69 protein-coding genes, 1 tRNA gene and 1 other RNA gene (2 of these 71 running past the window's edge) are annotated in these 52,875 nt (G+C 54.3%); 22 read left to right on the forward strand and 49 right to left on the reverse strand.

Annotated elements, in window-relative coordinates; all coding sequences use genetic code 11:
• The 5 genes from gatD to ACYOR7_RS02015 form a co-directional block, all read right to left on the reverse strand.
• On the reverse strand, positions 1-1,047 hold the 5' portion of the coding sequence (gatD, locus tag ACYOR7_RS01995) for a Glu-tRNA(Gln) amidotransferase subunit GatD (protein WP_294803952.1). Its footprint begins 300 nt before the window's first position; only the first 1,047 of its 1,347 coding nucleotides appear in the window; it begins with the start codon at positions 1,045-1,047; its stop codon lies beyond the left edge, outside the window.
• 96 nt (positions 1,048-1,143) lie between these two features.
• A complete protein-coding gene (locus ACYOR7_RS02000) occupies positions 1,144-1,464 on the reverse strand; it encodes a hypothetical protein (protein WP_479912984.1) in 321 nt (106 codons plus the stop codon).
• Positions 1,465-1,574: 110 nt separating this feature from the next.
• Positions 1,575-1,967 (reverse strand): hypothetical protein, encoded by a 393-nt coding sequence (locus tag ACYOR7_RS02005; RefSeq protein ID WP_294803947.1) that lies wholly within the window; start codon positions 1,965-1,967, stop codon positions 1,575-1,577.
• A 37-nt stretch (positions 1,968-2,004) separates the two neighbouring features.
• Entirely contained in the window at positions 2,005-2,547 is a 543-nt protein-coding gene (locus ACYOR7_RS02010; RefSeq protein WP_294803944.1) for a nicotinamide-nucleotide adenylyltransferase, read from the reverse strand.
• 41 nt (positions 2,548-2,588) lie between these two features.
• On the reverse strand, positions 2,589-3,596 hold the full coding sequence (locus ACYOR7_RS02015) for a TIGR03557 family F420-dependent LLM class oxidoreductase (protein WP_479912985.1): 1,008 nt from the start codon (positions 3,594-3,596) through the stop codon (positions 2,589-2,591).
• Positions 3,597-3,716: 120 nt separating this feature from the next.
• On the opposite strand from ACYOR7_RS02015, the gene rtcA reads away from it, so the two are divergent.
• Positions 3,717-4,772 (forward strand): RNA 3'-terminal phosphate cyclase, encoded by a 1,056-nt coding sequence (gene rtcA / locus ACYOR7_RS02020; protein ID WP_294803939.1) that lies wholly within the window; start codon positions 3,717-3,719, stop codon positions 4,770-4,772.
• On the opposite strand, the gene ACYOR7_RS02025 is transcribed toward rtcA, so the two are convergent.
• Positions 4,769-5,266, reverse strand: a complete 498-nt coding sequence (locus tag ACYOR7_RS02025; protein ID WP_294803936.1) for a CopD family protein — start codon at positions 5,264-5,266, stop codon at positions 4,769-4,771. The two genes, rtcA and ACYOR7_RS02025, sit on opposite strands and share 4 nt — an antisense overlap.
• Positions 5,267-5,353: 87 nt before the next feature.
• Between ACYOR7_RS02025 and ACYOR7_RS02030 the strand changes: the two genes are divergently transcribed.
• Positions 5,354-5,848 carry a hypothetical protein gene (locus tag ACYOR7_RS02030; protein WP_294803933.1) on the forward strand — a complete coding sequence of 165 codons (495 nt, stop codon included), beginning with the start codon at positions 5,354-5,356 and terminating at the stop codon, positions 5,846-5,848.
• Positions 5,849-5,868: 20 nt separating this feature from the next.
• Here ACYOR7_RS02030 and ACYOR7_RS02035 read toward each other — a convergent pair.
• From ACYOR7_RS02035 to ACYOR7_RS02070, 8 genes are all read right to left on the reverse strand, one after another.
• Positions 5,869-5,995 (reverse strand) — tRNA-Gly (locus tag ACYOR7_RS02035).
• A gap of 39 nt (positions 5,996-6,034) precedes the next feature.
• The gene (locus ACYOR7_RS02040) at positions 6,035-6,595 is read right to left on the reverse strand and encodes a hypothetical protein (protein ID WP_294803930.1); all 561 of its coding nucleotides are present in this window, start codon (positions 6,593-6,595) and stop codon (positions 6,035-6,037) included.
• Positions 6,596-6,642: 47 nt separating this feature from the next.
• Complete coding sequence (locus ACYOR7_RS02045; protein ID WP_294803928.1) at positions 6,643-6,972, reverse strand: hypothetical protein; 330 nt, start codon at positions 6,970-6,972, stop codon at positions 6,643-6,645.
• A gap of 37 nt (positions 6,973-7,009) precedes the next feature.
• Complete coding sequence (locus ACYOR7_RS02050; RefSeq protein WP_479912986.1) at positions 7,010-8,389, reverse strand: UbiD family decarboxylase; 1,380 nt, start codon at positions 8,387-8,389, stop codon at positions 7,010-7,012.
• On the reverse strand, positions 8,379-8,750 hold the full coding sequence (locus tag ACYOR7_RS02055) for a hypothetical protein (protein ID WP_294803923.1): 372 nt from the start codon (positions 8,748-8,750) through the stop codon (positions 8,379-8,381). Before ACYOR7_RS02055 ends, ACYOR7_RS02050 begins: the two co-directional genes overlap by 11 nt.
• Before the next feature lie 21 nt (positions 8,751-8,771).
• Positions 8,772-9,014: a hypothetical protein gene (locus tag ACYOR7_RS02060; protein ID WP_075054524.1), complete on the reverse strand. Its 243-nt coding sequence runs from the start codon at positions 9,012-9,014 to the stop codon at positions 8,772-8,774.
• 379 nt (positions 9,015-9,393) lie between these two features.
• A complete protein-coding gene (gene dph2, locus ACYOR7_RS02065; protein ID WP_294803918.1) occupies positions 9,394-10,395 on the reverse strand; it encodes a diphthamide biosynthesis enzyme Dph2 in 1,002 nt (333 codons plus the stop codon).
• Positions 10,396-10,398: 3 nt separating this feature from the next.
• Positions 10,399-10,707 carry a 4Fe-4S dicluster domain-containing protein gene (locus ACYOR7_RS02070; protein ID WP_294803915.1) on the reverse strand — a complete coding sequence of 103 codons (309 nt, stop codon included), beginning with the start codon at positions 10,705-10,707 and terminating at the stop codon, positions 10,399-10,401.
• A gap of 198 nt (positions 10,708-10,905) precedes the next feature.
• Here ACYOR7_RS02070 and ACYOR7_RS02075 point away from each other — a divergent pair, with 198 nt between their 5' ends.
• Positions 10,906-12,216, forward strand: a complete 1,311-nt coding sequence (locus ACYOR7_RS02075) for a DEAD/DEAH box helicase (protein ID WP_479912987.1) — start codon at positions 10,906-10,908, stop codon at positions 12,214-12,216.
• Between the two features lie 24 nt (positions 12,217-12,240).
• On the opposite strand, the gene ACYOR7_RS02080 is transcribed toward ACYOR7_RS02075, so the two are convergent.
• Together ACYOR7_RS02080 and ACYOR7_RS02085 are read right to left on the reverse strand one after the other, a co-directional pair.
• On the reverse strand, positions 12,241-12,636 hold the full coding sequence (locus ACYOR7_RS02080) for a hypothetical protein (protein ID WP_479912988.1): 396 nt from the start codon (positions 12,634-12,636) through the stop codon (positions 12,241-12,243).
• Positions 12,637-12,874: 238 nt separating this feature from the next.
• Positions 12,875-13,045, reverse strand: a complete 171-nt coding sequence (locus ACYOR7_RS02085; protein ID WP_294803907.1) for a hypothetical protein — start codon at positions 13,043-13,045, stop codon at positions 12,875-12,877.
• Between the two features lie 209 nt (positions 13,046-13,254).
• Here ACYOR7_RS02085 and ACYOR7_RS02090 point away from each other — a divergent pair, with 209 nt between their 5' ends.
• Positions 13,255-13,788 (forward strand): PepSY domain-containing protein, encoded by a 534-nt coding sequence (locus ACYOR7_RS02090; RefSeq protein WP_294803904.1) that lies wholly within the window; start codon positions 13,255-13,257, stop codon positions 13,786-13,788.
• Between the two features lie 77 nt (positions 13,789-13,865).
• Here the strand turns inward: ACYOR7_RS02090 and ffs are convergent.
• The 6 genes from ffs to ACYOR7_RS02120 all read right to left on the reverse strand — a co-directional run bounded on the left by ffs (position 13,866) and on the right by ACYOR7_RS02120 (position 17,392).
• An RNA gene (gene ffs, locus ACYOR7_RS02095) (signal recognition particle sRNA) lies at positions 13,866-14,178 on the reverse strand.
• A 32-nt stretch (positions 14,179-14,210) separates the two neighbouring features.
• A complete protein-coding gene (locus ACYOR7_RS02100; protein WP_294803901.1) occupies positions 14,211-15,164 on the reverse strand; it encodes a TIGR00269 family protein in 954 nt (317 codons plus the stop codon).
• Between the two features lie 48 nt (positions 15,165-15,212).
• The gene (locus ACYOR7_RS02105) at positions 15,213-15,431 is read right to left on the reverse strand and encodes a TFIIB-type zinc ribbon-containing protein (protein ID WP_294803898.1); all 219 of its coding nucleotides are present in this window, start codon (positions 15,429-15,431) and stop codon (positions 15,213-15,215) included.
• 140 nt (positions 15,432-15,571) lie between these two features.
• Positions 15,572-16,000 carry an aconitase X swivel domain-containing protein gene (locus ACYOR7_RS02110; RefSeq protein WP_479912989.1) on the reverse strand — a complete coding sequence of 143 codons (429 nt, stop codon included), beginning with the start codon at positions 15,998-16,000 and terminating at the stop codon, positions 15,572-15,574.
• Between the two features lie 2 nt (positions 16,001-16,002).
• On the reverse strand, positions 16,003-17,163 hold the full coding sequence (locus ACYOR7_RS02115; protein ID WP_294803893.1) for an aconitase X: 1,161 nt from the start codon (positions 17,161-17,163) through the stop codon (positions 16,003-16,005).
• 100 nt (positions 17,164-17,263) lie between these two features.
• Positions 17,264-17,392 (reverse strand): hypothetical protein, encoded by a 129-nt coding sequence (locus tag ACYOR7_RS02120; RefSeq protein WP_479912990.1) that lies wholly within the window; start codon positions 17,390-17,392, stop codon positions 17,264-17,266.
• A gap of 194 nt (positions 17,393-17,586) precedes the next feature.
• On the opposite strand from ACYOR7_RS02120, the gene nth reads away from it, so the two are divergent.
• Positions 17,587-18,279, forward strand: a complete 693-nt coding sequence (gene nth, locus ACYOR7_RS02125; RefSeq protein ID WP_479914441.1) for an endonuclease III — start codon at positions 17,587-17,589, stop codon at positions 18,277-18,279.
• Here the strand turns inward: nth and ACYOR7_RS02130 are convergent.
• A complete protein-coding gene (locus ACYOR7_RS02130; protein WP_479912991.1) occupies positions 18,221-18,868 on the reverse strand; it encodes a hypothetical protein in 648 nt (215 codons plus the stop codon). The genes nth and ACYOR7_RS02130 overlap by 59 nt on opposite strands.
• Positions 18,869-19,065: 197 nt before the next feature.
• On the opposite strand from ACYOR7_RS02130, the gene ACYOR7_RS02135 reads away from it, so the two are divergent.
• The gene (locus ACYOR7_RS02135) at positions 19,066-20,373 is read left to right on the forward strand and encodes a hypothetical protein (protein WP_479912992.1); all 1,308 of its coding nucleotides are present in this window, start codon (positions 19,066-19,068) and stop codon (positions 20,371-20,373) included.
• Between the two features lie 210 nt (positions 20,374-20,583).
• Positions 20,584-20,886, forward strand: coding sequence for an Sso10a family chromatin protein (gene sso10a, locus ACYOR7_RS02140; protein WP_294803879.1), 303 nt, complete (start codon positions 20,584-20,586; stop codon positions 20,884-20,886).
• Between the two features lie 100 nt (positions 20,887-20,986).
• Here sso10a and ACYOR7_RS02145 read toward each other — a convergent pair whose 3' ends face one another.
• Together ACYOR7_RS02145 and ACYOR7_RS02150 are read right to left on the reverse strand one after the other, a co-directional pair.
• Entirely contained in the window at positions 20,987-21,250 is a 264-nt protein-coding gene (locus ACYOR7_RS02145) for a DUF8036 family membrane protein (RefSeq protein WP_479912993.1), read from the reverse strand.
• A gap of 30 nt (positions 21,251-21,280) precedes the next feature.
• Positions 21,281-21,697 carry a winged helix-turn-helix domain-containing protein gene (locus tag ACYOR7_RS02150; RefSeq protein ID WP_479912994.1) on the reverse strand — a complete coding sequence of 139 codons (417 nt, stop codon included), beginning with the start codon at positions 21,695-21,697 and terminating at the stop codon, positions 21,281-21,283.
• Positions 21,698-21,809: 112 nt separating this feature from the next.
• Between ACYOR7_RS02150 and ACYOR7_RS02155 the strand changes: the two genes are divergently transcribed.
• Both ACYOR7_RS02155 and ACYOR7_RS02160 read left to right on the forward strand, forming a co-directional pair.
• Positions 21,810-22,847: a hypothetical protein gene (locus ACYOR7_RS02155; protein ID WP_479912995.1), complete on the forward strand. Its 1,038-nt coding sequence runs from the start codon at positions 21,810-21,812 to the stop codon at positions 22,845-22,847.
• Positions 22,848-22,935: 88 nt separating this feature from the next.
• Positions 22,936-23,307 (forward strand): hypothetical protein, encoded by a 372-nt coding sequence (locus tag ACYOR7_RS02160; RefSeq protein ID WP_479912996.1) that lies wholly within the window; start codon positions 22,936-22,938, stop codon positions 23,305-23,307.
• Here the strand turns inward: ACYOR7_RS02160 and sat are convergent.
• Positions 23,304-24,434: a sulfate adenylyltransferase gene (sat, locus tag ACYOR7_RS02165; protein WP_294803868.1), complete on the reverse strand. Its 1,131-nt coding sequence runs from the start codon at positions 24,432-24,434 to the stop codon at positions 23,304-23,306. The two genes, ACYOR7_RS02160 and sat, sit on opposite strands and share 4 nt — an antisense overlap.
• Before the next feature lie 10 nt (positions 24,435-24,444).
• Positions 24,445-25,182 carry a phosphoadenylyl-sulfate reductase gene (locus ACYOR7_RS02170; protein ID WP_294803864.1) on the reverse strand — a complete coding sequence of 246 codons (738 nt, stop codon included), beginning with the start codon at positions 25,180-25,182 and terminating at the stop codon, positions 24,445-24,447.
• Between the two features lie 154 nt (positions 25,183-25,336).
• On the opposite strand from ACYOR7_RS02170, the gene ACYOR7_RS02175 reads away from it, so the two are divergent.
• Entirely contained in the window at positions 25,337-26,734 is a 1,398-nt protein-coding gene (locus tag ACYOR7_RS02175; RefSeq protein WP_294803861.1) for a SelD-related putative sulfur metabolism protein, read from the forward strand.
• A gap of 25 nt (positions 26,735-26,759) precedes the next feature.
• Positions 26,760-27,191 carry an HIT family protein gene (locus ACYOR7_RS02180; RefSeq protein ID WP_294803858.1) on the forward strand — a complete coding sequence of 144 codons (432 nt, stop codon included), beginning with the start codon at positions 26,760-26,762 and terminating at the stop codon, positions 27,189-27,191.
• Here the strand turns inward: ACYOR7_RS02180 and ACYOR7_RS02185 are convergent.
• Both ACYOR7_RS02185 and ACYOR7_RS02190 read right to left on the reverse strand, forming a co-directional pair.
• Positions 27,141-27,446 (reverse strand): Mpo1-like protein, encoded by a 306-nt coding sequence (locus ACYOR7_RS02185; protein ID WP_294803857.1) that lies wholly within the window; start codon positions 27,444-27,446, stop codon positions 27,141-27,143. The genes ACYOR7_RS02180 and ACYOR7_RS02185 overlap by 51 nt on opposite strands.
• A 13-nt stretch (positions 27,447-27,459) precedes the next feature.
• Positions 27,460-28,170 carry an HAD family hydrolase gene (locus ACYOR7_RS02190; protein WP_294803855.1) on the reverse strand — a complete coding sequence of 237 codons (711 nt, stop codon included), beginning with the start codon at positions 28,168-28,170 and terminating at the stop codon, positions 27,460-27,462.
• Between the two features lie 96 nt (positions 28,171-28,266).
• Between ACYOR7_RS02190 and ACYOR7_RS02195 the strand changes: the two genes are divergently transcribed.
• Together ACYOR7_RS02195 and ACYOR7_RS02200 are read left to right on the forward strand one after the other, a co-directional pair.
• On the forward strand, positions 28,267-29,721 hold the full coding sequence (locus ACYOR7_RS02195) for an NAD(P)/FAD-dependent oxidoreductase (protein WP_294803852.1): 1,455 nt from the start codon (positions 28,267-28,269) through the stop codon (positions 29,719-29,721).
• Between the two features lie 8 nt (positions 29,722-29,729).
• Positions 29,730-30,059, forward strand: a complete 330-nt coding sequence (locus tag ACYOR7_RS02200; protein WP_294803849.1) for a hypothetical protein — start codon at positions 29,730-29,732, stop codon at positions 30,057-30,059.
• Here ACYOR7_RS02200 and ACYOR7_RS02205 read toward each other — a convergent pair.
• From ACYOR7_RS02205 to ACYOR7_RS02245, 9 genes are all read right to left on the reverse strand, one after another.
• Entirely contained in the window at positions 30,056-30,787 is a 732-nt protein-coding gene (locus ACYOR7_RS02205) for a phosphatase PAP2 family protein (protein ID WP_294803847.1), read from the reverse strand. The genes ACYOR7_RS02200 and ACYOR7_RS02205 overlap by 4 nt on opposite strands.
• A gap of 38 nt (positions 30,788-30,825) precedes the next feature.
• A complete protein-coding gene (locus ACYOR7_RS02210; RefSeq protein ID WP_294803844.1) occupies positions 30,826-31,179 on the reverse strand; it encodes a hypothetical protein in 354 nt (117 codons plus the stop codon).
• A gap of 120 nt (positions 31,180-31,299) precedes the next feature.
• Entirely contained in the window at positions 31,300-31,728 is a 429-nt protein-coding gene (gene sufU, locus ACYOR7_RS02215) for a Fe-S cluster assembly sulfur transfer protein SufU (RefSeq protein WP_294803840.1), read from the reverse strand.
• Positions 31,725-32,969 carry a cysteine desulfurase gene (locus tag ACYOR7_RS02220; RefSeq protein ID WP_366137241.1) on the reverse strand — a complete coding sequence of 415 codons (1,245 nt, stop codon included), beginning with the start codon at positions 32,967-32,969 and terminating at the stop codon, positions 31,725-31,727. The genes sufU and ACYOR7_RS02220 overlap by 4 nt, the downstream gene beginning before the upstream one ends.
• A 7-nt stretch (positions 32,970-32,976) precedes the next feature.
• Complete coding sequence (locus ACYOR7_RS02225) at positions 32,977-33,300, reverse strand: Rieske (2Fe-2S) protein (RefSeq protein WP_479912997.1); 324 nt, start codon at positions 33,298-33,300, stop codon at positions 32,977-32,979.
• A gap of 18 nt (positions 33,301-33,318) precedes the next feature.
• Positions 33,319-34,737 (reverse strand): SufB/SufD family protein, encoded by a 1,419-nt coding sequence (locus ACYOR7_RS02230; RefSeq protein ID WP_479912998.1) that lies wholly within the window; start codon positions 34,735-34,737, stop codon positions 33,319-33,321.
• A gap of 28 nt (positions 34,738-34,765) precedes the next feature.
• Complete coding sequence (gene sufB / locus ACYOR7_RS02235; protein WP_294803828.1) at positions 34,766-36,166, reverse strand: Fe-S cluster assembly protein SufB; 1,401 nt, start codon at positions 36,164-36,166, stop codon at positions 34,766-34,768.
• Between the two features lie 102 nt (positions 36,167-36,268).
• Entirely contained in the window at positions 36,269-36,634 is a 366-nt protein-coding gene (locus ACYOR7_RS02240) for a hypothetical protein (RefSeq protein ID WP_294803825.1), read from the reverse strand.
• A 26-nt stretch (positions 36,635-36,660) separates the two neighbouring features.
• On the reverse strand, positions 36,661-37,113 hold the full coding sequence (locus ACYOR7_RS02245) for an NUDIX domain-containing protein (protein ID WP_294803822.1): 453 nt from the start codon (positions 37,111-37,113) through the stop codon (positions 36,661-36,663).
• Between the two features lie 183 nt (positions 37,114-37,296).
• On the opposite strand from ACYOR7_RS02245, the gene ACYOR7_RS02250 reads away from it, so the two are divergent.
• Complete coding sequence (locus tag ACYOR7_RS02250; protein ID WP_294803819.1) at positions 37,297-37,425, forward strand: hypothetical protein; 129 nt, start codon at positions 37,297-37,299, stop codon at positions 37,423-37,425.
• Between the two features lie 2 nt (positions 37,426-37,427).
• On the opposite strand, the gene ACYOR7_RS02255 is transcribed toward ACYOR7_RS02250, so the two are convergent.
• A complete protein-coding gene (locus tag ACYOR7_RS02255) occupies positions 37,428-38,411 on the reverse strand; it encodes an SPL family radical SAM protein (protein ID WP_294803817.1) in 984 nt (327 codons plus the stop codon).
• A gap of 67 nt (positions 38,412-38,478) precedes the next feature.
• A complete protein-coding gene (locus ACYOR7_RS02260) occupies positions 38,479-39,264 on the reverse strand; it encodes a hypothetical protein (RefSeq protein WP_479912999.1) in 786 nt (261 codons plus the stop codon).
• 191 nt (positions 39,265-39,455) lie between these two features.
• On the opposite strand from ACYOR7_RS02260, the gene ACYOR7_RS02265 reads away from it, so the two are divergent.
• Together ACYOR7_RS02265 and ACYOR7_RS02270 are read left to right on the forward strand one after the other, a co-directional pair.
• Positions 39,456-40,340 carry an NAD(P)-dependent oxidoreductase gene (locus tag ACYOR7_RS02265; RefSeq protein ID WP_294803812.1) on the forward strand — a complete coding sequence of 295 codons (885 nt, stop codon included), beginning with the start codon at positions 39,456-39,458 and terminating at the stop codon, positions 40,338-40,340.
• Positions 40,340-41,065, forward strand: a complete 726-nt coding sequence (locus ACYOR7_RS02270; protein ID WP_294803810.1) for a PAC2 family protein — start codon at positions 40,340-40,342, stop codon at positions 41,063-41,065. Before ACYOR7_RS02265 ends, ACYOR7_RS02270 begins: the two co-directional genes overlap by 1 nt.
• Before the next feature lie 10 nt (positions 41,066-41,075).
• Here ACYOR7_RS02270 and ACYOR7_RS02275 read toward each other — a convergent pair whose 3' ends face one another.
• The 7 genes from ACYOR7_RS02275 to ACYOR7_RS02305 all read right to left on the reverse strand — a co-directional run bounded on the left by ACYOR7_RS02275 (position 41,076) and on the right by ACYOR7_RS02305 (position 46,902).
• A complete protein-coding gene (locus tag ACYOR7_RS02275; protein WP_294803807.1) occupies positions 41,076-41,423 on the reverse strand; it encodes a methionine--tRNA ligase in 348 nt (115 codons plus the stop codon).
• A gap of 40 nt (positions 41,424-41,463) precedes the next feature.
• Positions 41,464-42,264, reverse strand: coding sequence for an SDR family oxidoreductase (locus ACYOR7_RS02280; protein WP_479913000.1), 801 nt, complete (start codon positions 42,262-42,264; stop codon positions 41,464-41,466).
• 27 nt (positions 42,265-42,291) lie between these two features.
• Positions 42,292-43,161, reverse strand: coding sequence for an NAD(P)H-hydrate dehydratase (locus ACYOR7_RS02285; RefSeq protein ID WP_479914442.1), 870 nt, complete (start codon positions 43,159-43,161; stop codon positions 42,292-42,294).
• Between the two features lie 37 nt (positions 43,162-43,198).
• Positions 43,199-44,614, reverse strand: a complete 1,416-nt coding sequence (locus tag ACYOR7_RS02290) for a cation diffusion facilitator family transporter (protein ID WP_294803799.1) — start codon at positions 44,612-44,614, stop codon at positions 43,199-43,201.
• Positions 44,615-44,691: 77 nt separating this feature from the next.
• On the reverse strand, positions 44,692-45,597 hold the full coding sequence (locus ACYOR7_RS02295) for a transcription initiation factor IIB (RefSeq protein ID WP_075054465.1): 906 nt from the start codon (positions 45,595-45,597) through the stop codon (positions 44,692-44,694).
• A gap of 367 nt (positions 45,598-45,964) precedes the next feature.
• Entirely contained in the window at positions 45,965-46,369 is a 405-nt protein-coding gene (locus tag ACYOR7_RS02300) for a cyclophilin-like fold protein (RefSeq protein WP_479913001.1), read from the reverse strand.
• Positions 46,369-46,902, reverse strand: coding sequence for a hypothetical protein (locus tag ACYOR7_RS02305; protein ID WP_294803788.1), 534 nt, complete (start codon positions 46,900-46,902; stop codon positions 46,369-46,371). The genes ACYOR7_RS02300 and ACYOR7_RS02305 overlap by 1 nt, the downstream gene beginning before the upstream one ends.
• Positions 46,903-46,972: 70 nt before the next feature.
• Between ACYOR7_RS02305 and ACYOR7_RS02310 the strand changes: the two genes are divergently transcribed.
• The 3 genes from ACYOR7_RS02310 to ACYOR7_RS02320 are packed head-to-tail and all read left to right on the forward strand — an operon-like array spanning position 46,973 to position 49,304.
• On the forward strand, positions 46,973-47,608 hold the full coding sequence (locus tag ACYOR7_RS02310) for an RNA-binding protein (protein ID WP_479913002.1): 636 nt from the start codon (positions 46,973-46,975) through the stop codon (positions 47,606-47,608).
• Between the two features lie 32 nt (positions 47,609-47,640).
• The gene (locus tag ACYOR7_RS02315) at positions 47,641-47,994 is read left to right on the forward strand and encodes a Sec-independent protein translocase subunit TatA/TatB (RefSeq protein WP_294803783.1); all 354 of its coding nucleotides are present in this window, start codon (positions 47,641-47,643) and stop codon (positions 47,992-47,994) included.
• Between the two features lie 56 nt (positions 47,995-48,050).
• A complete protein-coding gene (locus tag ACYOR7_RS02320; protein WP_294803780.1) occupies positions 48,051-49,304 on the forward strand; it encodes a Glu/Leu/Phe/Val family dehydrogenase in 1,254 nt (417 codons plus the stop codon).
• Between the two features lie 90 nt (positions 49,305-49,394).
• Here ACYOR7_RS02320 and ACYOR7_RS02325 read toward each other — a convergent pair whose 3' ends face one another.
• Positions 49,395-49,838, reverse strand: a complete 444-nt coding sequence (locus ACYOR7_RS02325; RefSeq protein ID WP_294803777.1) for an Lrp/AsnC family transcriptional regulator — start codon at positions 49,836-49,838, stop codon at positions 49,395-49,397.
• 119 nt (positions 49,839-49,957) lie between these two features.
• On the opposite strand from ACYOR7_RS02325, the gene glnA reads away from it, so the two are divergent.
• The 3 genes from glnA (at position 49,958) to ACYOR7_RS02340 (ending at position 52,210) form a co-directional block, all read left to right on the forward strand.
• On the forward strand, positions 49,958-51,388 hold the full coding sequence (glnA, locus tag ACYOR7_RS02330; RefSeq protein WP_479913003.1) for a type I glutamate--ammonia ligase: 1,431 nt from the start codon (positions 49,958-49,960) through the stop codon (positions 51,386-51,388).
• 24 nt (positions 51,389-51,412) lie between these two features.
• On the forward strand, positions 51,413-51,664 hold the full coding sequence (locus tag ACYOR7_RS02335; protein WP_479913004.1) for an Lrp/AsnC ligand binding domain-containing protein: 252 nt from the start codon (positions 51,413-51,415) through the stop codon (positions 51,662-51,664).
• A 96-nt stretch (positions 51,665-51,760) separates the two neighbouring features.
• Positions 51,761-52,210 carry a TIGR03668 family PPOX class F420-dependent oxidoreductase gene (locus ACYOR7_RS02340; protein WP_294803768.1) on the forward strand — a complete coding sequence of 150 codons (450 nt, stop codon included), beginning with the start codon at positions 51,761-51,763 and terminating at the stop codon, positions 52,208-52,210.
• 21 nt (positions 52,211-52,231) lie between these two features.
• Here the strand turns inward: ACYOR7_RS02340 and ACYOR7_RS02345 are convergent, their stop codons facing one another.
• Positions 52,232-52,875 carry the 3' portion of an LLM class F420-dependent oxidoreductase gene (locus ACYOR7_RS02345; protein ID WP_294803765.1) on the reverse strand. It continues 289 nt past the right edge of the window, so only the last 644 of its 933 coding nucleotides appear in the window; its start codon lies beyond the right edge, outside the window; its stop codon occupies positions 52,232-52,234.

Raw genomic sequence — 52,875 nt, forward strand, 5'->3', positions numbered from 1 at the left:
CGCCCCGCATCCCGAAGAAATCAGCCAGTAGACCATCATTGGGTCAAAGCCGGGGTGGTATTTCACAAGCGCCACCCTGCTGTCAAACGACGACTGCAGCTTTAATTCGCGCTTGCCTCTCTGTGCAAGCACTATCCCATTCTCCTGCTGCATATCTACCCTGCCGTCCTTTACGAGCGCAACAGGCGTCACGTCTATGGACTCGAACGCGTCGCGCCTGCTCGTGTGGTTCTTTCTCACGCGGGTGCCGACGTGCACAGCGACGGCGTCATCGGAGGTGCCTGCGTGCATCGCCACAAACACGCCTGCCACCGGCGCCTTTGCAGCAAAAGTTGCGGCTCCGATAAGGTTCAATGCAGCGTCAGACGACGGCCTGTCCGAAGACCTCTGGGCGCCTACGAGCACCACTGGGATCGGCAAGTCCTGCAGGGCGAAACTGAGCGCCGCCGCGGTGTAGTGCATCGTATCGGTGCCGTGCGAAACCAGTATCCCGTCGTACTTGCCCGACCTGACCTTCTCTGCAATCCTGTCTGCCATCGCGGTCCAGTGGCTTGGGTTCAGGTTCTCGCTGTACTCGCTCATGAGCACTTCGGGGTCCACGGAGGCAATGCCGGCAAGCTCTGGCACGGATGCGTACAGCTCTGACGCCGACAGCGCCGCCCTGACTCCTCCCGTCCTGTAGTCTATCTTGCTTGCTATGGTCCCGCCGGTGCTGATGAGCGCGATTTTTGGAAGCGTATCGTCACCCCGTTTGTGTTGTGGGGCTGGCTGCGCCGTCACCGCTTCGACAGTGGCCGGGCCTGCAATCTTTTTTATCGTCTTTATCTTGGATACTTCAATTCCTGTGTTGTAGCCGCTTTTCAGCTTTATCACGATGTAGCTGTCGCTTGCCGACTCGTAGCGCGGCATGAGGACGCCTGTCATCGTCTCGCCATCATCGCCGGTCGATACCGAAATGGTGTCGCCGGCAGAGACGCCGTGCCTGGACAGCAGGTCCGCGCCTGCCCCTCTGTACGAGCCGCCTGACAATACGTTTTCAGAATCCACTTGCTGGCTATATTAATAATTAGATTCTCTTGCTTTAATCAAAAGTCGGAAGACCCGCCGGCGCTGTAGGGGTTGCCCTTTATTGATACCACATAGTCAAGGTCGTTTATCCGCTTGAAGAGTTCTAGATCCAGCGCGTGTGTTACAATGATCTTTGTGTTCTGAAGGTAGAAAACCGGGTGCCATGCCTGTCACGTTCAGTATATCTCTCCTGATGGAATCTATGTTCTGGTCGGGTTTGATGACTGTCTCTAGGGTATAGATTGGCTTCTTTTCTGTCTTCCCGCGGATTATCAATCCTACCACCGTCCGTGGATCTACCTTTGGAAATACTATCTTTAACGCATCATCAAGCGTGTTAAACTTGTCCACCACTTCCTGTATTGTCGCTGGTGTTGGTGTTGTAGTAGTGCTCAATTTTTACCGAGATTATTTGGGGCTTGGCAGTTATAATAGCCTGTTAACCACTAACACGGGGCCGGGTGGGACGATTTCTGCAAATGCTGTAGGCATCATTGGATTTTGCGTCACTGGGCGCGCTCGGTAATCTCGATGTTGCGCTCTTCGAGGATCTTTAGAACTGCCTGCTCGATGTCTTTGGTCGTGATGTAGCCAAAGTCCCACGCGTCGATAAAGTTGCGGTACTCGCCTTCAAGTGTCTTTGCGGTGTCCTGGAACTCGGCCATCTTGGCAAGCGTGTCCGGCGAGCGGAACCCCTTTGCGACCATTATCGGGCAGCGCTGGTCGCCCCCGATTGGGATGTACCACGCGTTCTTGGCAAACTCGTACCTGCCGTCCTTTATCATGTTGTACATGCGCATGAGCTCGTCGTTTGACAGTTTCGTCAAGTCCGCGTACCAGAGCTCTTCTGCGACCGGCTTTTGTTGTTGCTGTACTCCTCCTCCTGCTTTGCCTAACAAGTGCTCGCATATACTTAGCGCTAGCTAGTCATATACTTTAGTGATGACGATGATGTACGTGATCGCGTTGCGCCACAGCCTTGACCCTTTCGACGCCGTCTATTTGTTTTATGGCCTTGGCGACTGGCGCCGGAACCAGTTCCTGCCACTTTTCGCCTTCTGCCATCCTGCGCCTCACCTCAGTCGCCATCCACTGGCTGCGCTCCTGCAGCGGGGGCTCGACCGTCTTGACGCCCCTCTCTCTGAACAGGAGGAGCGTGAACGGGTCGTTTGCAAACACGACGTCGTATCTTGGCACCAGCATGTCGACCTGCCGCGTCCAGAGCGAATGCACGTCGACGTCGGGGACGGGTATCGTCATTATCCTTTTGATGTCGACGTCCTTGTCGGCCTTTAGCGCCGCCCTAATCATGGCGATGCGCTCGCCGGCGGTAAACGGGTTTCTCTGCTCGTGGCTCTTTTGCGCGCTGCCGACCACTATGACCAGGTCGTCGACGGATTTCAGCGCAAACTTGACAGTGGCAAGGTGGCCCAGGTGGAAGGGCTGGAACCTGCCGACAAAGAGGCCGGTGGTGACCACGGCATCTCCCTTGTGCGGGCGCTAATTTAAAGACATTTTCACTACGCCTCGGCGGTAGTCACGCCTTCCAACGCGGGGGCTATCTGCCCTGCCGCCAGCTCGATGAGCTTGGCCCTGTCCGGGCTTGAATTCACAAGGATAATGTCCGTAAAGCCAAGGTCTGCATACTTTTGCAGTTTCTTTATCCCTTCTTCCGCGCTTGACATCACGAGCATCATCTTTTCCAGCGTGTCGTTTCCGACCACCTGCCCGTTTTCTTCGATGTCGCGGGGGTCAGGATAGTCGACGTCGAAGAACGCCTTTATCGCGGCGCCCTTCCAGTATCCTATGGACTCTAGCGCCTTTTGCCTGTCCTCGTCGTACGAGGCAGGCATGAGCACCGCCCTTAGCATCGAGTCGGGGTCCTTGCCGGCCTGCTTTGCCCCATGCTCAAACGCGGGCAACAGCCGCTCCTTTATCAGGACGGGGTCAAGCTCGTTTGTAACAAGCCCGTCGCCTTCCGCCCCTGCAAGCTCGGCCGACCGCCTGCCAAGCGCAGCCACGTAGAGCGGTATTTTTGTTTCCGGCTTTGTGTACAGGTTTGATTTTTTTATCGTGTAGTACGTGCCTTCAAAATCCACCCAGTCTTGGTTCCACAGCTTTTTGATTATTTTTATCGCCTCCTCCAGCCTCCCGAACCTCTCCGGGTACGAGGGCCACTCGTTGCCTGTCGGGACCTCGTTGAGCGACTCGCCGGTCCCGACCGTAAGAAACGTCCTGCCCGGAAACATGTTGTCAAGCGTGGCAAACACCTGCGCGACTATTGCGGGGTTGTAGCGCAGGATCGGGGCGGTGACGGACGTGCCCACCTGTATATCGTCGGTGCGGGCAAGAGCCGCGCCAAGCCACGGCCACGTCGCGCCTCCCGACGCGCCGGTGTGCCACCACGGCATATAGTGGTCGCTCGACCAGCATCGCTCAAGGCCGTTTTCCTCCATCAATGCCACGTCTTTCAGCAGTTCCCTTGAATTTACCTGCTCGTGCGCCACCATGAATGAAATCCTGACCATTATCAGAAAAGCTCGGCACGAAATCCTAAAGGAGTTTTGCCTGCTTTTGCCGTCCGATTTTTGGACGTTGTTGGCAACCAAGAAATAAGAGCAGGTGCGAAAAATCACCTGCATCTGTATATGGAGCCGGTCATCAAGATAGACGGGTCGCAGGGCGAGGGCGGAGGCCAGATACTGCGCACCGCGATCTCGCTCTCTGCGGTGATTGGCACGCCCGTCGAGGTGACTGGCATCCGGGCCAAGAGGGAAAACCCCGGCCTGCGGCCTTCGCATCTTGCCGCGGTAAAGGTGGTCGCAGAACTTTTTGGCGCGACCGTTGAAAACCTCCAGGTCGGGGCAAAGTGGGTGCGCTTTTCACCTTCTGCTGGCAGGTTCGCCGGCGGCCCGCGCAGGGTGGACATTGGCACCGCCGGGAGCATATCGCTCACGCTGATGGCGGCAATCCCCGCAGTCTCGCTGTCCGGAAACAGCCTTGAAATCGAGATAACCGGAGGCACCGACGTCAGGGCAAGCCCGACGACCGACTATATGCGCTATGTCGTGTCAGAGGCGTACAGAAGCGCGGGGATAAAGTTCTCGCTGGACGTGCTGAAAAGGGGATACTACCCGAAAGGCGGAGGCATCGTGAAAGCAACAATAGAGCCGTGCGACAAGCCGGCGCCGGCAGAATTTGTAAACGGCAGGGCCGTTGCGCCCCGCATAACAAGCGTCTGCAGCCAGCTTCCAAAGCACGTGGCAGAGAGGCAGATCTCGTCCGCGCTCTTGGCGCTTGAAAAGAGCGGGATAAAATGCACAAACTATGCCGCGTCTTTCGAGACCGCGCTTTCGCCGGGCACGTCGATACTCGTCTACTCTGCGTCTGACTTTGGCGGACCCTTTGTCGGAGGCGACTCTATAGGCGAAGTGGGAAAACGCGCCGAGCAGGTGGGGCAGGAGGCTGCCGCAAGATACCTCGAAAGCACGCTTGCCGGGGCCGCAGTCGACCCGTTCCTTGCAGACATGCTCGTTGTGCCACTATGCCTTGCAAAGGGCATATCGAAATACAGGACGTCTAGGGTGACAGAGCACCTGCGTACAAACCTGCAGGTAGCACAGCAAATGACAGGCTGCAGGTACGAAATCGCGCAATCTGGCAAAGATTCCGTGGTGACGATAGAGGGCGGCAGTAGCGCCTAGAACCCGCCGCTGTTCAGCAGAGCGGCGAGCAACAGTATCGCCAACGACAAAAACACGATTATCCTTCCAAGGTGGATTATCTTGGAGCGCACTGACTGCACGTACACGGCGCCGGCGTTCCCCGACAGGATCTTGCGCTCCATCTCCGCGTTTAATATGCGCACGTGGACAACGTACGCGCCCACGCTTGCAAGCACCAGTATTATCTTTATCAGGAGCAGGACGCCGTAGGTAGAGTCGAGGAGCGCGCCGGGCTGGGAAATGAACGCCCTTGCATTGTATATCCCAGTCACGATGAGGATTGCAAACGCCGGCACTGTCACCTTGTTGAACTGCCTGCCGAGCTTGACCATCAGGCCGACAAGCTCCTCGACAGACTTGGTGTGCGACCTCAGGACAGGCACCGCGACTGCCGCTATAAAGATAGAGCCTCCCACCCATATCGACGCGCAGATCAGGTGGACCCACATGACTAGGCCGTCAGCAACAGCCAATGAGAAAGAGCCACGCCACTGCACTATATTATCGATGCTGCTCTGTACGAAGAAAGGTTTTAATGCGCTCCATAAAGAGCATAGCCCGTGCTCATAGGCCCGAGAAGAGCCGTGCTCATCGGCGTAATCGCCGCAGTCGCCATCACCATTATCCTGATCCCGCTCATCTTTACGCTAAACGCGCCGGACTTTAACAAGGTAGACGTGCGGTTCTCAAACGTGACGATAACAGAGCCGACGCAGCAGAACATGCAGGTCCGCGTCGTCTTTACCATAACAAACCCGACAGACGTGACGATAACGACTGCCAAGATAGACTATGAGTTGTTCGCCGACGGGCAGTCCCTTGGCACGCACACAAAGTCGTACGAGGACGTCCCGCTCAACGGCAGGCCGGCGATATTCTCGCAAGGGTCCGTTCCAATACCGGACGACTTTACTCTATCGTACGACGACAAGATTGCAAGCATCTACAACAAGATAAAGGACAACCCCGGCTCGATAAAATGGCGTGCAAGCGGCACGACGGAGATCGACTCGACCCTCACGATAGCCACGAAGGACTTTAACAACGGGCTTTAGGATTTAAGAAGAGGGAAAAGTGCGGTCACCGGGATTCGAATTCCCGCCCAATTTTCTTTTGAAAAACCGGGTCCCGGGTCGCGGGCTTTCTTCGCGCGTAACGCGCGTGGAAGGCCAGCGTCCTAGACCAAACTAGACGATGACCGCACTTGGACTAGCGAAAGTAGCAAGGGTATTAAATCCTTATCAGTCCGGGAAAATGATGTTCAGGACTACATCCACCGCCTTGTTCGTCAGCTTGCGCTTGTAGTACTCGCCGCCCTTTTTCGGGGCGTCAAGGGCCTTTTCCTGCTCGACTTCGTGCACCGGCCGGTGGTCCAGCGCGCCGTAAAACTGCGTCTTTATCCCCTTCATCTTGATTGCAGTCGTGTTGTACGTGTCGTGCAGCCACACCGACGCTATGAAATAGACCATTGGCGGGTTTGGCTTTTTGCTTATCATGTCATAGATATAGTCGACAGTCTGCCCGATGTTCTTGGACTCTGAATCGATGGCGATTATCTCTGGTTTTACGCCGCCCTTTACCAAAAGCTCTTTTACCTTCTCTGACGGGCCCGGCTCTCCTACAATCATGACCATCGTCTTGTGCTTGTCCGGCCTTGACTTCATTATGATGTTGTACGTTTCAAGGCCAATGTTAACGCGCTCTTGCACATAGTCCGGCAGGCTGCTGCCGTCCGCGGACTTGCCCCTGTGGATTGCGTACAGGACAAGAAGGTTGCCGTCGGTGAACCGGTACTCTGACATGGCAGGCACCAGTCTTGCCCGACAACGCCAATATAACTATTTCAGAATCAGAAGAACGAAGCCGCCACTTTTTTCGGGGCGCATATCTGCCGTTCCAGTTCGTCAAGGCGCTGGAGCGACTCGGGGCTTTTTTGCAGGTCCTTGAAAGTCTTGTCGTGGCGGACCTTGCGCACGACTGCCATGACTTCCTCGTGCGTCACGCCATGCTTGATGTCGTACTCGATCTGTTTGGCGCAGCTAGAGACGGTGCTGTATTTTTTGTAGTTGCGTTTTTCAAAAGAGGAGGCGTCAGGGGAAACGCCCTTGACATAGCGAACAATTACTTTTTCAACGTGTTCAAGGTGCCAATCTTTCATAGCATAATTGTTAGCTTTCATGGCGCACAGTGTTAGTGTATGAGGCTATTTAATCTTATTACGTTATGTAGTCGCTCACGTCCGTCTCGTCCTCGCCCGGTATCCTTGCAATCTCGAACCTCTCCTTTGGTTTCAGGATGGTCGCAGTCGCGTCTATCCCTACCTTTGTCGTGAGCAGGTTCTGCTGGTCGCTTGAGGGGTCGAGGCTTGAGCCCTTTGCGTTAGGCACTATGACAAAGCCCCTGTCGGCCTGGCACCTTGTAGTTATCGCATATTCGACTGCAACTGCATCGGTCGGGTCGATGTCCTCGTCCACTACGGTGGCCATCTTTAGCGACGGGTGGGCTGCAAAGGCGGCCATGATGGCGTTCTTGGGCTCGCCTTCCAGGCGCTTTTTTATCTGGATTACCGCAGAAAGCCAGTTGCTCCCGCCGTCGGTGAGGTGCACCGCATGCGTGGTCGGCACTACGCTCTTGACATAGTCGTACATCTTGGCTTCCACCGGCAGGCCCATCAACAAGCGGTGCTCGGCATAGCCGGGAAGTATGTCGTTGTAGATTGCGTTGTCGCGGAACCTTATCCTTTCAAGCTCAAACACGGGCTGCTTGCGCTTGAAATCGTACGTGCGCAGCATTTCAACCATCCACTCCTCCTGCACCCTGTCCTTCAGTATCCTGCCCTCGATGACTATCTCGGCGTTGTTTGGCACATACAGCTGCGAATATGCTGTCTTGGCCAGCTTTAGCCTGCCCTCCAAGAGAGCGTTTGCAATCGTCATCTCGTCGACTCCGTACGCGGCCTGGTACGCCGCCGCTATGCTGACGGCAGGATGCACGCCGACTGCGATTGCCACCTTTAGGTCTTCGCCGTGGTCCTTGGAGTACGTGTAGCACTTGTGCAGGTGCCTGCCCTCCACCATCCTTATCGCCATGTGTCTTTCGTCCAGCCGCAGCAGGCGGTGGGTGGAAGAGTTTTGGTTTCCCCGCTCGCCGTCTCTGGCAAAGACTACCGATGCCGTGGCAAACGCGCCGGCATCCTTTTCAAAATGCGTTACAATGGGCAGATCGTCCAGGCTCTTTGAAGAATTCTGATCAAACAGGGCTTCCTGGGTTTTTGAAGGCGCGGACATGTTTGCAAGCGCCTCGCCCACGCGGGCGTGTATTGCCTTTTTCGCCTCTGAAACACTCTTTGGCGCGCCTCTGGCGCTGATGGCCATGTAGAACCTTGCAGGCGTGCCGCAGACGTTGCTTGCAACAGAGATCTTGCTCTCTTTAACTTTTTCAAACAGCACCGCCTGCTTTGAATCAAGCTTGGAAACCACCGCGGCAAGCTCGAATTTTGCACTCACCGGTTTTTTCACGCGTACAAGCTCGCCCTCTTTTTCGAGGAGCGAGAGGTAGCTGCGCAGATCGCTGTTTGTATTGCTGTTATTTGCCATTATTGTTGCCTTCTGCCTCCACGATATGCATAACTCCTCCCATAATTGCTTTCATGTCTTCGAGCTTGAGCTGACTCTTGGCGTAGAATGAGACTATGCAGATGCCGTTTGTCATGGACGCCACCTTCTCTGCGACAGTGTTGACGAAAATCGGGTCGCTCTTGCTAGGGATGACCTTTGCCGCAGCAGTGTTATTCTGCGAGCTTAGTGCCACCGATATGGCGCCTATCCTTCTATCTCCTTCCGAGATGGCGAGAAAACAGCCGTTGCCATAAAAATTGGCTTCAAGCAGAAAACTCCTGCCGCTGTCAGAGCGGACCTCCTCTTCACTCCTGCTTGGCGCTCCAGTTCCGCTCTCCATCGCCGGTCCTGCTCGCTTTTTTTATCTTGAGCGAACCGCTATCGGCTTGGCCACGGCCATCTTTTTAGCTCTGGCGCGCAGCTTTGCCTTGTACTTTAGGTTCCTCGGCTTTGTACGGAGCCTGTACCCGCAGCACGGGCACCAAAGGCCATCCCACTTGATGAATATCTCGCAGATCTGGCACCTCTTTTGCCCGCTGGCGTACCTGCCCGAGCCTACCGGCTTTTGAGCCTTGTGACGGATGCATATACCCTTGCAAGTCATTTTTTATCACTGGGCAAAATACTAGCACATGACGGTTGTCGCCGTCTTGGTCTTCTTTTCCCTGCTATCATTTACACCAATATCTATTTAAGAATTATACAAATATTCTATCATTAAAAGCTGGATAATATCAAAATTTGTATGATGTGCTTCTGCTTATTATTGTAAATGTTCTAAATAAAATATGGAGAAATCATAGTTATCTGTTCAATATTTTATGCGATGTCACACTTATTTTTGTATGAATATTTCTATAGTGATTCGACGAATGCGGAATTATGCAAGATTTTCAAAAAAACAGCAAAGTTTTTGACGCTCTATTTAATTGTTTCCATGAGGTAGCGCATATCAAAAAGAAGCAACATCTAGAAGCTTGTTACTATAGCCAGTGCTGGAGCTTGAGAAAGTCTTCGATGGGCTCCTTCTTTAGCAGCTTGATGAGCGCAAGCGCCTGCGGCACGGAAAGCATCGGCTTTGTAAAGTGGTTGTCAGTCGCAATCCTGGGGCAGGCCACCTGGACAAAGGCATCGATTCCCTTGAATATCTGCATCCTGTCGCCTGTGATCTCTGTTATCGCTATCAGCTGCACCTTCTTGCCCAGCTTTTCAAACTCTTTTTTCAGCTCCAGCGCGCGCACGTGCGCAAACTGGCCCTCCTTCAGGCCGATGACTATCCCTATTCTCTCCGCATCGGCGGCCTTGTATATTGAAAGGATGGCGCGTTTTTGCAGCCCCTGCGCAAACTCGTTTACCTGCGTGTACTCTTCAAAATAGGGGTCGAGCATGAACGTCGGCTTCTCTGTCGACATGGCCACGCTTGCCGAGTGGAACTGGCTCTGGCCTAAAAAGACGTAGCAGTCTACCTGCTTTTGCACGTTCCACGCGGGGTAGAATTCGCAGCCAAACACCTGCGCGTCGCGCAGCTGCCCTTTTCCGCGCCCGATTATGACTTTGTATCCAAACTCTTCAAAGACCTTTTGCGCCTTTTCCACCTCTTCCAGGTGCTGGCTGTCCGTGACAAGCGATATCGCCCTGTACTTGCCCTGCATGTCCTTGGCAAACTTTTTTGCGACAGAATCAAAGCTCACGTCGTCGTACGCGTTTATCATCACCACCTTATCGCCAAAGGTCTCCATAGCGACGGTGTGGCCCACGTTGAACAGCAGGTCTGCTCCCAGCATGTCTGCCGCGTGAGTGTTCAGGTCGCACGAGCCCCAGCACGGGTCGCCGATTACGTACGCCTCGATGCCGAACCTTTCGTGCACGTGGTCGGCCACGTCCTGCAGCCTTGGAATCAGAGCCTCGGCGCCGTTCAATGCTATGGAACGGGGCTTGCGCTCCTCTATTATCTGGAATATGCGGCTCTCGTCTATCTTGATCATGTCTTATCTTTTCACCTGCAGCGGGGTAACCCTTATTGCGAACTTGGGGCAGACTGCCTCGCAGCCAAAGCAGTAGATGCAGTCGCGCTCGCGCTCTGGCATTGCCTTTCTCTCTGCGCCCTCGCCATGCCACTCGAACACGTTTACCGGGCAGACGTCAATGCAGGCGCCGTCGCCTACACAGAGGTCGAAATCAACCGCGACTGCGGTGCCGTAGATGCCAATTGTGCTGTTCTTGTTGTCGCGCCACACCTTCAGGTTGCCGTGCGCTTCTGCGCGCCTGTGCGCCTGAAAGTCGGGGTCGATGGGCAACTTGCGAAAGAAAATCTCGCTGGATTCAATTTAAATCATGCTGTGTATGTGCGTGCGTGCGTGGATGGAGGGCTGCCACAGTTTATATCATGCACCGGCCTATCTCGTCAGGTACAAAGAGACTCCGGCAGGCTTGTGCAAGACGAATATCCGCATCTTCCGTGGCTTTTGTATGAGAAAATAAAAGTGAAATAAAAGATGACCGTAGAAGAAACCGCAACCACATTTCAGGAACTTGGGCTTGACGAGAAGGTACAGAAAGCGCTTGCAGAAAACGGGTTTGAAAAGCCCTTTCCTATACAGGAGGCGGCTATACCACTCATATTGCAGGGAAAAGACGTCATTGGGCAGGCGCACACGGGGACGGGCAAGACTGCGGCATTTGGGCTGCCTCTGCTGTCCAGAGTGAACAACGGCAACAGGCAGGTGCAGGCCCTCATACTCGTGCCTACCCGGGAACTTGCGGTACAGGTCACAAATGAGCTGGTGAAATTTTCAAAATACGTGCGCATATGGACGGTCTCGGTTTACGGCGGTCAGAGCTTTGGCGTCCAGACCGGCCTGCTAAAGAGGGGTGCCCAGATAGTGGTCGCCACGCCCGGCAGGCTCATTGACCACATGAAGAGAGGCTCGATAAAGCTGGATGGGGTAAAGTTTGTCGTGCTCGACGAGGCCGACAGGATGCTCGACATGGGCTTTATCGACGACATCGAGTTCATCTTGTCGAGGCTGGGCGGCAAGGGCGGGAACAGCAAAGACAGACAGACGCTGTTGTTCTCCGCGACAATGTCTCCAGAGATCCTGAGGCTTGCCAAGGGCCACATGCGAGAAGGGCAGGTGCGCGAAATAAGGCTGAACACGAAGGAGGTAGGCCTCGACAACATAGAGCAGTCGTACCTGGTGGTGGGCGAGCAGCAGAAATTCGGCCACCTGACAGACCTCATCCGTCCGCACAAGGAGCAGGTGATAGTGTTTGCAGCTACCAAGCGCAGGGCCGACAAGCTGGCGGCAAACCTAAAGGCAGGAGGATTTAGGGCGTCTGCCATACACGGCGACCTGTCACAAAAAGAGCGCGACCACGTGATGAACAGGTTCCGAAAGGGCGCTGACAGCGTGCTTGTCGCAACAGACATTGCAGCAAGGGGAATCGATGTCCCTGCGGTGGGCCATGTGATAAACTATGACGTGCCAAACGAGCCGGAAACCTACTTCCACAGAATAGGCCGGACCGCAAGGGCCGGCGCGGAAGGAACCGCCGTCTCGCTCGTGTCGCCGGACCGGTTCGGCGAGTTTGAAAGGATACTGCGGCAGACTAAACTTCCGATAAGCAGGCTGAACGAGGCGATGGGCATCGAAGTCCCTGCGATGCAGAATCATCACCAACATCAACGTCAGCAGCAACACCGCGGTGGCGGCGGCCGCCCTCATCATCATCAGCAGCGCCACAACCAGCAATATGGGCGCAGTGGTGGCAGGAGCCGCCGCAATTTCGGCAGAAAAAGACACTGAGGGTAAAAATCATCCAATAGGAGCCTAGCAGTTTATCGGGACTTGCACGGGGCTGCTCAAGGGCGCCGGCGTCAATATTTTATCCCACACGAAAACCTTGGAGTCGTACTGGCCGGCTGGCGGCAAAGAGGAAGGGTCGAAACTCGTGGCCATCTGCTGCGTGGCCTTTGGACTTATGGACATTGTCTGCCACTGGAGGAATTGCGTAACGCCGCTACTGTTGTCGCGCAGTTCGACTAGGACGGCTGCGGGCTGGACTGCGTCTGAGAGGTTTGTAAGCTTGACTTCAATCATGGCCAGCCTGCCGACGGACTGGCAATCAGCTAGAGGGTATCCGGCAGGGTCGACCAGCGTGACGCTTTTTATCTCGACCGGCCACGAGCTCTGGGCATAAACAGAGGGCAAGGTTACGGCTGGCATAAAGAGAAAGGTGCAAGCCCATACGACGCCTGCAAACCAAGCATGGCGGAGGGGCGTTTCCATGTTTTTAAAAATCGCGTAAATTACTTAACGATTATGTCCAAAGAACGCGTTATCTGCGTGGAGGGTAATTCAGCGCCCCTGTGTGGACGACCTGCTGCTCTGCCATCTTTTGCTGCTGTCGAACCTTGGATGGCTTTCCCGCTTTTAACTTGCTCCCATTTCACATGCTATGGTGCTATTTTATCACTTTGCAGAACTCGGCCACAGGGTCTTGGAAGCTTTTTTCTCCCTCCTTGGCCGGCGCTTGAGATGACCCGCACACAAAGTTCGGAAAGATGTAAAAGGAAAACAGCAGGACTATTGCAAGCAAACAGCCGATCACTACCAAAAGGCCGGTTAGCGACATAGGATGCGATGGATATTGCAATCTGACATAATATTATTCTGCTGGTACGGCTTTGTGATTGGAAACAAGTCGATGCAAGAAAAACTGTAGTTATGCGTATATTGTACAAAGCACACATTCTTCACGATTATGCTATCACTATTCTAGGTAATCTGGATACAAGCTGTGCCTCCTCAAGTATTAAGAGCCATCAGGGCAATAGTGAATTGATGTCAAGTCTGGGAAACAAGAAATTCCTAATCTCTGCTCTCTTGGCTGCGGGCGTGGTTGCTTCCTTGTTGGCAGTCGCGTCGTTTGCTTCTGCGCAGAATGCGACCAATCTTCTTGGAAACAACACCGGTGGGCAGAGTGGAACAATCCCTCCGGCGGCCAATAACAAAAACAGCACCCAAGCAGCAACAATGGACAATATAGTAGGGAGCATAAACGTCCGGCAAGCTGCAAAGACTTTTCTGAGCGAGCATCTCCACGTAACTCTCACCGATGCTTCAAAGGCGGCGGAAAGCCAGGGCAACGGCACGGCAGTCAAAGGCAGCCTCGGCGTAGTGCATGACTATCTGGTATACACTATCACGGTGGCAAACATGAACGACGGAACCATCCACAAGGTAATCGTCGACGCCGGCAACGGAAAAGTGCTTTACACCTCGCCTGCGAATCCAATGGACCATTCGAGCTTTGGAAGGATGATGGACGGAGCTTTCCATCACCATTCCCATCATCATCATAGCCACCATTACTAGAGCCACGATCATCCTGAACTAGAATGACGATGCCCGGGATAACATACGAGCCCCGAGTATACACAAAAGAGAAAGTGGAGGCAGCCTGCCGGTACCACCGCTGGCAAAAGGCCCCATCTCAAGCCCTGCGAGATCCACCACGTAGACGTGCTAGCATGGCTACGCCGCCTTAGGGTTGCTCCCTCCCGGACCTCACCCATTTCGACGATGCGCAGTCGACGCCGCGCCTTCGCGCAGATCGCTGCTCATAACCATCCGACACGGCGTGATTTCATTTCCGCAAGGCAAGCGGGTACCTCCTCCCAGCGGATTTACCCAGCAGTTACTGGTCCTGGCATGAAGCCGATTTCCAGTGAGGGGCACGGCTAGCACCCCGACCCTACCTGCCTCCACAAAGCCTGTACAAAATTCGCTATATTACATTAGCGGTCGATTTTTTGCGACGCCGGTCCAAGTACGCTCACGGTCTTGCAGACAGAGCAGATGTCGCCGGTAGAGTCGCGGCCGCACACCCTGCATTTTTTGTCGCCCCTTGGCTCTGTAACCGACGCGCGCAGTTTCTCTGACACCTTCATCATCGACGCGTACGCGTTGTTCTTTATCCCCGGGTGTTCCTTTTCCATCTTGTTGAAAAACTCGCGCAAATCTGTCCTGATGCTCTCGTTCATGTACGGGCACTCTTCCGACTGGAACGGGATCTCGCGCTGCAGCGCGTAAAACGCTATCTCGTGCTCGTACAGCTCTACAAAGGGCTTGATCTTTTTCATGCCGCCAGCGTACTCTATGGGCTCCGGGTATATCCAGCCGATGCGCTCCACGTCGCCTGCCAATAAATTGATCATGAACGTCTGCAGCTGGTCGTCCATGTTGTGCGCAGTCGCAACCACGTCAGCGCCCACGCTTTCAGCCGCCAAGTCAATGGCCCTGCGCCTAAACGTGCCGCACATCGAGCAGGACGACATTTTCTCCGATGGCCGCAAGACCATTGCCTCGTCCATCGACACGCCAAACAGGTCCTTGTAGCTCATCACCTTGCTCTGCACGTCCAGCTCTGCGCAAAAGTCCTTGACGATTTCAAGCGACTCGTCGCGATAGCCCTCTATTCCTTCGTCGATAGTGACTGCTGTTAGGTCATCTCTGGAACGATCATGCTCGTCAAAGAGCTTTTTCATGACGTACAGCAATGATAAACTGTCCTTGCCTCCGGACACGCCGACAGCGACTCGCTCGCCATATTTTAGCATCGAGTATTTCGACATCGTCCTTGCGGCCTTGTCCTCTATTGACCGCACAAAGCACTTTTTGCACAGGTACTCGCCAGAGTAGGCGCGAAAATACACAGAAGGGTCCTTGCGGCACTTGCTGCAGGTGTGCAAGATAATGCCTGCTGGAGAGCCGGCAAGGGATATTAATTATTCTGAGAGCTACTTTTGCTGCTTGTCCTTCTTGGAAGACTGCCACCAGTCGATATAGTCGTCATGCCTCTTTTGGCGCTTGTCTTCGTTTCTGGCGTCGGCCTTGTCGCGCAGCTCGTCAATCTTTTCCCTTGAAGCAAACAGGCCGCAGCTCTTGCAGATGAAATTCTTGCTATTGAGGTCGAACTTTAGCTCGCCTCCACATTCCGGACAATAGCTGACCAACATGAATCCGTTTCCACGCGCAAATAAAAGGTTTTTTCAAGTCGGTGCACGGACTTTGGTCGTCATTCCGCAGGCTAGCCGCGGTCGGTTCGCCCATCTGGTGTGCCGTGCACCGAGCAAGCTTTGATGCGTGCGCAAAAAGATTAAACTGTTGCTGTTATCTGGCCTGCGTCAGCGTCCACCCTTATCCTAGAGCCGGGTCTGAGAAGCGATGACAACGCCGATTTCTTTGCCATCTCTTCCGGCAGGTCGACTACCGGGATGTTGGCTATTGCGCAGCCGGAGGCGGTGGTGATGTCTGCCTTTGCACATACAATCGCTCTTGGTGCTGTCCCTGCTTCTTTAAGAGAATAGAAAACATAAGCGCCGACACTGCTTCCGATCGCGTTTGGGAACACCAGGACTGCATCCTTTAACGACCTGCCGTAAAGCTCGTGCCTTGGGTCGGTTATCCTGCCGCTCTTGGCCTCGACCATCGCAAGAAAGTTTATCGGCTGGGAACTGACAAGCGCCTCGCCCTCCCCTTTGCCTCCGACAATCCTGCGGCAGCCGGTTATGTTCGTCATCATCATTATTATTTCGTGTACTCCTTTACTATCGTCTTGACGTCCTTTAGCGCGACCTTGACCTTGTTGGAGTTGTTCATGTAGTAAGCCGCCTTGACGCTGCTAGTTATCACAGAATCGTACTTGTCCTTGTCTACGTACGGCGTCAAACATGTACAAGAGTCGCACATGAACTCGCCTCCCGCCTTTTCAATCTGCCCCGTCAGGCCGATCTTGGTTGCCTGGTTGTGGATTGCACGCGAGCAGAATATCATGCAGCGCCTGTCGAATTTCTTGCCCTCTGTCATCTTGGCAAGGGTGGCAAGCTCTTCCAGACCGAGCTGCGGGCTTCCTAAAGTTATGATGTCGCCGTCGTCGGCCGTGTTCAACTCTTCCCTTACTTTCCTCGCCTCTTCCTTTCCAAACGCTATCTTTTCCTTGCCCTCTGTTGAATCGGCAAGCGAGAACATGCCGCACGAGCCGGAGGTGCCGATACCTGCTGAAAGCGCCTTTGCCTGTGGCCTGCCTATTGAATTTCCAATGCCTGCAAGCGCGACGCTGCTGTCCTTTACTGCCTTGCCTGCAAAATACCCGAGCAGGCCGTAATCAAGCTCGCTTTCAAATGCAAATCCTGTTTCTATGGCCGCCTTTGGGTTTCTCGCCTCGTCAAGCCGCAGGTCAGAGAGGGGTGCCTTGCCTGTGACAGAGCTTGCGAGGGCCGAAAGCGCGCTTTCCTTGTTGGTGCGAAGCCCAAGCAGAGAATTTGAAAACACCGCCGCGTTGCTTTCCGCAAAGCTGACCGCGGTGCCCTTTTCCGGGATGTCGAAAACCTCGTACGGGGTGCACGTAAACGACGGCGTGACTCCCATGCGCTCGTACGAGCGCATTATGCTCTCCTGCCTTTCGATGAACTTTTCTGATAATTGCTCGGGCCTGTTTACGTCGTAGCCCATCGGGTTTACTGTCGTCTTTACCGCGACCCTCGCGTCTTTGCTGAACTTTTCAAGGAACTGCACACCAGCGTCGCCGATGGTGTTATAGTTGACGCCAGAAACGTGGGCCCACTTTATTGGCACCAACTTTCTTGCGCCGGTGGCCTCGCCTATTGCTGCAAGTATCCGGTACGCCAGGGCAAGCGCCTCGCCTTTTTCGCCGGCAAGCGCCCTCTCTTCCTCCCTCGTCAGTTCCACGAAAGCATCTCCATAAACTGAGTATAAGAACCATATTGCGACAGGCGCTGTTCAGGCAGCGGGTAGTAACTAGAATGCTAAGTGTCGGATGATGTCTAGACTAACGTACAAGTCTTGGCAAATCCGGAAGCACCGCGAAAATGATGAACACTATGACAAATATCATCATGACAAGACCAAAGATGAGAAACCATTTCGCCTCTCCCCATATGAACGGGTCTTCTCTCACTGAGATATATCTGGTGTTGCGATAGTTAAGGCTGATGGAGAGAAATGAGTGAATAGAGAGAGGCCGCGTCGCTACCCGACACTTGACACTTTGTCAACTACCCCGAAGATTGAACAGAACCTTGCGACAGCAGGGTTTTATATCGCGGGCGTGCGAATCCGAGGTGCTTGGCCAACAAGAAGGAGACGGTGTCGATGGGCGAGATCCTGCGCCGGATGGAAACCGTTCTCTACCGGGAAAAGCCGCCGCGCATGACTGCGCTGCGGGGCCTGCAAATGGAGGAGCAGGGCGACCCATTCAAGATACTGATTGGAACCATCCTGTCGGCGCGCTCGCGCGACGAGAACACGACCAAGGTGGTCAACAAATTATTTGCAACTTACAGGACGCCGGCAGAGCTTGCTTCTGCCGACCTTGATGATATTAAAAAGCTGATACACAGCATCGGCTTTTACAACGTGAAAGCGGCAAGGATAAAGCAGGTCGCGCAGGTCGTCGTCGAGAAATTCGGAGGCAAGGTGCCTTCGGACATTGACAAGCTCTTGGAACTGCCCGGCGTCGGCAGAAAGACCGCAAACTGCGTGCTCGTCTACGCGTTTGACAAGCCGGCAATCCCGGTCGACATACATGTGCACCGCATCTCAAACCGCCTCGGGCTGGTCGAGACAAAGACTCCTGAACAGACCGAGGAGGAACTGAGCAAGCTGGTCGACAGGAGGTTGTGGACAAAGGTGAACGACACGTTTGTCATGTACGGCCAGAACATCTGCCTGCCGATAAAACCAAACTGCCCAGTGTGCGACCTGAAGGACATCTGCCGCTATTACTCTACGACCGTTTCTTCTTCCACAAAAGGACGCCCATCAGCGCGCCGACGCCAATCATGACTGCTGCCGGCACAAAGTAGATCGGAGTATCAGAAGGGCTCCCGTACAGGATGACCATTGCTACCGTCCCGCCGTAGGCGTTTACGGGCGCAGTCGATTCGTCCTTGCCGTACACTTCAATGGACGCGGGGTCAAACCCGTTTATGTCAAGCCTGTCGACCACTATCCTCTTGCCGTTTGTTACCGTAAGGCCGCTGTTGTCAGCGTTTGTCAGGGTAACAAGCTCCTCGTTGACCCACTCTCCGGGTGGAGTTATTATCTGGTAGCCCGTCTCGGGCGTGTTTACCGCGACCGCGAATTTCTGCTGCTTGCCTCCGTACATGAAAATCTGAATAGTCTTGTTGCTTGGCTGCGCCTCCTTCATGGTTATTACGACCTTTGACTCGTTGCTAGGGATGTAGGCAAGCTTGTCGTCGATGGTGAATATCCAGTTCTGGCCCTTGGACTTGTCGTACTTGTAGACGATGGGATGGCGGTTGTCAACGTTTGCGGCCTGGTACGGGAGTGTAAAGCTCTCGTCTTTTGACGTTTTTACAATGTTCGATGGCTGGATGGCCTCCTGTGCAAGCGCATGAAATGGGACAAACATGATAACGAGTAGTCCGAATACCGCCAAGGTCGGGCGCAAAAAGCGCATTTGGGGTAGATAAGCAGTCAGGCAATATATACGACTCGCAACGGCGCTACTTCACTAGCCGCACCTCGGCCATTGCCGCGCTTTTATGCAGGAACGGCCGTTCCAAGGGTTCCTGAAATAATCGCCTACACTATCGTACGCCGAACAAGATGGCGGGAGGGGTAAAGGAGCTAGGATTGACCTTCGTGGCTTTTGTGCTTGCCGCAGCTCTGGTCCTCCCAGCGGCGTACGGCCAGTCGTCTTCTTCTTCATCATCATCGTCGTTTTCTGTCACCACCAACAAGAGCGTCTATGATTCCAGTGACCGCGTTATCGTGGCCGGGACCGTAGACCCAGACGGCGACAATAATAACAGCAACAGCGACAAGGCGATCAAGTTCGTGGCAGTCAAGGTGACAAAGGATGACGCCGTCTGCGGCCAGCAGTTTGTAAGAGTCGAGCGCGACGGCTCGTTCATCTCGCGGCCCATGAGGGTGTCATGCGGGCCCGGCGACTACAATGTCACTGCCACATACGCCGGCCAGTCGGCTGCCGCCGGTTTCCGCATAGCCGGCAAGGAGCCGGAGCAGAGCAACAGCGAACTGGCACAGATACGCGACTCGGTCGCGCAGGCAGGGGACAAGGCCAATGCGAGGATTAAAGAGCTCGTGCAGGCCGACGTGCCCATACCCGCGCAGGCGGCCGACAAGTACCAGATGGGCGTGTACGAGGCTTCGCTTGCTACTCAGTCCGCAGAGTACGGCGACGCGGACGGCGCGCACAAGCACGCGGACGCTGCCCTAGGCTATTTCGCAGAGACGATGGATCTCCTCTCGCCGGAAAACATAAGGGCGCTTTCGCAACATCTTTCTGCCGCAAGCGAGGATGAAGAAAGGCGCCTTGCCGCCGCAAACGACCAGTACGGCAGGCTGGAAGATCTCTACCGCACACTTGCCGGCCTTGCGGAAAAGAATGGCGTCTCTGACCCGGTATTTGGAGACATACAGGCGCTGCTCGTCGAGGGAAAGAGGCTGCTGGGCATCAACGACATTGCCTCGGCCGAACCGACGCTTGCAATAACAGAGTCGATGCTGGACAAGGCCCAAGCCAAGCTCGTAGAGCAGGCCAACGACGGCCGCAGCAATAGCGACGGCAACAACAGCGCAAACGCCGCCGGGAACAACAATAATTCAAATTCTACGACGACGGTAGCAACAACAACAACGACAGCTGCAACCAGTCCTGATGCCGGCAATCTGATGGCGTCAGCCGACAGGCTGGAAAAGAGGGCCGAAAAGCAGCTGGCAGAGTCAGGCGGCAACGCGCAAGCCGAGGGCCAGATACGGGGAGTGATGAACCTCATCAGCGCGGCAAGAACGGCAATCGGCGATGGCGATTATTCATCCGCACGGGAATCGCTTTCAACCGCTTCCAAGACCCTCATCGAGGCCGACAGGCTTGTCCACGCGGCATCCTGACGAACCTTCTTGTAGCAGCTTTTAGTCCTATTTTCTGGTTATTTCGTAGTAAAGAGGTTCTAGTATCAGTTATCTGGGCGTAAAGGGCAAGATTATCGTTCCAAACGTAGTTATCGCTTTGTTTTGGACCCGAAAAATGGGTTTGGAACGCGCGTTCCAGCACGAATTCCACCCTATCCCTAAAATAATATAGAACAATCTGATAGAGTCATGTCTGAACGCAAAAACAACAGGGGCAAAATCGAAATCATGGCCGACGTCCTGACCTTGTCAACGGTCGGGATAAAAAAGACCCACATCATGTACAAAGCCAACCTGAGTTACGAGCAGATACTGTACTACCTAAACGAACTACTTGGAAGGGGCCTGCTGACCCAGGACGTCATGGAAGGCTCGCCGGTTTACCGCACGACGGAAAAGGGTAGGGAGTTTCTGCACTACTTCTCCCGGATGGCTGACCTGCTAAAGGGATATCCCGAAGAGCAGGAAAAGATGGAGCTTGTGGCACAGTAGTAGTTTTTTCTTACCTATCTGTGACCCACAGACTCAGGCTTTGCATACGCAAAAGAGGGGTGTTTTGACCCCGACCTGACGTTTTCCAATATTCTATCTATTATCTTCTCGTTATCCAGAAAAGGACCGCAAGGCCGCCTGACTGGGCCGTGTTTATCGCAAACAGGTACGGCGCGGCCGCATCGACTATGGACTTTATCGCCGGGCCGGCTAGGTAGAGGTTCGACCAGAAAATAACGATTACAATGTTCTGGACTATGAAAAGCGACGCCACAATGACCAGGCCCCATGTAAAGTAGGACTTTATGACCCTCAGGCTCGAAATGTAGAGCGCGATGATGCCCCCAAGGAGCCCTATGTTCAAAAGGGCGGGCCCCCTCCCCTCCTATGGCAGTCATGCTTTCTTCTTTATCCTGGCCAGTATCTCCTGGAACGATGAATAGTTCTTTTCCATGAGCGGCTTCAGAAAGTACGTGGCGCCGTACGTCTCTTTGTTCTCCGTGACTATCATGCCGTTTTCCGTGAGCACCTTGAGGTGGTGGAGGACGGTCTTGTAGTCCAGCTTCAGTTCCGACGCAATCTGGTTTGCGTTTGCCGGCCGGCCGTTTATCATGTCGATTATCTTGGCGCGGTTGACGCCTCCCCTGCTGCTTGCTATCAGGTACCATAGCACGCGCTTGAAGCGGGGGTCTATGTATCCGCCGCTGCCCTGTCCCGCAAGGCCGCCCGGCGATGCGCGCAGAAACGACGGCAGGCGCAAGGCAATGAAGAGGCCAATGACGTCTGGCAGCAGGCCCGGCGTTAGAAACATCGACAAAACTGCGTGCTTTTGCGTGGTTATAAAGTTGTCCGCAATTGATTGGGGAGTAAATTGGGTGTGAATTGGGGAAAAATCCTTTATAGCCGGAGCAAAAGCACGCCCGATGAATCTTCGCGACGGTAACGGCAAAATCAAGCCTAATGTCATTATCGCCACGGTCTTTGCGGCCATGCTGGTCGCAATGGTCCCGGCGGTAGTCGCCATTAGCGCAACTACCAGACAGGCCACAGAAGCGGAAGCGGCAGACGCGGTGCAGCAGCCATACGTCAAGGCTTTTGCAGGCGGCAAGGCGCTGTACGAGCCCAACGCAGGCAAGACCAACGTGTTTGGCCCAGGCGGCATATTCCCGTTCTTCAACGACACCTTCTCTTGCGGAAACGCGATAACCTGCGGCGTCCAGACGGACGCAAGCTTCAAGGGCGTCTTTAAGGAGAACGGAGCGCAGGGCGACAACAAGTTCGTCGCTACGTACACTGCACCAATAACGTACGGCGACCACCAGGTCAAGGGCCACAAGTACAAGGTCGTAATGGTCGACACAAAGTGGAACAATGATGACCCTGCGCAAACTCCTCTTCCCACAAGGACTCCTGACTTTCTACTGCCGGGAAACGGTGTGGCGTTTGACCAGTACCAGCACGGCCACTCTATGATAGACAGGGCCGACGTGCCTCTGTTCTGGAACAAGGCAGTGGCGTACGGACACGCAAACGTCTACGACGAGACTGACGGAGGCAAGATGGTTGCGCAGAACATATTCATGCACATGATGGTGGGAAAGGCAGTCGACGAGAAAGGGTTCTATTCTGACATGCAGAACAATGACGGCACGCCTCTCGTGGTGCTGTTGTTCCTCGTGAACGTCCCAAGCGGGGTCACGCTCCCCGGCGGAATCGGCCCGCTCACGCCAGAGCAGGCGCAGAGCTTTACGCCGCTTGCAGACGACCCGTCCCTGAAAAACCCGCCGCCAGTTGATTACGCCAAACTCGCAGACTGGGGCGTAAAGGCACCAGAACCAAAACCGCAGTCGACTCCGTGGTCCGTGGATAACCCGACGCAGCCGGTGTTCTTCACCTTCCTGCTCTTCACGGATGCCAAGGCGTACAACTCGTCGACCAACAACCTGCCGGGCGTCAACTAGGCGTCCCCTTCCCTTTCCTCTCTTTTTATTTTTTTTCTAATACCGCCAATTAACCTAATTATACACACAGCGATTACCCACTTTGGGCTTGGCAGACTATTACGGTGCATTGTGCAACAAAGTACTTGAAGCAGACCAGTACGTGCGCTTTGCCGGCGTAGCAGACCGCCTCGGCAGGCTGGTGGCGTCGCAGTACCGCAGAAACGTCAAGCCTCTATTAACAAAGGAAGAGTCCGAGCTGTCGATTACACAGTCGATATTGAGGATGGGCACGCGCTCGACCCTTGAGGACAAGCTGGGGCAGACGGTCTATGCGTTTGCGCTGTACGAGCGGGTCAAGCGGGCCACAATACCGATTCGCGACCCTGAGAGCCACTACCTGATGGTCTCGTTCGACATCGAGGCCGACCATGAGGGTATAATCCTGAGAAAGATGCTGCCTCTCATGAAAAAAAGCTAGGGTACAAAGGGCTCTTTGAACGACACTATCAGTTTTGACACTTCTGGCCTCATCAGATGCTCTGCCGGTATCTCGCCAGAGCTGACCATCTTTCTCATTTTTGTGCCGCTCAGTTCATCCCTGACTTCAGGACCGTGGGGGCAGTTGCGCTCGTTGGCATAGCTGAGACATTTCTTGCAGTAGTAAAACGCCGGAAAGAACACAGGCTGTATTTCCAGGTCAGGATAGTTCTTGAATATCTCGTGCGAGGCAAAAGGATGATAATAGTTACCGACGCCAGCGTGGTCCCGCCCGACAATGAAATGCGTGCAGCCAAAGTTCTTTCTCATGATAGCGTGGTGTATCGCCTCCTTGGGTCCCGCGTACCGCATCTCTGTGTGCAAGGTGACGAACATGGCGCGGTCCTTCGGGTAATAGTTGTTAAAGAGGGTCTCGTACGCCGAGAGTATCACCTCGTCCTTGAAATCGCCCTGCTTTTTCTTGCCTATGAGCGGGTTCACGAAAAGCCCGTCGTAGATGTTAAGAGCCGCCTTTTGCAGCATCTCGTGCGCGACGTGCGGGACGTTTCGGGTCTGAAAGCCAACGATTGTCTTCCAGCCGCGCTGCGCCATCTCCTCCCTCGTCTCTTTTGGTGTCTTTCTGCGCACCCTTATCTGCCCCTGCGGAATCCTCCTTGCGACTTGAATCTTGCCGCCGACAAGGTGGCTCTTCATGTTTGTCATCTTGGCAACTCCGGGGTGCTTGAGCTCGTCGGTGCCATAGACCAGCTTGGCTGACGCAAGCTTGTCAAACGTATAGACCTCTTCTATTTTAAGAGATGCAAACTTTTCGCCTGAAACTGCAAGCGCGACCTCGCCGGCCTGCTTGGCGCTCTTTGCGGCCTGCTCGTCAAGGTCGAGCACAATGGGGACCGTCCACGCAAGCCCATTCTTGAGCCTGCCGTTCTTTACGATGCTTTCAAAGTCGTCCTGGCCGACAAAGCCCTCAAGGGGGCTGAAAATCCCGTCGGCGATGTTCTCGATGTCGCTTCTCAGGTCGTTTGAAACCTCAACGGCAGTCATGCCGTCAAGGCTCGCGTTTGAAAACCTGCTTACCAGCTTTCCACCGTGTGGTTGTAATGATGCCATATTACCATGATCACTTTTTCTTTTTCATCATCGTCGGGTCAAAGTGGAGCCCGCACTCTTTGGCGGCGCTTTCCCACCACCACCTGCCTGCGCGGGGGTCCTCTCCCTTCTCCACAGCCCTCGTGCACGGCTCGCAGCCGATGCTCGGGTATCCCTTGTCGTGCAGCGTGTTGTACGGGACGTTATTTTTCTTGATATAGTCCCAGACCATCTCTGATGTCCAGTCTGCAATCGGGTTGAGTTTGATGATGCCTCCGTGCGCGCCGTCTATCTCTATCTTTTTGGTGTCCGCCCTCGTCGCCGTCTGGTCCCTTCTCAGGCCGGTTATCCAGCCGTCGAGGCTTGCAAGTGCTCTGTTGAGCGGGTGGACCTTGCGTATCTCGCAACACAGCTTGCGGTTTTCGACGCTTGCGTACATGAGGTTCATCCCTCTCTCTCTTATCATCTCCTCGACCTCTTTCTGGTCGGGGAAATATGCTATAATGCCGATGCCGTAGCGGGCGCGGATGTCGTCCATGACGTCGTAGGTCTCTTGGTTGAGGCGCCCTGTCTCCAGCGTAAAAACGTGGGTCTTTTCTTTGCTGATAGCAGCCATCATGTCGATGATGGCTACGTCTTCCGCCCCGAAACTTGAGGCGAGGCCGACCCTGGGGCCGAACTTTTCGAGGGCCCAGTTCAGCACCTGCTGGGCCGTCTTGCCCTCAAAGTCTTTGGCCAGCTGCTCGACCTGCGCAGCGGTAAACCTCATACAGGATATTCCTCGTTTCTGAACGCCTTATAATACTTGTTCCGGTAAAATCCCGCCGTGAGGGGCGTACAAGAATTTGTTTATTAACAAGTTATTTTCTATATATTGTGTAACTTCGTTCATTACAAATAGTGATTGCTAGGGGAGTTTGGGCTTGTCTAATAATTTTTGGGAAAATATAGAGCAATACAGGAAGCTGGGTGGCGACCCGCTGCGTTGGGTTTCGCCGTGCTCGCTGGAGGCAGACTTGCAGATGGTAAAGGGCGCGCTTGCCGAAATAAAGCGCAGCACGATAAAGGTGTCGCCTTTCTGGTTTGATTCGTACTTTCACATCGAAGGAAAAGAGCCCGAGCTCACAAGGCGCGTCTATGATCTGGCAAACCCTGTCATAGACAAGGAGGTGGAGGTCAAGAGGGCGCTTGCGCTGTTCCGCGTGCACTCTGCAACAGCAGAATCGCCGCAGATGCTTGCAGAAGCACTGGGCAGGTTCTTTTCCATGTTCAGGGCCAAGGTGGCCGTAGCAAGCGCGCCTGTCGCGACTACTGAACACTCTGATGCCCAGTTCGCTCTTCTGGATTACATTGAATTGCGCCGGGGCAACAAGGACGGCTACATGCCGGCGCTGTCGTCGTTTGAGCAGGTGACGGATGTCACAAAGGCGCCCGACGATGAAGTGCACGTAAAGATAGCGCTGACTGACGCCATAGAGCGCCTGAACTTGCTTGGCTGCGGCAACTCTGCACTGTTCAAGTTCTTTCCAATATACGACGCGCCTTCCGAAGAAACGCTCGACAGGATACGCACGAACCTCGACGCATTCATGTCGCACTATAACCTCGTCATGGAAGACTATAGCTCGCTGAAGCGCGGCAGGTTGTTCTACGGCACAAGCGCCGTCGCGATAACGAACAAGGAACTGCCGACGCGCTACGAACAGGTGGAGGAGGGCATGGAAGTTCTGATTACAAACAAGTTTGGCGGGCTTGCTGCAGTCAGCCTGCACGCCCTTGCGCTTTCAGACCCTGCCAATGTCACAAAGTTCGAGCAGGCAGGCGTTTCCATGCCTGTCTTGGCAGCGGCAAGAGATGAGGCGTTAAAGAGCCTGAGCGAGCCCCACTTCGCGCTTGGCAAGATAATCTCGAAATACTGCCCCGACTTTGGGCAGGTATACGACAAAAGCGCGCACATCACTGCCGTCTACCCCGTGGGTGCAAGAGGTGTGTTTGCGTTCGGCGCTCTTGCTGAACTTGCAAACGCCCATGTCGCAGTAAACGAACTTCCCGTAAGGCACGACGATATTGCAAGGCTTGCCACAAAAGAGTCACTCGTGGAAAACTCTACTGCATCGCAGCACGGCTGCCACATAATAGTCGGCACAAAGGACGTGCTGAACCTCGTGGCAGAGGATCTGCGCCAGCACCACTTTGCACCCGAGAGGATAGGCTTTGTCGCCAAAAAGGGCGCGCCGTCAGTCGCGATAGAAAATGACGCGGCAGGCCAGTACGTGGCGCAAAAGGCAAAACTCGCACATCTCTTAAAGCCAGCGGGTTAATATCTTCCCGCCCCAAATAACGCGCGTGGTACAAGACCAAAACTGCATCTTTTGCAAGATAGCGACGGGCCAGATCCCTGCAAGGGTCGTGGCGCAGAACGACGGGGCGATGGCGTTTCTCGACGCCTTTCCGCTTGCCGCAGGCCATGCGCTCGTGGTGCCAAAGGCGCATTTCCAAAAAGTTCAGGACATGAATGTCTCTGACGCGCAGGCGGTCTTTGATCTCGTGCACAAAATCGCCGGCAAGATAGAGTCGGCTGCCGGTACAACCGCGTCGACGATAGCAATCCACAACGGAAAAGAGGCAGGACAGGAGGTCCAGCATGTCCACGTCCACGTAATACCGAGAAAGCCGGGCGACGGTGCCGGGCCTGTGCACTCGATGTTCAAGAACAGGCCAAAGCTGTCAGCGCAAGAGATGGACGCGCTGCTTGAAAAGATGATGAGGAGCAAGTGAGCGAGAGGCAAGCCGGGCGACAAGCACGGGCGTCATGGATCTGACGTTGCCCTCTATCGCGTGACCTGCGACGAGCATGGAAACTGCAAGGGTCCACAGGGCAAGGCCGAGCCATGCATCAGTGCCTGCGCCTGCAAAATGGCCGATGATCATTGCGATGCCGTACGCGTATATTGGAAGGCCGATGGTGTGGAGCGCCCTGTTGGCGGGATGCCTGTGCGTGTTTTTCAGCATCTTGACCGTTGCGCGCAACACATTCATGTCTTTGTTATTTTCTGCTAATAATTTTTTCCACGATGCCTAGGACTTCAGCCAGTTTTGCAACCGTGAATGCCGGCCGCTCGCAGTCCTCCCTAGGCTCTTGCAGCGCAAAGAGCGAGTCGGTGACCCTTATCGTGGCCATCATGCCCAGCCTGTTTGCCGGGCACACGTCCGTGTCGAGCCTGTCTCCAACCATTATGCATTCCTGCGCCTCCCTCTCAGCCTCCTTTAATGCGAGCTGGAATATGCGCAAGTCGGGCTTTTTCATCCTGACTGCTCCCGATATTGCGGTGACCTTGAAGTATTTGTCAAGGCCGGCGCCCTGCAAGAGAGTGATAATGTCCTCAGACTGGTTTGCAATGATTCCAAGGTCGCATATATGCGACAGCTCTCTTACGACCTGCTCTGCGCTGTCTGCAAACCGGAACAGCTCTTTCCTTCCTGTCTTGACCTCGGGGTCTATCCTCTGCATTATCGCGTTTTCATAGCCGGAGGGCAGGATAGCCCTGCAGACTTCTATTACAAGCTCTTTTACGCTTCCGTGGCCTATCCTGCGGTCGCGGATAATGTCGTCGCGGACGGCGCGGTAGTTGCGCATGTCAATCCTTGCGCCATAGCCGTTCAATAGTTCCAGAAATTTGCCATCAAAATGGGTGATGAAATCCCATTCGGTGACCAGCGTCTGGCCTAGGTCAAAGAACACGAACGGCTTGTGCATTCCCTATCCTTGCGCAGCCGTTCATTATTATTCTGCGTTTCGAGCCTCCAACACTTTAAATAGCGTTTTGGGCTTTTTCCGCTAGCAAGAAACACAATGTCCGGACAGCGTGACTATGACATTATCGTGGCAGGCGGCGGCCTCGCAGGCATGATAGTCGGCACCTCTGCCGCATATTATTCCAAACAAAAGTTAAAGATACTGGTAATCGACAGAAACGCGTTTCCTCAGCAGGGCATGAAGACCATCTCCGGCTGGGTGTGCGGCGACGCGGTGGGGAAAAACACCGTCGACTACATGGCAGAGCGCATCCACATTAACTGGGGCAAGCCCGAGATAGAGCACCCCGTCAAGGGCGTGGTCGCTTTCTCGCCGGACCATGAGACAAAAGTCGCGTTTGACGGTGAAGGCTACATCCTCAACCGCAAGATGCTCCCGCAGCGCCAGATGGCAGACTGCAAAAAGATGGGAGTCGAGTTCAAAGACCGCGTCGCAATCCGCTCCCTTATAGTTGAAAACAACACCGTCATTGGAGTCGAGGGCGAGGACCTTGCCACCAAGGCTCCTTTCAAGAAAACTACCAAGCTGGTAGTCGACTGCACGGGCGTGACATCGGTGCTCCGTACAAACTTTCCGATAAAGTCGCACATCGAACGCAGGATTGACCGCGACGACCTCGAAGCGACAGGCCGGTACATCTACAATTTCGAGCTGGCAAACGACGACAAGACCTATTTCGATCCGGATTATTGTATCATCCATCTTGATCAGAAACTTGCGCCCGGCGGATATGGCTGGGTGTTCCCAAAGGGCAAGACCAAGGTCAACATCGGCCTTGGCGTGCAGCAAAAGGCGTTTGAGGCACGCAACAAAGAGATGAAAGTAAACCCGAACCTCACCACGCTCATAAACGAGTACGTGCAGGCAAACCCGACGATAAAGAACCCCGTGCTTGCGGACGGGGAGATGGACGATGGTAACGCATGGGGCACATGGCAGGTGTCAGTACGGCGCCAGAACGACTGCATGGTGTCAAACGGCTACATGCTGGTGGGCGACTCGGCGTGGATGCCCAAGCCGCTTGACGCAGGTGGCATCGGTCCGGCGATAATCGCAGCGACAATCGCAGGCAAGGACGCCGTCGAGGCGATAGAGGCCAACGACGTGTCGGAGGGCAATCTGTGGAAATACAACAAGCATTTCATAGACGACTATGGCTACAAGACGGCCGGCCTCGAAGTGTTCCGGAGGATGTTGCAGGGCCTGACAAACGACCAGATAAACTATGGCATGAAGCACTTTTTGTCAAAGATGGACATCGACAAGATAACCAAGGGAGAGCACCCTGAGTTCAGCACGGTCGACAAGCTGGGCATGATGATAAGGGGCGCCATGAACAAGAAACTCGCAGAAGACCTGCGCTACTGCGCAAGCATCAACAAAAAACTCACGGACCACTACTTCAACTACCCTGAGGCGCCCGACGGATTTCCCGCGTGGCAAAAGACGCTCCACGGCATGCTGCAGGAAGCATTTGCCAAGTACAAGTAAAATACATAATGACGTCAAAATACGCCAGCTTTCCAGTAATCGCCACAATCGACCTGCGCGACATCGCAGACATACGCCACGCGGTGGACAAGGTGACAGAAGCCTATGAAAAAAGGCAGGAGGAGTTTAGCTTCCGCATACTTTTGCCGCGGGGCGAAAAACTCACCGGCAAGGCCAAAAAGCTCGGCATGACGTTCCAGGGCGAGCTAATACTGACCATCCGCAAGCGCGGGCTCGTGCCCCAGATCCGCGACCTGCGCTACCTGCACGACGAGGAGCATTATGGCTGGCTATTGGCAAGCCCTGCAATATTTGAAAAGTTTGAAGGCCGGGCCTAGGCGCTGCTGGCCTTGGCGCCCTTCTCATCCTCCTTGCCCTTGAACCTTGACAGCTGAAACGGCTGCCACAACTTCATCGAGTTGCTCAGGACGACTGACATTATCATGCCTATCAGAAACCCACCTACAAGGTCGGTGGGAAAGTGCTGCTGGACATAGACGCGCGTGATTGCTATCATTACTGGAAATGCCCATATCGTATACCCTGCCACTTTTGACTTTTTGTACAGCAGGTATCCGACAATGAACGCAAGCGCCGTAGCCCTCGACACATGGCCAGATGGATAGGAAAAGGGCGCTGCAAATGGTGCAAGGCTGTCGCTTTCGATTCCGAAATTCTCTGGCAGCTTTATCGCAGGCACAAACGCGTACTGCGGCGCCGCCCTGCCCACAAGCGGTTTCAGGTACATGACCACGATTGCAAGCGCTACTATGCTGATGAGAAATATCATCCCCGCCTTTCTAGTGCGCCTGACGATGGTGATTGCTATTGCAAAGAGGAGAAGCGTCGCCACGTCGCCCATCGTCGTTATCCCTATCATGACCGCGTCAAGGCTTGGATTGCCCTCTATTGATTTTGCGTACTTGTTGACAGACTCGTCAATGGCGCTTGTTGCGCCCGACGCGACTATTGCGCTGAAAACCACGAACGCGGCCACGAACGCCACAAACTGGAACGAGCGCGTCCTGAACATCCACGGTGGGTTTGCAGCGGCGGCCTCTGACAACTGTAGAGAAGGCGCGAGCTTGGTGTTTAATTGTTTTCCTAAGCCATGTTCTTGGACCTGCACTGTGGGCACAACTTGGGCTCTTCTGCCTCCGCAAACCATGAAACCGTGTTGCAGTCCTTGCATGTCTTGGTTTCAAGCTCTGTCATTATCTTGTAGTAGCGCGTGTTGAAATTCTGCGCAATCGGGCGCAAAAAGCCCGACTCTTCCATCTCCAAGAGCACGTCCTCAAAATCTAGCACGTCGAGATTTGCCGTTTTGTATCTGTCCATCTCGTTGAGGTAGCCTAGGATTTCGTCGTTTGAAAAGCGGTAGTCTGTATCGTTGAAATTGTCGAATATTATCTTGCGTATATCCTGCCTGCTTACCTTTGGAGTAGTAGTAGATGACATGGCCTAAAGTGTTCTTTTGTCATGTGGGCAAATACGCTATTTAACTGTGCGCTTGGTGTTGTTGTTGCGGCGACTTGCCAGTCTGCACGAAAAAAATTCTCGTGCATCCTAAATGAATGTCTAAAGTGTTCTCGTGTCTTCCTGCAGCTTTTTGGCAGAAGCAGGGTCCCTGTCGGCATAGTACTTTACCATGCCAAGCTTTAGCACCTTTAGTGACAAGAGGGCGCACTTTATTCTCGCCGGACCGAGGTTCATTAGGCCAATGTTCTCTAGGATGTCATCTTTTGTAAGGTCTTTTATCGACGTGAGCTGCTTGTTCATGACCATCTCTGTCAGCATTGATGCGCTTGCCTGGCTGATTGCGCAGCCGCGGCCCTCGAACTTGATGTCCTTTATCTTGTCGCCGTCCACCTTCAGGTGGATGTCGATCTCGTCGCCGCAGAGCGGGTTTGAATCGTGTATGCTGACATCCGCGTTCTGCATCTTGCCCTTATTCCTTGGGTTGCGGTAGTGGTCCAGAATTATCTCGCGATAAATGTCGTCACTCAAATCTTGAACAGCCTCCTTGCCTCGGACAGCGCCTCAATGAATGTGTCGACCTCTTCTTTGGTGTTGTAGATATAAAAGCTTGCTCTCGAAGTTGCCGCTACGTCAAGGCGCTCCATGAGCACCTGCGCGCAGTGGTGTCCTGATCTGATGGCTACCCCGTGGTCGTTCATGATGGTTGCAAGGTCGTGCGGGTGTATGTCGCCTATGTTGAATGAAACCACTCCGCCCCTGTCCTTTGTGTTCATCGGACCGTATATCGTCACACCCTTTACCTGCGCAATCTTGTCGAGCGCGTATTTCGTGATGTCGATTTCGTGCTCTCTGACTCTTTCCATGCCAAGCTTTTCAAGGTAGTCTATAGCTGCTGCAAAGCCGATGACGTCGGCGATGTTGGGCGTGCCTCCCTCGAACTTGTACGGCAGGTCGTTGTAACGTGTCTCGTACTTGTGGACTTCCTTTATCATGTCGCCACCGCCCATGAACGGAGGCATCTTTTCAAGCAGGTCGCGCTTTACGTACAGCACGCCGACTCCCGTGGGCCCTAGCATCTTGTGGGCAGAAAACGCCATGAACTCGCAGTCCATCTTTTGCACGTCGACCGGCATATGCGGGACCGACTGTGCGCCGTCGACCAGCACCGGGATGCCCCTCTCGTGGGCCATCTTGATTATCTCATTTATCGGAGTTATTGTGCCAAGCACGTTTGACATCTGCGACACGGACACGAGTTTCACCTTGCCAGAGTCGAGGTATTTCTTGTACTCGTGCATCTTTAGGTAGCCGTCGTCGCCGACTCCGATATACTCCAGTTTTGCACCCTTTTCCTGCGTCAGTATCTGCCATGGCACGATGTTGGAGTGGTGCTCTATCTCTGTTATCACTATCTTGTCGTCCTTCTTTATGTTCGCCCTTCCCCACGAGTATGCGACCAGGTTTATTGCCTCTGTCGTGTTGCGGGTGAAAATTATCTCGTCAGTCGAGCGGGCGTTTATGAACTTGGCAATCTTTATACGCGTATCTTCGTACGCCTTGGTCGCCTCTTCGGCAAGCTGGTGCACCGCCCTGTGAATGTTGGAGTTGTAGTTCATGTAATAGTCGTGGATGGCATTGATGACTGCAAGCGGCTTTTGCGTAGTCGCCGCGTTGTCGAGGTATACCAGGGGCTTGCCACCCATCACCTTGCGCTTCAGGATGGGGAAATCTTTGCGGATCTTTACAACATTGAGGGCGTCTTTCTGCATCATAACTTTAATCGATCTTGATGTAAATTGCGTCGTCCTGTATTTTAACCTTGTAAGTTTTAAGGGAGGAGGTTGCAGGCGGGTTCTGCGGAACGCCGTCTGTCAGTTTAAAGGCGGAAAGATGCAGGGGGCAGGTCACCGTCTTTTCGCCCTCGTTCACAAAGCCTCCAGTCAGGTCGGCATAGGCGTGGGTGCATATCCTGTCGGTGGCATAGACGTCGCTTCCCATCTTTGCCACCATCAGTTTTCTGCCTCCATGGTCAAACTCGACCAGCCCGCCGCTTGAAAGCGAGCCGGCGTCGCAGACGCGCACCCAGCCCTCTCCTTCCATGCTCTTTCTCTCTACTAACTACCTGTACTTGTAGTGCTTTTCAAAGATGTCCTGCGTCTCGCGGTACCGTGATTTCTCGACCTCTAGTATCTGTTCCATCGCCTCGTCGGCGCGAAGCATGAGCGGGTTGCCCTGCCACTTGTTCTCTATGAGGTAGTTTATCCACGCCCTTATGGTCGGGCCCATCTTTCTGGACAGCGGCTCTAGAAAGCCGGACACTATCTCGCGCTTGGCTCCCTCCCTGCTCAGGCCCCTCGTGGTGAGGTAGAATATCTGGTTCTCGTCGATCTGTGCGACAGAGGCCGAGTGCGTCGCCCTGACCTCGTTTGTCAGGATTTCAAGGCCCGGTATCGAGTCCGATTTGGCACCCTTGTCCAGCAGGATGGCATGGCCTGAAAGGTACGATTCTGTGCCCTTGCCGTCCTTGCCGATTTTTATCATGCCCTTGAACAATGATTTTGAAGTGTCCTTCATAACCGACTTGACCTGCACCTTGCCCTTGGAGAACTGGCCGTCGTGTATCAGGTTCGACATGATGTCAAACGACTGGTTGCCGACTCCAAAGACTATCTCGACATCTTCAGCAGTCGCGCCCTGGCCCTTCATGACGCTGTCCGTCTTGAACCTTGAAAGCATGGTTCCAAAGAGGCCGACGTACCACGACATCTTGGCGTCTCTCTCTACAAACGCCTTCCTGTTTGAAACGCATACAGTATCCGCGCCCATCGCCTGCAGCGTGACTGCCTCCAGATGCGCGTTTGGCTTGACCGATGTCTCGATTAGTTCAAAGTAGCCTTGCTGCGTCTCTGCATTGCCAGTTCCAGGCGCGTACAGCTCTTGCACTATTGTCGCCTTGGAGCCCTGCTCTGCCACAAAGACGTTCCTTGACACGAGCGACGTGCCATCGTCTGCCAGCGACGTTATTATCCTGATTGGGTCGTCGAGGACGACGTTTCTTGGCACGTAGACAAAGACGCCCGACTGGAACGCGGCCGCTTCAAGAGCCAAGAACCTGTCCTCGCTGTGGTCAAGCGGGTTTGCCTCCATGTGCGCCTTGACTAGGTCAGAATGCTTGGCAATTGCTTCCTTTATGCCTGTGACAATGACTCCCTGCTTTGCGACGCTGTCTTTGATGATTATTTTGTTTATCTCAGCGCCTACCTGCAGGATTCCCGTCTCTTTTTCGAGCTCTTCAAGCCTCTTGGCAAGGTCGTTGCTTATCGCGTGCTTGCCGCTACCTTGCACAAAGTTCAGGTGCACGCCCTGCGGCTTGATCTTGTTTGCGTCAGAGTATTTCGAGTAGAGCGGCGACACCTCATTTGGAAGCGAAAGGTACTTGGCAATCGCCTTTTTCCTGTCCTCTGCAAGCCACGCAGGGTCCTTTGCAGATACTTCACTTATGTTGCTTGCGTTGATGTTGGCAAGTGTGGTCGGCATTTTTCTCAATCACCAGAAAAGTGAGTGACTAGCCGACAGAGCCTTCCATCTCGAGCTTTACCAACCGGTTCAGCTCGACTGCGTATTCCATTGGTAGTTCCTTTGTGAACGGCTCGATAAAGCCGCCGACTATCATGGACAGCGCGTCGGACTCGCTGTACCCGCGTGACATCAGGTAGAATATCTGGTCCTCGCCTATCTTGCCGACGGTCGCCTCGTGGGTGATGGTCGCGTCGTCCTCATTTACCTCGATGTATGGGTACGTGTCGGTCCTTGACTTTTCGTCAAGCAACAGCGCGTCGCACCTGACGTTTGACTTTACTCCGGTGGCGCCCTTGGCCACGTGCAACAGGCCCCTGTACGTAGTCCTGCCAGAGTCCTTGCTCACTGACTTGCTCGTTATCCTTGAAGTGGTATTTGGCGCAAGGTGGACTGCCTTTGCACCTGCGTCTTGGTGCTGGCCTCCGCCTGCAAACGCGATTGAAACTACCTCTGCATGCGCGCCCTTGCCGAGCATGTAGACGCCCGGATACTTCATTGTCAGCCTGCTTCCGATGTTGCCGTCTATCCACTCGACAGACGCGCCCTCGTACGCGTACGCCCTCTTTGTCACCAGGTTGTAGACATCCTTGCTCCAGTTCTGGATTGTCGTGTAGCGTATCCTGGCTCCTTTCTTTGCAATAAGTTCAACCACTGCAGAGTGCAGCGACTCTGTCGAATACACCGGCGCCGTGCAGCCCTCGATGTAGTGGACATCGGCGCCTTCGTCTGCTATGATGAGCGTGCGCTCGAACTGGCCGATGTTCTCTGCGTTAATTCTGAAATATGCTTGCAGCGGAAGGTCGACCTTGACGTTTGGCGGTACGTATATGAACGAGCCGCCGGACCAGACAGCGCTGTTGAGCGCGGCAAACTTGTTGTCCTCTGGCGGTATGACCTTGCCAAAGTGCTTCTTTACTATCTCGGGATATTCCTTCACCGCAGTATCGGTGTCGGCGAAAATGACGCCTTTTGCCGCAAGGTCGTCGCGCAGGTTGTGGTAGACTACTTCAGACTCGTATTGCGCACCCACGCCTGCGAGGAACTTGCGTTCTGCTTCCGGGATGCCAAGTTTCTCAAACGTGTTCCTGACTGATTCTGGAACCTCGTCCCAGCTCTTGCCCTGCTTCTCTGAAGCCTTGGCATAGTAGTAGATGTTCTGAAAGTCAATTTTGGAGAGGTCGCCTCCCCATTCGGGCATGGGCTTGCTCATGAAAACGTCAAAAGACCTGAGCCTGAAATCGCGCATCCAGTCAGGTTCGCCCTTCATGCGGCTGATTTCCTCTACCGTGCCACGGGAGAGCCCCTTTTTACTTAGGTAAACATAAAGCTCTGTTGAATCCTTAAAGTCATACTTGCTATAGTCCATGTTAAGGTCTTTTGCAGTCATCTCTACAGCTTCATAACGCTGTTATTTTATATATATTTTCCACTTTGCACCCGGGGTTTTGGCAATTTGTACAGCCTAACTCCATAATTTGTACAAGCTAAGTCAGGTTGTATGCCTCATGGCGTTTCTAGCCTCAAGCGCACCCTTTCTGACCAGCGCCTGCACGTCAAGCGCAAGGTCGTCCATCTTTATCCTGCCCTCCTTGAGCAGGTCGAGTATGTCCCGGACTGTCATTTCCTGCCTCCCCGGGACTGCGGCCTTGGTGTCAAGCACGCCCTGGCCCGTCTTTACTTGGAGCACCCACAGCAGCTCCTCCACCTTGCCCTTGCTCTGGGCCAGTTTTTCCGAGTAATGCTTTACCGCCTCTTCGTTGTGCTCCTGCATGGCCTTGGCAAGCATCTTGGCTATGGAACTTGCCTGCCCTTCGAGCAGGTCTATTCTGAGGCGTATGTCCTTTTCAGAACGCAAGTGCTTTTTTCAGCCCTGTTCTGGCTTTAATAATTTCGTTCTTCCCCGCGGCGCTTTGTCGACCAATACGTGCCAGTACTACCCTTCCACCGGCGGTAGTCTGCAAGTATCTGTGCATGGTCAAACGCCGCCCTTTCGATGCTATCAAGCTCGGCCCATTCGAGGCTTGCCGCGTCATCTTGCGCCTTTTCCTTTCCGCCGATTATTATCGCTACAAACACGACGGTCATGGTGTGCTTTCTCGGGTCCCTGTGCGGGTCAGAGTAGACCCCAAGTATGTCTATGGGCTCCACCTCAAGCGACGTCTCTTCGAGTACCTCACGCTTCATCGCATCCTCGACCGTCTCGCCTTCGTTAACAAAGCCACCCGGTAGAGCAAGCATACCCTTGAACGGGTCCTTTTTCCTCCTTACCATGAGGACCTTGGAGCCCTTTTGCAGTATGGCATCGACCGTGGGCGTGGGATTGCGGTAGCTCATATGCATCTTCTTTGTGGCTTTCAGGCGCTATTAATGGTTCGTGTGTTACAGTAATTGCAATAAATTACAGGCTCTTATGTAGGAATAATATCTGACAATAGAAACACGGCAAAATGCGGCCATTATTCCTTCTCATGCTAAAATCTTTTAAACAATGGCCACGGTTATACTGTGCGTATACATATGTCGCTGTTCGAGATGGAGCTTGAGGCACCAGCGCCCCTGACCATCTGCCCAAAGTGTGGAAGGCAGGTGCGCATCGACGGCCACTGTGAATGCGAGGCAATTTTCCTGACAAAGCCGCGCAAGTGAGCCTAACTGCCGGGCGTTGCAGCCTGGTCGCTAGACGCTCCTGTGAACGAGAGCATTGTAGTCTGGCCCGTGCACGACCTGTCGATGTCCTGTGGACGCACGTGGTCGGGAAAGCCGGGGCAGATGCCACGCGACTTTACTTTTTCATACAACCTACTTGTCATCTTTTTTGCGTATTTCTCGTTGCAGGCGACGTACGGCCTTGCAAGCGGCTCCTCAGTGATTCCATAGAGCTCGCGGTAGCGCCCCTCGCCGTCAGGGACTTGCAGCAGCCGGAGGGCCATCTTCATGCGATCCCAGATGTCATCGCGCATACGCAGCATCTCGCCGGAGACGTATTTCACGCCTGCCTGCCTGCAGCAGTCTACGACTGCGTCAAGCTCCTCGTCGGTGTCGGTGACAAGTGGCATTATCGGGTCGACGTTTACGCCGCACGGCACGCCGGCACCCGTGAACTTTTTGATGGCCGCAAAAATCCGCTCTGCCGGTGGCGTGCCGGGCTCCACTATGCGCCGCGTTTTTTCGCTGGCGGTTGTCATAGACCATATTATGAAACAATTGTGGCTGTACCTGCGGTGCAGTTCAAGGTCGCGCTCGATGATTGCGGATTTTGTAAAGACATAGTACGGCACGTTGTATTTCTGTAATATCTGCACGCACCTCCTAGTAAGTCCGTACTTTAGCTCTGCCGGCTGGTAGGCATCTGTAGCCGACGCTACCATCACAGGGTTTATGGTGCTCCCCTTCCACGACTGGAGTTCCCTTTCAAGCACTTCAGGCGCGTTGCTCTTGGCATAGACCTTGTCATAGAATTCCGGCGACCACTCGTACGTGGCATAGCAATAGGCGCACCGGTGCTGGCAGCCCTGGTACGGATTTATTGTCATGCCCGAATAGCCCCTGACTGCAAACGAGTGGATTATCGACTTGGCCTGCTTGGCCTCGTATCTCGGCGCTGATGAAATGTCGTACCACAGCCCTGACATGTTGGCACATGCAGGTCCATGCCTAATAAGGCAAAAGACACCTGCGGGGGAGGGGGGGAAAATAATGCTACTCTTTTGCATATACTGTCTTGGAATCTTCCAGCACTACATAGCCGTGCGATTCTCTTATCATCATAGCCTTGCCTGCGCGCTCTGCTCCGACCCGCAGGTCGCAGGCGCACAAAAAGGCCGCGTCATTGAATTTTTCAGACGCAGTCTCTTCCACGCTGTTTTCAAAAAGCCATGTGCTGTCCATTGCAAGCCGCAGCCTGCCTACAGCGCCAAGCGCAGACGCCCACTCTGATGCCTTCTCGTCAAGGCTTGTACCCTTGGCCTTCTCCCGCAGCTCGCGCCACGTGATGGACGGTACGGAAAGCAAAGCAGGCTCTGACAGTATCGCGCCCTTTGCCTGGCGCCCTCCTGCAACCGGGTCGAAAAAGGCGCCAAGCATCCTTTCGCGGAACTGCGCGCTCCTGTACAGGAGCAGTACGCGCTCGCCCGCTGAAACGTTGCGCATAAAGACATAAGGTTCGTCCCTCCTTATTGCGTCAAGTATCTCCCTTGGGCCCATGTTGGTTTCCTGCACGTTCTTGGCAAGCATTTCGTCAAAGCGCTTCAGGATAATGTCGGCGCCACTGCCAAGCGTAGACCACAACCCTTTTTCAAACTCTTTGTAGTTTGAAAGAATCTCTTTTTCCTGCATTCCTGCAAGGGTCGACATGTGGTAAAGAAGCGCCCTGACGGACGACTCGCCAAGGACGGTGAGCGAGCTCAATGCTGCAGAGGCTACCACCTTTTCATGTATTTTCAGTGGCTTGTATCCCCTTTCGTCCAAAAGGCGCGGGACGTCCATACTGATCATTCCATCCCTCTGCTGATAGTAGCCATTAATGGAAATAAACGTATATATCTACTGGAAACCGAAAGATCCAGAAGCAATTACTTTGTTATAGAACAAAGCTCAACCATTTAACCTTTTTTCCCATAGTTTAAGAACTGACCATCGTGTATAGTTTTTTATTGGTGCATGAGAGGAAAAAGGATGTGAAAGTTGGCATCGCCGGGCTCGGCCTTATGGGCTCCGGCATTGCAAAGCGCTTGATAAGCACCGGCCACTATGACGTCTGGGTCTACAACCGGGACAGGTCCAAGGCAGTTCCGTTTTCAAAGGGTGCCACGGTGGCTGCAAGCCCTCTTGAACTTGCCTCAAACTGCGACCTTGTGATAACCATCGTGACAAACTTTGATGCAGTCAAGGAAGTGTTTTTCGGCGGCGCAGGAATTGCCAAGTCAAAGAAGGGCGCACCTATCATCGCTGACGCCAGCACAATATCGCCAGAGCAGTCCGCATACTGCGCGCAGGAGCTACGCAAGGACGGCGTTGAAATGCTCGGTATGCCCGTCATGGGCGGGCCTGCGGCCGCAGAGGTAGGCGAGCTCGTGCCCATGGTTGCCGGGAACAGGCAGGCGTTTGAAAAGGCAAGGCCGGTTATGGAAAAGATAGGCAAACAGGTGTTTTACATCTCTGAAAAGGACGGTGCCGCAAACGCGGTGAAACTTGCCCTCAACCTCAACATCGCGCTTATTGCGACAGCGGTCTCGGAAGGCATTACGCTTGTAAAAGGCTCTGGCATAGACCCCGCGGTGTTTGTGCAGGTACTGAACAGCACCTACTTCAAGACCGGCCTGTCGGAGAAAAAGGGACCGCTTATGGTGGCAAACGACTATTCTCCGTCTTTCCACCTGAAAAACATGCTGAAGGACCTAGAGCTTGCAAACGACACGGCGCAGGCACACGGAGTCACGCTCCCGACTACGGCTCTCGTACAGCAGATGTTCCGGGCGGCAAACAACATTGGGTACTCGGAAATGGACTATACCGCAATCTGCGCCTTTCTTGCCAAGATAAACGGGATGGAAAATAAATAATGATAGTAAAGCTTTCTGTGTTAAAGGAAGTGCAGGCAGGCGAGTTTTCCGCGTTTGCGTCGCTTCCGGATATGGGTCGCGTCGGCGGGCTCGTGTCGTCATTTCTTGCGCAGCACCTCAAATGCGAGCAGGTCGCCGAAGTCGTGTCAAGCGACAAGCCGTGGGTGTCGTACTCTAACGGCGTGGTGAAGAGCGCAAGCGACACGTACAAGGTGTTTTACGACAAGGCGCACAAGCTGCTGGTGTTCACCGGCGAGTCGCAGCCACAGGATCCCGGGCAGTTGTACACGCTGTGCAACGCGTTTCTCGACTACGCGCAAAAAATCGGCACGGTGAAAAAGCTGTACGGAGCCGGCGGCTACCTTCGCGAGCAGCTGACAGGCGCGCCGCGCGTGTGCGGAGTGGTCAACAGGCCGGAGCTGAAAAAGGCGCTTGCAAAAGCCGGCATCGACCTAGTAGGTGGCGAAATTTCAAGCATCACGTGGTTCAACGGCGTTATACTCGGCCTTGCCGCAGAGCGGGGAATAGACGCCATCGGCCTGTTTGGCGAGATAGCCGAAACCACGGTTCCGCAGCCGCTTGCCGCAAAGAGCATAGTGGCCGCGTTCTCGAAACTGGAAAAGATCCCGCTTGACACAAAGCCGCTCGACCAGCACTACGAGTCTATACTTGAAGAAATACAGAAAAAGAAAGAGCCCGGCAAGTTTGGGCCCGGAATAGGCTAGCTAGTCTTAGTTAGTGTATCGGCGCGCCAAGCGGCGCTTCTTCTGCGATGGTCAAGAACACCGGCTTGCCTTCCGGACCGTCTGCCGCAAGCAGCATGCCGTTTGAAGTCATGTCGCCGATTTTCCGGGGCGCAAGGTTCGTGCAGATGACGACTGTCCTGCCCACAAAATCCTCCGGTTTTATCCACAACGCCGCGCCAACTGCGACCTCTCGCTTTTCCGTGCCAATGTCGACGACGGCCTTGAACACCTTTTTCATGCTGGGGATGGCTTCGGCGCTTGCCACCTTGCCTATCTTTAGCTGCACCTTGATAAATTCGTCAAACGTGATGACATCGTGGCCTCCTTGCTCGCTCATATATACGCCCTTTTTTCAATGACCGGGGCTATTAAATTGCTTATTCAAGGACGCGCCTTGCGACAAGCGCGTGAATGGTGTCGTCCGGCGCGATGCGTCTGAGCCGCACGCCTGCTTTTTCCTTCGCAGAGCCAAGCAGGTACCTGTATTTCGGCTTTGGAGACGACACCGCGTCGTGTATGGCGTCTGCGACTATTGATGCCGGCAGGCCCCGGGGCGTTTCCCGCAGGTATTTCCTGTACGCTTTGGCAAACCGCGAGTTCTTTAGTTGCGACACTTTTTCGTCCGTCACGGAATGTATGTTGGTTTCAATCACGCCAGGATTTATGCTTGCGACTTTTATCCCTGTGTTCCACAGCTCTATGCGCAGCGCCTCTGTGAACGCTTCGAGCGCGTGCTTGGTCGCGCAGTACATGCCTATGGTGGGAAGCGACACCATGCCTGCCATGGAGCTGACGTTTACAATCCTGCCCTCCTTTTGTGCAATGAGCGTCGGCAGGACCTTTTTCGTGACGCCGACAAGCCCGAAAAAGTTGGTCTCAAACTGCGCCTTGATGCTTTCCATCGAAAGATCCTCGATGGCGCCCGGCTCGACATAGCCGGCGTTGTTGACAAGGCCAAAGACACCTGACGCGATTATCGGGTCCAGCACCTTGTCAAACCTGTCCGGCCTTGCCACGTCAAACTCGACGGGGACAAAGTTTGCAAGCCTGCGTGCCATCTCTTGCAGTTTGTCAAAGCTCCTCGCAAGGCCATACACCTTGTAGCCTGCGCCTGCAAGCTTGGTCGAAGCGGCCTTGCCGATGCCGCTTGACGCACCGGTGACTATTACTGATTTCAAGCAAGTTCTGTTGCATTGCCTGCTATATTATTTGATTATCACGTCAAAGCGCTTCATGGCGATCGGAAGGTCTTCCAGCAGGTCAAAAGATGTCATGTGCAGGCCGACGCGGTTGTACACAAGGTTGCCCGCAAGCCCGTTGAAATAGGCCGCAAGAAGTGCCGCCTCAAAGGGCGGGACCTTGCACATGAGGCCGGCGGTAATGCCGGCAAGCACGTCGCCCGTGCCTCCGACCGTCATTGCGCAGTTGTGCGTGCGGTTTATTCCCATACTCTTGCCGTCAGAGATGACGTCGGTGGGCCCCTTGAGCAGGATTGTTATGCCGTGCTTTTTTGCGTTGGCAGCCACGTTTGCAATCCTTTCCTTCTCCGTGTCGCCGGGTTCCTCGCCGAACAATCGCTTGTATTCGCCTGCGTGAGGAGTCACGACGGCGTTTGCATTGGCAATTTCAGGCAGTATTTCTGGCACGAGCGCTGATGCGTCGAGCAGGATTTTCGTCTCACGCTCTTTTAGTTTTCTTGCAAGCGCAATTATCGCCTGCGGGCCGGCGATGCTCATGCCCATGCCTATGGCCGCGGCGTCTGGATTTTTTGGAAGCATTGCGGAAAGCCTGTTTGCCGCGCCCACGGTCAATTTGTCGTCTGGGAGCGGGAGTGCGATGAGCGCCGGCGAAAAGCAGCGCACCTCCGTGATTATCGAGCGGGGAACAGCGGTGTAGACCAAGTCTGTGCCTGCGCGAAGAGCCGCCATGCTGGTAAACACCGGCGCGCCGTGGTAGAATCTGCTTCCGCCGGCTACAAGCACCGTGCCGTTATCGCCCTTTTTTGATGACGCCCTGCGTGGCGGCATCAGTTTCTTGGCAAGCGGCAGGTTTATGGTGATTACTGCGGCCACAATAGAGCAAGCGAACAGCCCAAGATATAAAGAGATTCAGTTAGCCCGGCTCGGCGTGTATGGTGACTATTGAGCCGGGATACCTGGCGCGTATCTGGTTCTCTATCTCTGTCACCAGCTCGTGTACCTGCTCTATTGTGGCCTGCCCGTCCGTCGCAAAGCCAATGTCCACGTCTATCTTTAACGTGTCCTCGTCGGTCCGAAACGTCGCTATCCTGCCGACCTTCTTTATCTCGCCTGCCGCAAGCACTATCTGCCGTATTGAATTCTGGATCTCGGTGTCTGCAAGCGGCTGGACGCCTGCCACCTCGGGCATAAGAGGCTCCAAATGCACGGTCACGTTTTGCGCGCGCTTTAGCTGACCCTTTATCGAATCTTCGACCGCACTTGCTATTGCGTGCGCTTCGCTCAGGCTTGCAGATCTGTTGACCTGGATGTGGAGCGACACTTCCAGCCTGTCGGTGCCGTCGACCCTTGAAACGATGATGTTGTGGACGCCCTTTACTCCCGGCACGCGCGCCGCCGCGCGCTCGATTATGGATTCAAGCGGCAGGTCTGGGCTGTATATCGGCTCAAAGTGCACGGTGATGCTCTCCACCGCGTCGCCAGTTTCCGCAAGGCTTGCCTCGATGTTGCGCTCTACCTGCGCGCTGGTCTCATGCGCCTTTTCAAAACTGATGTCTGCCTTCAGGCTTATCGTGACTTCTGCAAAGATCTCGTTTCCGACCCTCCTCATCTTGACGTCCTTGCAGTCAAGTACGCCCTCGGTTTCTGCGGCTGCCTGGCGCACCCTTGCAACCAGCCTCGGCGGGATGCTGTCTGTCAGCTCAAACGCGTTGTGGTACGCAAACCTGCTGCTGAGGTATGCGAGGAAAACGCCGAGAAAGATCGCTGCGATGGCGTCGCCCTGGTAAAAGCCGGTGGTGACAAGCCACAGGCCAGCAAGCGCCACGACAGTCGAGGCAAAGTCGGCCATCGCGTGGTAGAGGTCGGCCCTGAGGGTGGGGGCTTTGGCCCTGCGCATCGCCCTGCCAAGCACGACCATCCTGAAAACATCGACCGCAAGCGTGTACGCGACTGCCGCAAAGCCTATCGTGCCGGGCTTGACAGAGAGGGCGGCTGCGCCTCCAAACGCAAGCCGCGCCGCCGCCTCGTAGATGAAAAACACAGAGACTACGAACAGCGCCGCGCCCCCGATAAAGCCGCCTATTGTCTCTATCCTGCCGTGGCCGTACGTGTGCTCCTTGTCGCGAGGTTTTGCCGCAAGGCTGACTGCGATTATCAATATGGCAGTCACGACAGCGTCGAGCAGCGCGTGGGTGCTGTCCGTAAGGACTGCAAGGCTGTTTGTTATGACGCCTGCCGCAAACTCGAACACGAAAACGGACGCTATTGCTACAAGCGAATAACGCAGCGCATTTCTCTTAATGATGGAAACGTCGGCAGACGCTGCCACGGTTGCACGTTGTCTACCAAAAATTGCTATTTAGGTGTTTATTAAAATTAATTATCAAAAAGGGGGAGGTAGGTCGTCTAATTTGCCAGCGAGTCAAGCCGGCTCTTTAGATTCTTGTACCTATTTCTGACGGTCACTTCGGTGACTCCTGCGGCCTCGGCGATGTCTGTCTGGGTCCTGTTCTCGCCAGTCTCCAGCGACGCCATGTACAGCACTGATGCCGCAAGCCCCATTGGGTCCTTGCCTGCGGACATGCCGCTCTTCACTACATCATACATGATGTTCATCGCATGGCGCTTTGTCTTTTCACTCAATCCCGACTTGCTTGCAACCCTTGCGATGCATTTCATCGGGTCTATCATCGGGATTTTCAGGTCCAGTTCAAGCACCACGAGCCTGTACATCCTTGCCAGGTCCTTGCGCTTGACGTTGCTAGTCTCGGCGATGTCCTTGAGCGTCCTTGACATGCCTGTCTCGCGTATCGCAATATACAGCGCCGCCCCGAGTGTGGCAGATATGGTCCTGCCCCTTACGAGACCGCGCTCTTGCGCTTTTCTGTATATGTAAGCCGTCTTTTCCACTACGGCGTCGGACAGCGACAGCTTGTCTTTTAGCCTGTCCAGCTCCGAGAACGCCTGCCTGAGGTTTCTGTCGGTCGGCGAGTGGGCCTGCGTACGGAAGTCCCACGCCCTCAACCTGTCCATCGTGGACTTCATGACGCCCTCTATCAGGCGCCCACTTGCGTCCTTGTCCGTCCTTGCAATCACTGTAGACAGGCCCATGTCATGGCGTGCAAGTGAGCTGGGGATTCCAGTCCTTGCCCTGTCGTCCGCCTCCTGGGAGGTGAACGCGCGCCATTCGGGCCGCATCTCTTGTATCTTATCAGAGATCACCAAGCCGCAGCTCCGGCAAATAATCTCGCCAGACTCTGGGTCTGTGACCGTCTTTTCGTGTTTGCACGGGGATACTAGTGAGGTTTTCATATTCTCTGAGAAGCACCTTTATATCGCGTTTGCAGCTTATAAGGCCTGTGGAACTAAGTATAATTGTATTCGGGCTTTGTACCATTGAGAATTTTTAATGATTATTCTGTAGTGGCTAATAATTGCACGTTTTTATAAAAAAAGTGGCAAGATATGGATTGTTGAAATGCAAATGCTTGCAGCGTTCGTGCCTGTTACCGCACATCCGGAGCGGCTATTTCTGAAAATATTATAGCAATTCTCCAATATGAACCTACAATCTAATACAACGGCGCTTTTCTTCAAAAGCCGTGCTCAAGGCTCCGTTTTGGCTGTCCTAGTTGGTGCCATCCCTGTATTTGCGCAAGCGTGGGCTCGTCATTCGTCGTTAGCGCAGGATAACAGATACATGTTTTGCAACATGCTTCTCTTCAACCCTGCGCAAAAAGTCTTGTATGTCTGCCGGCCTTGACTTTATCCTGCCTACAATGTTGACGGGCGAGTATGGCAATATCTTTCCGGCCTTGCTTATCGGAGTCGGCCCGTAAAAGAAGCACAGCGCGCTGCCTTGCGGCCAGTATGCGACGTCAAAGAGGCTAACCTCAGATCTTGCGTTTTCCTCCGCAACCCTTACCTGCGTCGCCTCGGAATACAGCTCGTTGCCCCACCTTTCGATTGTCATGGTCAGAGGCAGGCTGTCAATAATTGCTCTGACCGTATGGGGCGAGCGCGAGCCGTCAAGCTCTATCTCAACCTTTTCGCCTATCGCCGGAAACTCTAGAAACACCTTCATTATTTCTCTATTCCTTTGTGAAACGGCATGGGAAGGTCCGGCAGGTTCAGTTCCGCCGTCTTGCCGTCGAGCATGGCAAACGTCCTGCCGTCGTACGTGCACTTTACGATGGGAAGCGGCTTTATTCCGGACAACACGTCTGCGACTTTGTAGTATTCCACGAGCTTGCGCTGCTCGTACACGGTCGCGTTCTTGCGCCGGAACCTCTTTTTGCTCATGAACTTGAATGCAAAGACGATGTGGCGCGTGGGGTAGATGGCAAACATGTCTGTGACTACTGTACACCGCTCTATCTGGTCCTGCGGCACATACAGGTTGTCACTCGTGCCCGACTTGGCTTCGATGGTAAGAAGTATGCCCTGCTCGTTGTTCACCGCTACAATGTCGGGAAGGCCGGTCGATGATCCGCCGAGCCGGCGCGCGTGCCATCCTTTGAGCGCGTTAAAGCGCTCGACAAGCCCGTGCTCGTAGGCGTAGCCCCTGCTCCGGCGAAGGTTGCCCAAGTATGCCCTGCTAGCGGTTATCTGCCTCATCTATAAATTGTAGTCGTTGTCGTCGCAAGTCTTTTATCCAGACCTGCCGCGCTAGAATATGCATACACACATGTCAGTCATCAGTAGCATACAAGGATCACTTGAAGCCATTAACAGGGACCTGAAGGATGTGCAGGAGCGCCGCGAAAAACTGATCAAAGGAACGCGCGACGCGGTGATGCTATGCAGCAAGTCGATAATCGCAATGCACCACGGTCAGCTTGCCGAGGCCGCAGAAATGATGGCTCATGCAAAGGCCATGCTTGCCGAGTTCCGGGTCCACGCCGGCGACGACCTCTACCGGTACATGGCAGTGGCAGAGCAGGAGCTGGTAGAGGCGTACACGCTGCGCGCCGTGATGGAAAACTCGCAGCTCCCGTCGATGGCAGACCTTGAAGTCTCGGGGCCGTCGTACCTGACTGGGCTCTTGGACTGCGTCGGCGAGATAAAGAGGCTGGTGTACGACCGGATGAGGTCCGGCAACGAAAAGGACGCCGAGAGCCTGTTTGCGGTGATGGAGGAGATCTATGGCGCGGTCTATCCCTTTGCAGTATACGACAACATCGTGGCCGGCCTGCGCAAAAAGCTCGACGTGGCAAGGATGCTCATCGAGGACATACGGGCAGTAGTCACGGAGGAAAAGAGGCGCAGGGCGATGGTTGACGCCATGGCCGGCCTTGAAAAGAGGCTGGGCGGAAATATTTAATTCCCGTTCATAATCAGTGTACACGTACAAATATGCCGTTTTCCGGCCTGCTTCTTCTGGACATAGGGGGGTCAGAGTGGGCGATCATAATCCTAGTCGCGCTCGTGCTCATCTTTGGCACAAAACGCCTGCCGCAGGTCTCTCGCACGCTCGGAAAGGCTATGGGCGAGTACGAAAAGGCCCGCCAGCAGTTCCAGCAAGAAATGCAAGACGCCACCGAGCAGGCAAGGAGGGATGCCGGCGTCATCAAGACTCCCAGGATAACAAGCCCCGTCGCAACAGAGCGGGAGAAACTGGAGATGATGGCAACGTCGCTTGGAATAGACCATGCCGGCAAGAGTGACGAGGAGCTTCGGTCGCTCATCTCGCAGCGCATGAACGCCTAGGCTTTCCCTTAGGAAAAACCTTAGGCTTAAATACACTGTTTTGTTAGATCGGTGTCATGTCCCAGCCGATCAACCCGTTTGAGATGGCGCTCAAGCAGCTTGACGAAGTCGCGAAACTGATAAAGCTCGACAAGGGGATGCACCAGATCCTGGCGCACCCAAAGCGCGTGCTCACAGTCTCTATACCAGTCAAGATGGACTCTGGCGAGATCAAGGTTTTCACAGGTTTTAGGTCGCAGCACAACGACGCCCGTGGCCCGTACAAGGGCGGAATCCGCTACCACCCGCAGGTCTCTATCGACGAGGTAAAGGCCCTGTCCATGTGGATGACATGGAAGTGCGCAGTTGCCGACATCCCGTACGGCGGTGGCAAGGGCGGAATCATCTGCAACCCAAAAGAGATGTCCAAGGGCGAGCTTGAAAGAATGACCCGGCGCTACGCCTACGGCATCGCTGACATCATCGGCCCGCACACCGACATTCCTGCCCCAGACGTCTACACCGGAGGCAACGAGATGGCGTGGATTATGGACACCTACTCTGCGCTAAAGGGCAACTACGTCCAGCCAGAGATAATCACCGGCAAGCCCATTCCCATTGGGGGCTCGCTCGGCAGAAACGAGGCGACCGGCAGGGGGCTGTCGTTTACCGTGAGAGAAGCGGCAAAGAAACTGAAAATCAACATGAAAAACTCGACTGTCGCGGTGCAGGGCTTTGGCAACGCTGGCCAGTTTGCGTCGCAGCTAGTGGAGGAGCAGGGCGCGACCGTGATTGCAGCGTCTGATTCAAAGGGCGGCGTCTACAACAAGGCCGGCATTTCTGTGCAGGCGTTGCGCAAGCACAAGGAAAAGACCGGCTCTGTCGTCGGCTTTGCAGACGCCAAGTCGATAAGCAACGAGGACCTGCTGGAAACCGACTGCACGATCCTGATACCGGCCGCGCTTGAAAACCAGATAAACAGCAAGAATGCCAGAAACGTCAAGGCCAAGATTGTAGCAGAAGCCGCCAACGGGCCGACGACTCCGGAGGCCGACGACGTCCTGTTCAAGAACAAGACGCTCGTGATACCGGACATCCTGGCAAACGGCGGCGGAGTGACAGTGTCGTACTTTGAGTGGCTGCAGAACCTGAGGCGCGAGTATTGGGCCGAGGACGAGGTCAACCAAAAGCTCGACAAGAACATCACCAAGGCGTTCCTCGACATCTATCACACGCACGAGGAGTATGGCGTCAACATGCGCAAGGCGTCGATGGTGTTGGCCGTCAACAGGGTCACAGAAGCGATAAAGATCCGCGGCCTCTGGCCATAATCCTTTCTTCTTTCCTTCTGTCTCTGCGCGTACGAGAGGAGGGGGCGTGCTTCCAGTGGAACCTGCCGTACGCGCGATAGTTCTTTTAAACTAGCTTTCAACAAACCTGAAATCTTCTTTCACGGTTATCAGCACTACATGGGTGTTTGTCCTTTCCACGTACGGCAAAGAAAGGTCTTTTTTTACAAAGTTGCTGAGCTCCTTTCTGTTTTTGAACTTGGCAATGATTACCATGTCCGTCAGGCCAGTAATATCATAAACTGCACAGACGTTTGGGAACCTGGCAATCTGCTTTTCAAGCTCGATTATCTTGCCCTTTGCAGCAGTTATGTCGATTATGGCAGTCAGGTCGTAGCCCAGTTTTTCGTGGTCAAGCATGGCAGAATAGGACTTGACTATTCCTCCCTTTTCCAGTTTTTCCACCCTTGCAAGCACGGTCGGAGGCGAGACTCCAATTTCCTCAGCCACCCTGCGGTAGGACATCCGGGCGTCTGACAGCAGCTTTTCCAGTATCTTTACGTCTGTCTTGTCCATGGTCATCGTGCAGGTATGGATTTAACAGATATAAAGTATTTTCTGAATCTAGTTTCCAGATTTTAACAATAACCGTCAATGACCTTATATCAGACAACTGCCTATCTTATAGCAGATATATGTCACTCAGGGAAGATTCGCAAGAGCTGCGGCAGCACAGCCCCGACGACATTGCGGGAGCCGAGTTTATACAGGTAAGATACACGGACGTTCCAGGCCGGTTCTTGGCAAAATACGTTTTCAGCGGGACCGGGAAACTGTACGAGCATTTCAAGAGCGGAGTCGGCCTGGATGGCTCGTCGGTCAGGGGCTATGCCACGATAGACGAGTCGGACCTGCTCCTGGTCCCCGACAGGTCGACTCTGAGAAAAGTCCCTGTGCCCGGCTTTAGCGTGGCGACAGTGATTGCCGACGTGTACAGGGGATTCGGCAGGGGCAGGTTGCTCCGCGACCCCCGGCACGTGTCGCAGTGCGTGGAGGAGCGCCTCGCCAGCGAGGGCCTTGCGTGCCAGGTAGGACCAGAGGTCGAGTGCTTTGTATTTGACGACGTCGTTTTTGGCGACCGCGGGATTGAAATCGTGTCGGTGGAAGACGAAGGCGGAAGCAAGTACCCGCTCCGCAGAAAGGGCGGGTACGACGCGCCGCCCTTCCAGGACTCGCTTTTGGAGTTCAGGTTCGAGGTGGCCAAGATGCTGGAAAAATACTACTCTATAAACGTCACGAACCTGAACCACGAAGTCGCAAGCAGCGGCCAGATAGAGATCAACTTTGTGCACGATACGCTGACAAAGTCGGCAGACAACGTCCAGGTGTACAAAGACGTCGTCAGAAACGTGGCAAAAAAACACAACAAGGTGGCGAACTTTATGCCCAAGCCGGTCTTTGACGAAGGCGACAGGAGGGCCGGCGACAACGGCTCGGGTATGCACGTCAGCACGAGCCTGTGGGCCAAGTCGCCGGCGGCAGAGAACATTTTCTACGATCCTTCTGACAAATACGCCGAGTTCAGCCAAGCGGGGAGGTACTTTATCGGAGGGCTGTTGGACCACTCTGCTTCCCTGGCCGCGCTCGTCGCGCCGACGGTAAACTCGTACCGCAGGATGGTCCCCGGCTTTGAAGCGCCGGTATACGCCGCCTGGTCCCGGGGAAACAGGTCTGCAGTCATCCGGGTGCCGGTGAACGAGAGAGGAAGCTCGCGTTCAAAGCGCGTCGAATTCCGTGCGCCGGACCCCTCTGCCAACCCGTACCTGGCGTTTTCGGCGATTGTGTCTGCCGGCCTTGACGGCATCAGGAAAAAGATTGACCCTGGCGATCCTGTGAACGAAAACATTTACAAAATGTCCGACGGCCAGAGGAGCAGCCTCGGGATAAGGCCACTGCCGGGTAGCCTGCAGGATTCGCTTGCCGCACTAGAGAGCGATTCAGGATACTTGAAACCGTGCTTTAGCGACGAACTGCTAGAGACCTACCTTGACCTCAAGGAGAAAGAGGTGGCAGAAGCAGGCGACTGTTCAAAGGAGCGGCAGTTCCGGATGTACTACGACGTATAATGACTATGGTACTGTCGTGGTTCCATGTCATCCGCGTACATCCTGATAAACTGCGAACTAGGGTGCGAGAACGCCGTCATTGACGAGCTCAAGACGCTGCCAGGGGTCGTCGAGGCCAGCCAGATTTATGGCTCTACTTTTGACATAATAGTCAAAGTCTGGGCGGACACTGAGGACCGGCTGAAGGAAGTGATAAACCGGCGCATAAGGCGCATCGAAAAGGTCAAGGCGACACAGACTATGATGGTAGTGGTGGAACTGCATAGCCACGGCTAGCCATCCCTGACTGGCGCCAAAAAAAATATCTGCTTAAAATGAAACGCCGTCGCCTGCACTTTTATGAGCTAGGCACCGTCTTGTAGATAGAGAGCTATGGATGACGATGTCCTTGTTATAGCCCCTGATGTCAAAGAACTTGTTGAAAGAGCCAGAGTTGCAAGGCTAGCAACAGTGGATTCAGAGTCCCGGCCTCACTTGGTGCCCGTAGTATTTGTGTTTGACGGCAGCTGTTTCTTTGTGCCGATAGATGAAAAGAAAAAGACGGTCAAGCCGGAGAAACTGAAACGGGTTAGGAACATACAGGGTAATCCTAACGTCACCCTGCTCATCGACGAGTATTATGATGATGACGACTGGACAAGGCTGGCCTTTGTAATGATACAGGGAAAGGCATCGATAGCAAGCAAAACGCAAGGAGGCATACGGTTGCAAAAAGTCTACAAAAAATTGATTGCGAAATATCCCCAGTATCAAAAAGTAGGGCCGGGTGAATCTTGCATCGTCATCCGGCCGGAAAAGGTAACGTCGTGGCGCAACTCTTGATTCCAGTACGTTTGCGTTTGCCTACCTGGCAAACCTAGCGAGCTGTTTTGTTATCTCCATCATCTTTTTCACGTCCTTGCCCACAGAAGTAAAGGCGTAACCGAATATTATGTGGTCTACTCCCTCTATCGCTTTAATCCGCTCTATGTCGCTTCCAATCTGGTCGATGGTGCCGGTCATGGGCCACCTCTGCTGCTGGTTGGAAGAAGAATCTATCACGTTTGGATATGACAGCACGAACGCGCGGATCTTTGATGGGTCTTTGCCTGCCTTTCTTGCGCCTTCCCTCAAGCCGCCTACCGCCTGTTCAAGCTGTTCCAGCGGTCCGAATCCTGCAATGGGCAGCCAGCCGTCTGCATAGTTTACTATCCTAGAGATCACCTTTGGGCTGAACCCGCCGAGAAGCACCGGGGGATGCGGCTTTTGCACGGGCTTGGGACCGATTCTTGAAGCCGGTATGTTGTAGAACTGGCCCTTGAACTCGACCACGTCATCAGTCCATATCCGCTTTAGCGCCTGCAAAAATTCGTCTGCCCTTGCTCCCCTCTGGTTGTACGGCACGCCGGACACCTCGTACTCGTCTTTTGACCATCCGATGCCGAGGCCGGCGATAGCCCGCCCACCCGAAAGGACGTCTAGCGTAGCAAACCTTCTTGCCAGCACGA

The organism is Candidatus Nitrososphaera sp. 86-2 (genome assembly GCF_056726185.1).

What these genes read in the sequence shown, in the direction of transcription:
- ACYOR7_RS02105 (WP_294803898.1), bottom strand. Translation starts at nt 15,431, where the DNA reads ATGTTGGTCAGCTATTGTCCGGAATGTGGAGGCGAGCTAAAGTTCGAC.
- glnA (WP_479913003.1), top strand. Translation starts at nt 49,958, where the DNA reads ATGTCACTCAGGGAAGATTCGCAAGAGCTGCGGCAGCACAGCCCCGAC.
- nth (WP_479914441.1), top strand. Translation starts at nt 17,587, where the DNA reads ATGGGCGAGATCCTGCGCCGGATGGAAACCGTTCTCTACCGGGAAAAG.
- ACYOR7_RS02335 (WP_479913004.1), top strand. Translation starts at nt 51,413, where the DNA reads ATGTCATCCGCGTACATCCTGATAAACTGCGAACTAGGGTGCGAGAAC.
- dph2 (WP_294803918.1), bottom strand. Translation starts at nt 10,395, where the DNA reads ATGATCAAGATAGACGAGAGCCGCATATTCCAGATAATAGAGGAGCGC.
- ACYOR7_RS02210 (WP_294803844.1), bottom strand. Translation starts at nt 31,179, where the DNA reads ATGTCATCTACTACTACTCCAAAGGTAAGCAGGCAGGATATACGCAAG.
- sufB (WP_294803828.1), bottom strand. Translation starts at nt 36,166, where the DNA reads ATGACTGCAAAAGACCTTAACATGGACTATAGCAAGTATGACTTTAAG.
- ACYOR7_RS02325 (WP_294803777.1), bottom strand. Translation starts at nt 49,838, where the DNA reads ATGGACAAGACAGACGTAAAGATACTGGAAAAGCTGCTGTCAGACGCC.
- ACYOR7_RS02270 (WP_294803810.1), top strand. Translation starts at nt 40,340, where the DNA reads ATGATAGTAAAGCTTTCTGTGTTAAAGGAAGTGCAGGCAGGCGAGTTT.
- ACYOR7_RS02150 (WP_479912994.1), bottom strand. Translation starts at nt 21,697, where the DNA reads ATGTTTCTAACGCCGGGCCTGCTGCCAGACGTCATTGGCCTCTTCATT.
- ACYOR7_RS02075 (WP_479912987.1), top strand. Translation starts at nt 10,906, where the DNA reads ATGACCGTAGAAGAAACCGCAACCACATTTCAGGAACTTGGGCTTGAC.
- ACYOR7_RS02090 (WP_294803904.1), top strand. Translation starts at nt 13,255, where the DNA reads ATGTCAAGTCTGGGAAACAAGAAATTCCTAATCTCTGCTCTCTTGGCT.
- ACYOR7_RS02220 (WP_366137241.1), bottom strand. Translation starts at nt 32,969, where the DNA reads ATGCAGAAAGACGCCCTCAATGTTGTAAAGATCCGCAAAGATTTCCCC.
- ACYOR7_RS02230 (WP_479912998.1), bottom strand. Translation starts at nt 34,737, where the DNA reads ATGCCGACCACACTTGCCAACATCAACGCAAGCAACATAAGTGAAGTA.
- ACYOR7_RS02255 (WP_294803817.1), bottom strand. Translation starts at nt 38,411, where the DNA reads ATGTCAGGGCTGTGGTACGACATTTCATCAGCGCCGAGATACGAGGCC.
- ACYOR7_RS02085 (WP_294803907.1), bottom strand. Translation starts at nt 13,045, where the DNA reads ATGTCGCTAACCGGCCTTTTGGTAGTGATCGGCTGTTTGCTTGCAATA.
- ACYOR7_RS02320 (WP_294803780.1), top strand. Translation starts at nt 48,051, where the DNA reads ATGTCCCAGCCGATCAACCCGTTTGAGATGGCGCTCAAGCAGCTTGAC.
- ACYOR7_RS02340 (WP_294803768.1), top strand. Translation starts at nt 51,761, where the DNA reads ATGGATGACGATGTCCTTGTTATAGCCCCTGATGTCAAAGAACTTGTT.
- ACYOR7_RS02040 (WP_294803930.1), bottom strand. Translation starts at nt 6,595, where the DNA reads ATGTCAGAGTACCGGTTCACCGACGGCAACCTTCTTGTCCTGTACGCA.
- ACYOR7_RS02295 (WP_075054465.1), bottom strand. Translation starts at nt 45,597, where the DNA reads ATGAAAACCTCACTAGTATCCCCGTGCAAACACGAAAAGACGGTCACA.
- ACYOR7_RS02055 (WP_294803923.1), bottom strand. Translation starts at nt 8,750, where the DNA reads ATGGAGAGCGGAACTGGAGCGCCAAGCAGGAGTGAAGAGGAGGTCCGC.
- ACYOR7_RS02155 (WP_479912995.1), top strand. Translation starts at nt 21,810, where the DNA reads ATGAATCTTCGCGACGGTAACGGCAAAATCAAGCCTAATGTCATTATC.
- ACYOR7_RS02130 (WP_479912991.1), bottom strand. Translation starts at nt 18,868, where the DNA reads ATGTTTGTCCCATTTCATGCGCTTGCACAGGAGGCCATCCAGCCATCG.
- rtcA (WP_294803939.1), top strand. Translation starts at nt 3,717, where the DNA reads ATGGAGCCGGTCATCAAGATAGACGGGTCGCAGGGCGAGGGCGGAGGC.
- ACYOR7_RS02300 (WP_479913001.1), bottom strand. Translation starts at nt 46,369, where the DNA reads ATGAAGGTGTTTCTAGAGTTTCCGGCGATAGGCGAAAAGGTTGAGATA.
- ACYOR7_RS02310 (WP_479913002.1), top strand. Translation starts at nt 46,973, where the DNA reads ATGTCAGTCATCAGTAGCATACAAGGATCACTTGAAGCCATTAACAGG.
- ACYOR7_RS02250 (WP_294803819.1), top strand. Translation starts at nt 37,297, where the DNA reads ATGTCGCTGTTCGAGATGGAGCTTGAGGCACCAGCGCCCCTGACCATC.
- ACYOR7_RS02050 (WP_479912986.1), bottom strand. Translation starts at nt 8,389, where the DNA reads ATGGCAAATAACAGCAATACAAACAGCGATCTGCGCAGCTACCTCTCG.
- sat (WP_294803868.1), bottom strand. Translation starts at nt 24,434, where the DNA reads ATGGCATCATTACAACCACACGGTGGAAAGCTGGTAAGCAGGTTTTCA.
- ACYOR7_RS02260 (WP_479912999.1), bottom strand. Translation starts at nt 39,264, where the DNA reads ATGGACGTCCCGCGCCTTTTGGACGAAAGGGGATACAAGCCACTGAAA.
- ACYOR7_RS02275 (WP_294803807.1), bottom strand. Translation starts at nt 41,423, where the DNA reads ATGAGCGAGCAAGGAGGCCACGATGTCATCACGTTTGACGAATTTATC.
- ACYOR7_RS02200 (WP_294803849.1), top strand. Translation starts at nt 29,730, where the DNA reads ATGACGTCAAAATACGCCAGCTTTCCAGTAATCGCCACAATCGACCTG.
- ACYOR7_RS02170 (WP_294803864.1), bottom strand. Translation starts at nt 25,182, where the DNA reads ATGAGGTTTACCGCTGCGCAGGTCGAGCAGCTGGCCAAAGACTTTGAG.
- ACYOR7_RS02225 (WP_479912997.1), bottom strand. Translation starts at nt 33,300, where the DNA reads ATGGAAGGAGAGGGCTGGGTGCGCGTCTGCGACGCCGGCTCGCTTTCA.
- ACYOR7_RS02060 (WP_075054524.1), bottom strand. Translation starts at nt 9,014, where the DNA reads ATGACTTGCAAGGGTATATGCATCCGTCACAAGGCTCAAAAGCCGGTA.
- ACYOR7_RS02245 (WP_294803822.1), bottom strand. Translation starts at nt 37,113, where the DNA reads ATGAGCTACCGCAATCCCACGCCCACGGTCGATGCCATACTGCAAAAG.
- ACYOR7_RS02190 (WP_294803855.1), bottom strand. Translation starts at nt 28,170, where the DNA reads ATGCACAAGCCGTTCGTGTTCTTTGACCTAGGCCAGACGCTGGTCACC.
- ACYOR7_RS02110 (WP_479912989.1), bottom strand. Translation starts at nt 16,000, where the DNA reads ATGATGATGACGAACATAACCGGCTGCCGCAGGATTGTCGGAGGCAAA.
- ACYOR7_RS02195 (WP_294803852.1), top strand. Translation starts at nt 28,267, where the DNA reads ATGTCCGGACAGCGTGACTATGACATTATCGTGGCAGGCGGCGGCCTC.
- ACYOR7_RS02045 (WP_294803928.1), bottom strand. Translation starts at nt 6,972, where the DNA reads ATGAAAGCTAACAATTATGCTATGAAAGATTGGCACCTTGAACACGTT.
- ACYOR7_RS02315 (WP_294803783.1), top strand. Translation starts at nt 47,641, where the DNA reads ATGCCGTTTTCCGGCCTGCTTCTTCTGGACATAGGGGGGTCAGAGTGG.
- sso10a (WP_294803879.1), top strand. Translation starts at nt 20,584, where the DNA reads ATGTCTGAACGCAAAAACAACAGGGGCAAAATCGAAATCATGGCCGAC.
- ACYOR7_RS02305 (WP_294803788.1), bottom strand. Translation starts at nt 46,902, where the DNA reads ATGAGGCAGATAACCGCTAGCAGGGCATACTTGGGCAACCTTCGCCGG.
- ACYOR7_RS02080 (WP_479912988.1), bottom strand. Translation starts at nt 12,636, where the DNA reads ATGCCAGCCGTAACCTTGCCCTCTGTTTATGCCCAGAGCTCGTGGCCG.
- ACYOR7_RS02135 (WP_479912992.1), top strand. Translation starts at nt 19,066, where the DNA reads ATGGCGGGAGGGGTAAAGGAGCTAGGATTGACCTTCGTGGCTTTTGTG.
- ACYOR7_RS02015 (WP_479912985.1), bottom strand. Translation starts at nt 3,596, where the DNA reads ATGGTCAGGATTTCATTCATGGTGGCGCACGAGCAGGTAAATTCAAGG.